The sequence below is a fragment of the Sphaerisporangium sp. NPDC051011 genome, assembly GCF_040653595.1.
In the GTDB taxonomy this organism is placed as follows: Bacteria; Actinomycetota; Actinomycetes; order Streptosporangiales; family Streptosporangiaceae; genus Sphaerisporangium.
On record NZ_JBFAGG010000007.1, the window covers coordinates 345,380 to 401,268 of the forward strand.

Consider the following 55,889-nt stretch of genomic DNA (forward strand, 5'->3'; position numbering starts at 1 on the left):
ACGTCATCCTGGATCGGTTCGCCGTTCTCGTCCTCCTCGCGCGGCTCCCGGGAGACCAGGGCGAGCGCGCCGCGCTTGGCCTTGGTGATCTGGTAGATCAGCTCGTCGTGGATCACCGCGCCCGAGGGGATCAGGAACAGGTTGTCGTCCGCGCGCTCGGCGGCGTCGGCCAGGGCGCGCAGGTCACCCGCGAGATCGGCGGACTCCACGACCTGGCCTGGACGCCGCCGGTGGTCCTCGGCGTCGCCGGGCCGGACGATGGCGAGCGGCTCGGGGTCCACGGCGGCGACCTGGCCGTACAGCCGGTCGAGGACGCTGGGGGAGCCGGGGAGCGACGTCAGCGCCAGGCGGGCGGGCGGGACGTACGGCTCGGGGGAACCGATCGGGCCGGGCGAGGAGCCCAGCAGGACCACGCGGGTCATGTCACCCTTTCAGGCAGCGGGCGGGGAGCGGCGGCGGACGTAAAAGGCGTCGCCAGGGGGAAAAGTTTAGTGACTGTTCGCCTGGAGGATGCCATCCAGGGTTGACCCGAGATCGATTCGTCGCTTGGCGGGGTCAGATCACGTTTAACCCATAGTTAGGTCTTTTGCGAAATTTGTCCACATTCTTAGATTCGCCGGGTCGTCATCCAGGGCGCCGGACGCCGGTGAGGTCGCATCGCGGTCCCCACACGTCTCTAGACTGGGCAGGTGAACCTCTACCGCGACGAGGGCATCGTGCTGCGCACCCAGAAGCTGGGCGAGGCCGACCGCATCGTCACGGTCCTGACCAAGCGCATGGGCAAGGTCCGCGGGGTCGCCAAGGGCGTCCGGCGCACCATGTCCCGGTTCGGCGCTCGGCTGGAGCCCTTCACCCACGTCGACGTCCAGTTCCACACCGGGCGCTCCCTCGACGTGGTCACGCAGGTCGAGACGCTCAGGCCGTACGGCGAGGCGCTGGTCTCCGACTACCCGCGCTACACCGCGGGCACCGCCATGCTGGAGACCGCCGACCGGCTGGTCATGGGCGAGAAGGAACCCGCGCTGCGGCAGTTCCTGCTGCTGGTCGGCGGGCTGCGCACCCTCGCGGACGGCGGCCACGAGGCCAGGCTCGTCCTCGACGCCTACTTCCTGCGCTCCCTGGCCGTCGCCGGGTACGCCCCGGCGCTCGACTCCTGCGCCCGCTGCTCGACCCCCGCGATCAGGGCCTTCGCCATCCCCGCCGGCGGCGTGGTCTGCGGCGGGTGCCGTCCGCCCGGCGCCGCCGTCCCCGCCGCTGAGACGATCGGCCTCATGATCGCGCTCACGCGCGGAGACTGGGCGTCCGCCGACGCCTCCGAGCAGCGCCATCGCGCCGAATGCAGCGGCCTGGTCGCGGCTTACCTGCAATGGCACCTCGAACACGGAATACGCTCGCTACGACACGTCGAGCGCGTCTGAGACCGCCTGGTCGTCGGCGGCACTCCCGACACCTACAGGAGAAGCAGATCGTGAACGTCCGCCCGCCCTCCCCCCACCCCTCAGGAGCCGTGCCCCCGAACATCCCGCGCGACCTGATCCCCCGCCACGTCGCCATCGTCATGGACGGCAACGGGCGCTGGGCCAAGTCCCGGGGGCTGCCGCGCACGGAAGGGCACCGGGCGGGGGAGGCGTCGCTGTTCGACGTGATCGAGGGGGCCATCGAGCTCGGCATCCCCAACCTGTCCGCCTACGCCTTCTCCACCGAGAACTGGCGGCGCTCGCCCGACGAGGTGCGGTTCCTCATGGGCTTCAACCGCGACGTGATCCGCAGGCGCAGGGACGAACTGAACGCCATGGGCGTGCGGGTGCGCTGGGCCGGGCGGCCGGGGCGCCTGTGGAAGAGCGTCATCGGCGAGCTCGAGGATGCCGAGCGGATGACGCGGAACAACAGCACGCTGACCCTGCAGTTCTGCGTGAACTACGGCGGCAGGGCCGAGATCGTCGACGCCGCCGTCCGCCTCGCCGAGGACATCGCCGCCGGGCGCGTCAAGGCGTCCAAGGTCACCGAGCGCACCTTCGCCCGCTACCTGGACGAGCCGGAGATCCCCGACGTCGACCTCTTCGTGCGCTCCTCGGGCGAGCAGCGCACGTCCAACTTCCTGCTCTGGCAGTCCGCGTACGCCGAGATGGTCTTCCTCAACCAGCTCTGGCCCGACTTCGACCGCCGCGACCTGTGGCAGGCCTGCGAGATCTACGCCAAGCGCGACAGAAGGTACGGCGGCGCCGTCCCGAACTCGGTGTGATCAGGCGCGCCTGCGGGCCCGGTACGCGGCGACGTGCATGCGGTTGCCGCAGGTGCGGCTGTCGCAGTAGACGCGGGAGCGGTTGCGGGACTCGTCCATGAACACCTTGTCGCAGTCCGGGGCGGCGCAGGTGCGCAGGCGCTCCCACTCGCCCTCGACGAGCAGGTGGGCCAGCGCGACCCCGAAGTCGGCCGCCAGGTGATCGGCCACCGAGGACCCCGGCGCGAAGTAGTGCACGTGCAGCGGGAAGCCGTCGTGCTCGGTGAGGTGGGCGGTGATCGGCGTGCGGTCCAGCAGGACGTTCAGCCGCTCGACGGCCACGGCGGCGTCGGGCGCGGCGAACAGCTCGTGGAAGGTGGCCCGCAGGGCGCGCACCTGCGCGAGGTCGGCCGCCCCGACGCTCTCGATGCCGCTCACCCGGTGACGCCGCAGATAGGCCTCCAGCTCGGCGATGTCGGTGAGCCAGTCGGGGCCGCCGGTCTCGGGCGCGGAGTTGATCAGGTCGGCGACGGCCGCGAGCGAGAGCAGCATGTCATGGCTCAACGGCATGTGCTTCCCCTAGGACGGGCACGGACAGGCACGGACGGGGCGCGGACGGGCCGCGCGCGGGGCTGGGCCGTTTGCGAGGCACGGCCGGGCCGCCCTCCGGATTCCCCTTCCCGGAAGGGTATCCCGTCATCCCGGCCCCGGGAGGCGATCAGCCCGCCGAGGCGATCGACGCGCAGGACCCGCAGGTGCCGAAGACCTCGACGGTGTGCGTGATCGCCGTGAAGCCGTGCTCGGCGCCCACGGCCTCCGCCCACCGCTCGACGGCGGGCCCGGCGACCTCCACCGTGCGCCCGCAGCGGCGGCAGACCAGGTGATGGTGGTGGGTGCCGGTGGCGCAGGCCCGGTAGACCGACTCGCCGTCGTCGGTGCGCAGCACGTCGACCTGGCCCGCGTCGGCCAGCGACTGCAGCGCGCGGTACACGGTGGTGAGGCCGATCTTCGCCCCGTCGGCGCGCAACTCGGCGTAGATGTCCTGCGCGCTGCGGAAACCCTCGCTCCGGACGAGGATCTCGCGTACGGCTTCACGACGGCTCGTCAAAGGCTGGGCTCCTTCGCACGGCGTGGGCGTGGTCACGGGCCGGCCTCCCGAGCGCGGCCCCGCCGTACGAATCTACCCACGCCCAGGGCGAGGACGAACCCGCCGAGCGCCAGAAGGACGATCGCCGCCCCCGGCGCCACGCCCGCGTAGAACGCGGACGTGAGCCCGCCGACCGTCGCCGCCACGCCGAGGCCCATCGCCAGCAGCATGGTGGTCACGAAGCCCCGGGTGACCTGCTGGCTGGTCGCCACCGGCACCACCATCAGGGCACTGACGAGCAGCAGCCCGACCACCCGCATGGCGATCACGACGGTCAGCGCGGCGGTCACGGCGATCAGCAGGCTGAGGAAGCGCACCGGCAGCCCGTTGACCCGCGCGACCTCCTCGTCCTGGCACAGCACGAACAGCTCGCGGCCGAAGACCGCCACCACGCCGAGCACGAACAGGGCCAGCACGGCGATCACCCACACGTCCTGGGCGCTCACGCTGCTGATCGAGCCGAACAGGTAGGAGGTCAGCGTGGAGTTGCTGCCGCCGGGGGCGAGGCCGATGAGCAGCACGCCGCCCGCGATGCCGCCGTAGAACAGCAGCGCCAGCGCGACGTCGCCCGTCGTACGGCCCCGCGCGCGGACCAGCTCGATCGCGACGGCCCCGACGACCGCCACCACGACGGCGGTGAGCACAGGGGCGGTGCCGGTGAGGAAGCCGAGGGCCACGCCGGTGAGGGCGACGTGGCCGATGCCGTCGCCGAGCAGGGCCAGGCGCCGCTGGACGATGAACGTGCCCACCGCGGGCGCGGACAGGCCGACGAGCAGCGCGGCGATCAGCGCCCGCCACATGAAGTCGTACTGGAGCATCTCGATCATCGCGCGGACCCCGGCGACCCCTCGTAGGCGTGGGGGTGCTGGTGGCCGTCCGGCGGGGGCGCGCCGTCGTGGGCGACCAGCCCGTCGCGCAGGACCACCGCGCGGGTGATCAGCGGCGCCATCGGGCCGAGCTCGTGCGCCACCAGCAGCACCGTCTTGCCCTGCTCGACCAGCGTGGCGAGGGTGGCCGCCAGGTGACGCTGGCTCTCGGCGTCGACGCCCGCCGTCGGCTCGTCCATGACGAACGTGTCCGGGTCACCGGCGAGGGCGCGGGCGATCAGCACCCGCTGCTGCTGGCCGCCCGACAGCCACCCGACGGGATCGCCCGCGCGGGAGGTGAGGCCCACCGCGTCCAGGGCCCGCGCGACGGCGGCGCGGTCGGCGGACCCGGCGCGGCGCAGGCGGCTCTGGCGGGCGACCCGCCCGGACGCGACGACCTCACGGACGGTCGCGGGCACGCCCCCGCCGACCGAGAGGCGCTGCGGGACGTAGCCGATGCGCCACCAGTCGCGGAACCGGGCCGGCGGCACGCCGTACAGCTCGGTGGAGCCGCCAGAGAGCGGGGCCAGGCCGAGCAGGGCGCGGATCAGCGTGGACTTGCCGGAGCCGTTGGCCCCGAGCACGGCGACGACCTCGCCGGTGGTCACGCGCAGGTCGATGCCCCGCAGCACGGGACGGCCGTCGAGCGCCACCCGGCCCTGGGCCATGGCGAACGCGGCCGAGGTGGCCGCCTGCCGCGGCGCCACGCCGGTGGCCTGCGCTGATCGGGCCTGTGCTGATCGGGTCATGGGCATCCAAGTGCGGTGCGGAGCGCGGAGAGGTTGGCGCGCGCGGCGGACAGGTAGTCACCCCCGGAGGGACGGCTCTCGATCGGGTCGAGGACCGCGACCTTCGCCCCGACCTCGCCGGCGAGGACCTCGGCGACCTTGGGGCTGACGAGTTCTTCGGTGAAGATGGTAGTCACCCCTTCCCGGCGGGCGGTCCCGGCCACCTCGGCGAGCCGTGCGGGGGAGGGTTCGGCGTCCGGGTCGATGCCGCTGATGCCGACCTGCTTGAGCTTGTAGCGGTCCGCGAGGTAGCCGAAGGCGGTGTGGCTGGTCACCAGGGTGCGGTTCCTGCACCCGGCTAGGGACCGCTGGAACTCGGCGTCCAGCGCGGTCAGGTCACCGGCCGCCGCGGTGGCCCGTGAGGCGTACGCCGCGGCGTGGGCGCCGTCGGCCCGGCCGAGCCGCTCGCCGAGCTTGGTCACGGCGGTGGCGAGGCGCGCCGGGTCGAGCCAGACGTGCGGGTCGTAGTCGTGCCGCTCCCCGGACTCCCCGGCGCGCTGCCCGGCGGTGGCCGGGATCGTGGTGATCACGGAGGCGACGTCGAACGCCTTGTCCGCGGCGTGCTCCTGGACGGCCTCGTCGACCGCGGGCTGGACCCCTTTGATGTAGACGACGAGATCGGCGTTCTCGATGTCGGCGATCTGGCGCGGCGTCAGCTCAAGGTCGTGCGGCTCGACGCCGGGCTGGGTGAGCCCGGTGACCCGCGCGTCCGGCCCGCCGACCCGGGTGGAGATCCATTCCAGCGGATAGAACGCGGCGAGGACCGTGGGCCTGCCTCCCGACTCCTCCGCCGAGGCGGTCACGCCCCCGGAGCACGCCGCAGTGGCGAGGAGCGCGCCGGCGCCGGCGATCGCGGCGGCCCGGCGGAGGCGCGTGGGACGTTGGGGGCGGCGGTATTCGGACGAAAAGGGCGACACGTTCACGAGTATGCTTCAGAATGAAAACCGTTGTCAAAATCGCCTGTCGCACCCGAAAACCCCCGCGGGGGCTAAAAAATCAGTCCGAATCGTTCTGCGGCCAGCAGAACCACGAAAGTCGCGAGCGCCACCCGCAGGAATCTGGCCCAAGGCCCCAGCGACGGCCAGGACATGTACGCGAGCCAGGCCACGAAGCCGAGCACCGGCAGCGCGGCGATCCCGCCCCGCCAGTCGGGCACGGCGAGGGCCACCAGCAGCAGCACGACGAGGACGACGGGGAGGATCCAGCGCGGCAGCCCGTACAGGTAGACCAGCGGGGCGGCGCTCTTCAACTCGACCGCGCGGCGCACGCCCGTGGCGCCCGGCGTGAGGAAGTGCTCGCCGCGCGGCAGGGGCCTCGGCGCCGGACGGCCCTGGCCGCCCTTCGCGCCACCGGCCGGTCGGCGGGCGAGCGGGTGCGCCGGGACGGAGCGCCGCGGCGCGCCTGAGGAGGACGCCGAGGAGTCGGCGGGTTGGTGCTTGTCGGCCACGGTTCGAGCCTAACGGGGCCGGGCCCGCCAGGGCACCCCACGGGTGCTGGCATGCTGAACGGCATGTTCGCGGTCATCAGGTACTCGGTCCCGCAGGCGCGCGCCGAGGAATTCGCGCTCAGCGCCAGTTCCATATTGGACGTCCTGGCCGCGCAGGCCGGCTATCGCGGCGGGCACATCGGCAGGTCGGTGGACGAGCCCAACCTGTGGGCGGTGGTCAGCGAGTGGGACGGCGCGGGCTTCTACCGGCGCGCCCTGTCGGCGGCGCGCATGCAGATGTACCCGACGATGAGCCTGATGATCAACGAGCCGAGCGCCTTCGAGATCCTGGTCAGCAACCCCTGACCTGCCGGGACCGCCTAAAAAGGGCGCCCCGAACACGCCGAGCAGAGCGAGGCCATGGGCACCGTTCGGGGCGCGGCGGTGTTCTGGAGGAGGAGGGAGGAAGGGTGAGGAACGAGCCCTTCCGAGTGACGACGGAAGAACATCGCCTCCGGGCGCCCCGAACCGCCGTGCCGGAGGCGCGGCCATGGGCACTGTCGCGTCCCGGATTCCCCTAAGCTTGGTGTGATCGAGCAGGTGACGCGCCCTGCGATCGTTCGACCCAACCCCGACCGCCAGCCGGATGGAGATTCTTGATGGCCCGCCGTACCGACATCATGGACACGATCGTCAGCCTCGCAAAACGCCGGGGCCTCGTGTACCCGTCGAGCGAGATCTACGGAGGCCTGCGCGCGTCCTGGGACTACGGCCCGCTCGGCGTCGAGCTCAAGAACAACGTCAAGCGCGAGTGGTGGAAGTCCATGGTCCAGGCCCGCGAGGACGTCGTGGGCCTCGACTCCTCGGTGATCCTCGCCCGCGAGGTGTGGGAGGCCAGCGGCCACGTCAAGGAGTTCGTCGACCCGCTGACCGAGTGCCAGTCCTGCCACAAGCGCTTCCGCGCCGACCACCTCGAAGAGGCCTACGCCGAGAAGCACGGCGGCAAGGCCCCCGAGAACGGCCTGTCCGACCTGACGTGCCCCAACTGCGGCACCAAGGGCGCCTTCACCACCCCGCGCATGTTCAACGGCCTGCTCAAGACCTACCTCGGCGCCGTCGAGGACGAATCGGGCCTGGCCTACCTGCGGCCCGAGACCGCGCAGGGCATCTTCATCAACTACCTCAACGTCCAGCAGTCCTCGCGCAAGAAGATCCCGTTCGGCATCGGCCAGATCGGCAAGTCGTTCCGCAACGAGATCACGCCGGGCAACTTCATCTTCCGCACCCGCGAGTTCGAGCAGATGGAGATGGAGTTCTTCGTCAAGCCCGGCTCGGACGAAGAGTGGCACCAGTACTGGATCGACGAGCGCTACCAGTGGTACCTCGGCCTCGGCATCAACAGTGACAACCTCCGGCTGTACGAGCACCCGAAGGACAAGCTGTCGCACTACTCCAAGCGCACCGTCGACATCGAGTACCGCTTCAACTTCACCGGCTCCGAGTGGGGCGAGCTCGAAGGCGTCGCCAACCGTACCGACTTCGACCTCAGCACCCACGCAGCCGCCTCCGGCACCGACCTGTCGTTCTTCGAGCAGGACTCCGGCGAGCGCTACGTGCCGTACGTCATCGAGCCGGCCGCGGGCGTCGACCGCTGCGCGCTCACCTTCATGATCGACGCGTACACGGTCGACGAGGCCCCCAACGCCAAGGGCGTCATGGAGCAGCGCACGGTCATGCGCCTTGACCACCGCCTCGCGCCGGTCAAGGCCGCCGTCCTGCCCCTGTCGCGCAACGCCGACCTCTCGCCGAAGGCCCGCGACCTCGCCGCCCAGCTCCGCCGCCGCTGGAACGTCGAGTTCGACGACGCCGGGGCCATCGGCCGCCGCTACCGTCGCCAGGACGAGATCGGCACGCCGTTCTGCATCACGGTCGACTTCGACACTCTCGAAGACCAGGCCGTGACGGTCCGCGAGCGCGACTCGATGGCCCAGAAGCGCATCGCCCTCGACCAGGTCGACTCCTACCTCCGCCAGCACCTCAACGACTGAGGGCGGCGATCGCCCGCGGGCGCCCGTGCCGGCACCAAGTGCCGCGGGCGCCCGCGCCGTTTCACCGACCGGCGCCGAGGCGCTCCTACGGGCAGGTGCGTCCGTCCGCGGCCGCCGTGCACTGGACGCCCGGCTCGCGGTCCCCGAGGCCGTCGGCCAGGTCCGGCACGGCCGCTCCCAGAGACAGCACGGCCCACAGTACGAGCGCCGGCCGTCTGCCGCGCCGCATCCTCATGGCATCCCCCTCGGTCCCCTCAGCTGAAAGCTAGCGAGCCGGACCGTGGGGGAATATTTTCTCGAAAGTTGTGGAACGACTCCGTGATATCGCGCGGTATCGTCGTCCGCATATCGAGGGATATGCCCGTTGTATCCCGCTTGGTAATGGCAGCGGGTTGCTGTTGCTCAGATAGCCGAATGACTGATTTATCTGCTTATGTGGTGAACTGACGTGCACGACACCGACATCGCGAAGTCACGGTGATTCCATGGGCTCTTCATGGCCCGGCCATCGGTGAGGTCGAAGATTATCGGTCGGCTCGGCCGATTCTCGGCCCGGCTCACTCCAGGACATCCGGGAGATCACGTGAGCGGTGTCACCTTGGACGAATACGACTGGTTCTCCACCAGCGACCTCGGCTTCTGCTTCACCTTCGTGCGCGGTCTCACGCCCGAGGAGGCCTTCCAGCGCATCGGCGTCGAGTTGCTGACCGACGAGAACGAGGACGACGAGGACGTCCTCGGGGGAGTGCTCCGCGCGGAGTCCGCCGACGGGGGCGCCCTGCTGATCGAGGAGAACGGGTACGCGGGCACGATGGACGAGCTGCTGCGGCCGCTGTCGGCGGGCACCGCCGTGGCCAGCGTCTTCCGCAACGGCGAGTTCGACCAGACCTTCGTGTACTACGAGGACGGCAGGGAGATCCTGGGCTTCGACCCCCAGTTCCCCGGCGACTCGCGCTCCGGCGCCGAGCCCGACCGGCACCTCGGGGACATGCGCGACCTCGGGCTGGTCGCCGAGGACGGCGAGGACGGGCCGGACGCGGGTGTCGAGGCGGCCCTGGCGCTGGCCGAGCGCCTCACCGGTGTCCGCGCCACGCCCGACGAGCTCGAGGGATCCGGCGGCCTGGGCCGCATCGGCCTGAAGGGCATCCTGCCCGACTACTGATCGCCGCCGGCCTGGTCACCCGGCCACTTCGCCGCGGGGCGCCTTCACCGCCGAGGGCAGCAGGTCGACGTCGTCGGCCATCACGTACGCCACGCGGTGCCCGAGCTGGATCTGGTAGTACACCGTGCGGCCCCTGACCACCCGGTGCGTGGCCGGGTCGAACGTCACCGCGTAGTAGTACTCCCCGCGCAGGGCCGCCCCCACCGAGTACCGCTGCCCCTCGGGGATCGTGTACTGCAGCGGCACGATCGCCTGCACCGGGACGTTCGGCGGGTAGGCCTCCGGCTCCGGGTACGCCCGGCCGTACACCGGCGCGGCGGACAGCCCCCGCCTCGGCGTCACCACCAGCCCGGACGCGTTCACCGCCGTCGGCCGGTCGTGCGGGTTGCGGAACCAGGCGAGCCGGCCGAGGTACCAGATGGCCGTCCAGTCGCCGCGCCGCCCCGCGAGGGCGAACTGCTGGCCGGTGGTCGCCCGTGCCCCGTGGTCGTACACGTCGTACGTTGACTCGCCCGGCTTGCGTCCGATGTCCCGTACCAGCGGCGCGTCCTGGTTCGGCTCGGTGTGCAGGCGCACCGACGCCGAGCCGTGCGGCGGGCAGTCCACGCCCGGTCGCTCGCAGCCGGTGTAGCGGGGGCGGTGGCGGGCGTAGTCGGTCCTGATCGTCACCAGCCCGCCGCGCGGGCCCGCCGTGGCACGGAAGGGGCGGCCCAGCAGCTCGAAGTAGTGGCCCCAGTCCCAGTACGGCCCCGGGTCCACGTGCATGCCCGCGACCGTCGCCGACGTGGTGCCCGGTACGTTGTCGTGGCCGAGGATGTGCGCCCTGTCCAGCGGGATGTCGTACTTTTTCGCGAGATAGCGCACCAGCCGGGCGGAGCTGCGGTACATGGCCTCGGTGTACCAGGCGCCGGCCTTGGCCAGGAAACCCTCGTGCTCGATGCCGATCGACTTGGCGTTGACGTACCAGTTGCCGGCGTGCCAGGCGACGTCGCGGGCGCGGACGTGCTGCGCGACGTGCCCGTCGGCCGAGCGGATCGTGTAGTGCCAGCTCACGTACGCCGGGTCGGCCACCAGCCGCAGCGTCCGGTCGTAGGTCTCCTCGGTGTCGTGGACGACGATGTACTCGATCCTCTGGTTGCGCGGCCGGTCCGAGAGGTCGTGGTTGCCGTACGAGCCGGGAGAGCCCGGAAGAAGCTGGTACGGCGCGGGGAGCCACTCGCATGGGAGCCGCTTCGGGCACTCGGTGTTCTTGGCCTCGGCCGCGCGCAACCCCAGGCGGTCCACTTGCTCCATACGCGGGGCGATCTCCGGCGAGGCGGGCAGCGAAACCTCGAAGCCGTCATCGGTGACCCGGCTCGCACCCTCCTTGATCACGGAGAACACCTCGTCGGCGAACCGGCGGGCGGTCAGGTCGTCCTCGGCGCCCGAGTAGCGCGCGACCGCGCCGTACCAGTCCGCGGGGTCGGCGCTTGCCGGGGCCCGCAGGTCCCGCTGGTACTCCGCGAGCAGGGCGGCGCCGCCGAGCACGTTGGCGGCCGGGTCCTGGGTCAGCCGCGCCACGGGGACCCCGGTGAGCCGGGCGGCCTCCTCGGCGGTCCACGACCGCGGGTCCTGCTCGGGGGCCGGCTCGGTGGACGGGCGCGGCGGCCCGGACGGGCGGGCGTCGTCGCCGCGCGGATCTTCGGCGTCGTCGCCGTGGTGGGAGACGGTTCCCGAGAGGGCCGTGCGGGCGTCGGTGAGGTGCATCGGCCCGTACCCGGCGGTGACGCTGGGCAGGCCCTGGTTGGCGTCCCAGCGGGACTCCAGGTAGGAGACGCCCAGCAGGACGGCCACCGGCACGCCGTACGTCTCGGCCGCCGTCGCGAAGGACTCCTGCCGGGAGGACGGCCCCGGCGGCGCGCCGGGCGTGGCCACGGCGGGCACGGCCCCGGCGGGCGTGGCGTCGGCCGGTACGGCCTCGGTGGGCACGGCCTCGGCCTGCGTGGATTCGGCCTGCGTGGATTCGGCCTGCGTGGATTCGGCCTGCGTGGACTCGGCGCGCGCCGGCGCGACGGCGACGGGCGTCAGGACGAGCGTGACGAGCGTGATCGCGGCCACGAAGCCCGCCGCCGACCCCGCCAGACCCGTCCGGACCGGCCTTCCGCACCTCAAGGACCCCTTCGACACGACGGCCAGAGTACGAGATCTTGCGGTCGAATCACATTCTTGTCATTCGGCGTGTCAAGGAGTATCGCAGGTGCCCCCCGGTTGTCCGGCGGCCGGAACGGGCATGTCAGGCTGGTAGAAAGGCCGATCGCGCCGCCCGCCGATCGCCGCCGGAGGCCGAGGCGGGCTTCCCGCAAGCGGGGCGGTCGCCCTCCGCCCGCCAGGACGCGGGTCCGGTCAAGTCAGGGGTGATCATCGCCTCCGGACCACCGCCCCTGCCTTCGGCAGCTCCGCACGGGGAGGGCACATGCTGGAAGTCATTGGAGCCGGCATGGGAAGAACCGGTACGTACTCGCTCAAGACGGCCCTGGAGCGACTGGGCCACGGCCCCTGCCACCACATGGCGTCGCTCGACGGCGACCTCGCCCGCATCGCCGCGTGGAACGCGGCCGCGCGCGGCGCGCCGACGGCCTGGGAGAACCTGCTGGGCGGGTACCGCGCCACCGTCGACTGGCCGTCCTGCTACTTCTGGAAGGACCTGGTGGCCGCCTATCCCGAGGCGCGCGTCATCCTCACCGTGCGCGAGCCGCACCGGTGGTACGCGAGCGTCCACGAGACGATCTACAGGTCCAGCCACCGCCAGCCGGGATGGGCGGGCCTCGCCATGCGGCTGGAGGACACGGCCAGCACCGCGCTCCGCCACCGCCGCCGGCTGTGCGAGCGGGTGATCTGGGAGGGCACGTTCGGTGGCCGCTTCGACGACGAGGCGTACGCCGTCGACGTGTTCGACCGGCACGTCGCCGAGGTGATGGCGCAGGTCCCGGCCGAGCGTCTGCTGGTCTACAGCGTCCGCCAGGGCTGGGGCCCGCTCTGCGACTTCCTCGGCGACCCGGTGCCCGGCGAGCCCTTCCCCCGCCTCAACGACACCGCGTCCTTCAAGCGCATGGCCACGCGCCGCCGCCATCGTGTGCTGACCCTGCGTCCGATCCATGCCGACGACCACACGGCCGTCCGGTGACGGTGATCGGGGGGAGCGATGCGGGAGCTGATCGCGGCGCTGAAGCCGCCCGCGGGGGAGCGGGCCGAGCGGTACCACGCGGAGGGCTGGTGGCGCGGGGAGACGTTCGCCGACGACCTGTGGGCCGCGGCGGCGGAGACGCCGGACAAGACGGCGTTCATCACCTGGCGCCACGCGGAACGGCGGGAGGTCACCCTCACCTACGGCGCGCTCGCCGGGTACGTGGCCCGGCTCTCGGAGGGGTTGCGTGATCTCGGGGTGGAGCCGGGGGACGCGGTCGCGTTCCAGCTTCCCAACTGGTGGGAGACCGCGGCGCTGAACCTCGCGTGCCTCGACGCGGGCGCGGTCTCCGTGCCGCTGATGATGACGCTGGGCGCGCGGGAGATGGAGCTGATCCTGTCCGGCACGCGGGCACGCGTCTGCGTGGCCGCCGGGGAATGGGACGGGCGGCGTCCCGCCGAGCGCCTGGCCGAGTCGGCCGCCCGCCTGCCGTGCCTGCGCCACCGCGTGACCGTCGGCGCGGACGCCCTCCCCGGCACCGTCCCCTTCGATGACCTCCTCGGCGGCGACCCCGTCGACGGCGCCTCGCTCGGCGCGCGCCGAGCTGGGGGAAGGAACCCGGACGAGGTGTCCGTGGTGCTGTTCACCTCGGGGACCACCGGCGAGGTCAAGGGCGTCCTGCACACCCCGAACACCCAGTACGCCTCCGCCCGGCCACGGCAGCCCGGATTCCGCGACGTCCCGGACCCGCGGGTGGCCACGCCCGCCAACCTCACGCACTCGGTCGGGATGCGGACCGACGTGCTGCTGCCCCTGGTGGCGCGGTGCACGTCCGTGTTCGCCGACACCCGCGATCCGGACGTCTGGCTGGACCTGATGTCCCGGCACGGCGTCACCCACTTCCTCGCCGCGCCCGAGATGCTGAGACACCTGGTCGAGGCGCAGCGCCGCCGCCGTCGCCCGATGCCGTGCCTGCACGTGGTGACCAGTTCGGCCGCGCCGCTGCACCTCTCCCTCGTCGCGCCCATCCGGGAATGGCTGTCCCCGGGGCTCGTCAACGGCTACGGCATGACCGAGACCGGAGGCGTGACCATCACCTCGCCCGGCGACCCGCCCGGCTGGCCTGGGCACAGCATCGGCCGCCCCGCGCCGGGCCGCGAGGTCCGGCTCCTCCCGGGCCCCGGAGGCGAGCCGTCCCGCCTCCAGGTGCGTGGGCCGTCCGTGTGCGTGGGCACCTTCACGCTGCGCGACCTGCGCACTACCTGGACCCCGGACGACACCGACGGCTGGTTCGACACCGGCGACCTGGTGGCCGAGGACGGCCGCGGCGGCCTGACCTACCTGACCCGCGCGGCCGACCGCGTCGGCAGCCCGCTGCCGATCCCGGTGCTGGAGGTCGAGGACGAGCTGCTGCGCCACCCCGCCGTCGCCGACGTGGCCGTCATCGGCTGCGCGGACCGCGGGACCGGCACGGAGACCGTGTGCGCCGTCGTGGTGCCCGCCGGCCCGCCTCCCGACCTCACCGGCCTCCGCGAGCACCTCCTGCGGACCGGGATGACCGAGTGGTATCTGCCCACCCGCCTGGAATGCGTGGACGCGCTGCCCCGCAACGAGCTCGGCAAGGTGCGCAAGAACGAACTGCGCGCCCGCTTCGCCGCCGGCGGGACGTAGCGCCTCACCCGATCGGGTTACGGCCGCCGCTCGGCGGCGCGGGGGAACGGCCAGGGGTTGGGGCGGCAGCCCTGCAGGGAGATGGTCTGCTGGGTCATCACGGGGGCCAGGTCGCGCGGCGAGGGGCAGTTCTCGTGCCCGTGGCCGAGCGCGTGCCCGACCTCGTGGCTGATCACGTACTGCCGGTAGAGGGCCAGGTTCCCCCGATACCCAGGGGTGCCCGTCGCCCAGCGCCTCGCGTTGATCACCGAGCGGCGGCCGTTCCAGCAGGAGACCTCGCCCAGTGTGCGCAGTGGCAGGCACTGCCGGTCGGTGAACGTGGGGCTCGACAGGGACACGCGGAACCGTACCGGGCCGCTGTCGACCCGCTTGAACCGCATACGCCCGCCCGCTCCCCACCCGCGCGGGTCGTTGAGGGTCTTGTGCACCTGGGCGGCGAACTCGTCGGGATCGAACGGAAGGCCCTTCTCGACCTCGACCATGTACCGGACGAGCTGCCCCTTACGGCCCTTCGGCGGCCGGGCGACGCCGCGTACGAGCGTGTACGCGCCCTTCGCGGACCGGGGCACCTCGACCTCGTCCGGACGTAACCCATCCTCGCGGGAGTGACGGTGCCGCCTGCGGTCCGACAGCTCGTCGAAGTCCTCCTCGTCCTTGGTGGCGGGATCGGGGGTGACGCCGAGCGGCACGCCGTCCGCGACCGGGAAGGGCGACGGACTCGAAGTGCTCGCGGGCACGCCGTGGGAGACGGCGACCTTCGGCGGGCCGGGGCTCCCGGCGCTCAGCGCGACCCCGCCCGCGACCACGGGAACGACGACCCCGGCCGCCCAGGCGAGCAACAGACCCGTCCGCCTCCATGGACCAGGGACAAGCGGCATATATTTCTCCGACCCCAAGGCTCGACGGCGATGATCGACGGCAAAGCCTAGTGCCCCCGAACACCCCAGGCGATTCGAGGGGAAGGCCGCACCACACGCACTGATGTGCTCCGCGTGGTCCTTGGCGTTGTCGGCGGAAAATCTGGCGGAGCATCTTGTGCCCTCCCCGTCCATAGGCCGCCAGGCGCTGTGGGGCTGTTCGCCGACCTCGCCGCATGAAGAAGCGATATGGAATGAAAAGGCTGCGGTCCAGGTAGGTGCATGAAAGAATCGATGAAATTGCGCTGGAACAGCAGTGGTATCAGACGACGTTCCTCCCGGTCCGGCACGTCGTCGTCGGGCAGCAGCGGCTGACGACCCTGCAGCTTCTACTGAACGCCGCCCAGCTAGTCACGGAGCGGCATGGCAGCCGATGGAATCGTGAGCACTGCCGGTGTTGCCGTGATACCTCCGCTGGCGAGCGTATCCGCGACGATATCTGAAAGCGTGCGCCCTCATGCCCCCGAACCCGACTCGCCTGTACCAGGCGGTCCTCTGCGACACGATCGCGCCGATCTCCCTCCGGCTCCGCCGCACCTTCGGCGAGTGGCTCGTCGGAAACGGACTACCGTCTCCTGATGCCGGAAAGCCTCTGCAGGAGTTCGGCACAGGCGGTACTCGCGTCCGGATGGAGCGCCGAGGCGACTGCGGCCGGTACGTCGTCGAGGAGTCGCGCGACGGAGCGCTGTTGCGCACCCGAGTCACCTACCACGAGCCCATCCCTGGGCTGACCGGCTGGGTGATCGTCACGGTGGAGGAGAACGGCGCGACAGGTGCGGGCCACGCGCCGGGCTTCCTCCCGGCGTACTTGCGCACCGCACGGATCACGGACGGAGCCATCCACCTGACGGACGCGCCGGATGTCTACGACGAGCACGACGTCCCCCGGCTGATCCATGCCCTGACCGAGCACGATCGCCGGGTGCCGCTGGTCGTGGTGGCCCACGATCCGCAGGATCCGCAGGCCGCCATGGCAAGGGCCGGTCGTCTCGCCGCGGTGACAGCCGGTGCCGCCGTGGTGGTGCGCTTCGCTGACCTGCGCGCCCAGAACGGCTTCAATCATGCCGTTGGTCCGGATCTCGAGGTGTTCGGCGGTGGCATCCGCACCTACGTGGCGCCGTTCGACCCGAAGACCGAGCGCTATCCATATCGGCACCGGCCGATGGGCGGGGGCATGCTGCGTTCTCAGGGCGATCAGGCTCTCGAACTGGCAGCAGGGGGCATCATCGGGGAGACCGCGCGCCGCACGCTTCCCGAGGTCATCCAGCGTTCTTACCGGATGGTCTCCCGGATCCTCGCCGGCAAGGCCGAACCCGGCGACATCCGTGAGGTCCTCACGTCGCGGTCGGCCGCTGTCAACCCGGAGAAAGAGGAACTTCGCCGCAAGATGATGGCGCTGACCGTGCGCCCCGCGCCGCCCGCGGGCGCCCGGTCAGCCGATACACCCGACTCGGTCGATGCGCCCGTCACGGCGGACTCGTCAGTGGTCCCCGAGAAGGTCGAACGACCGGATCGGCTCGTCGTCGAGCGGTCCGTCGTCCTAGAGGGCGGACCGGCCCCTGACGTCGCCGCGTTCGCACAAGCGGTCGCGGGCGTGGTGGTCGATGCCTTACGCGGCGAACTGGAGGCGACGCTCGAACTGGCGGCCAAAGACGGGAGCGACGGTTCGCAGAGCGGGCACCTGCTGCGCCAGATGCGCACGCTTGGCGCGCACGTCGACGGGCTGCGCGAGGTCGTTCTCGAGCAGCAACGCCGTGACGAACTGGGGGCCCAGGCGGCGGGGGAGGCGCTGCTCGCCGAAGCCGAAGGCGAGAGCGACCGGCTCGCGGCCGAGATCGACCGGCTTCGTACCGAGCACTACATCCTGCAGGACGAGTACGCCGAAGCCATGGCGAACGCCCGCAAGCTCCAAAAGCGCGTGCGCTGGCTGGAGGCCAGACTGGCCGCATCCGCCCAGCCGGCTTATGGTCTCGCCGCCGCGGAAACCGAATTCGAGCCGACCAGCCTCATGGACGCCCTGAACAGGGCCCGAGAAACGCTCTGCCATGTGGCGGTCGGGGACACCGACATGGCGGCGGCGAAACTGGATCTCGCCTATCCGACGCTCACCCCTGTGTGGGCCGCCAAGGCCTGGGACGCCCTCCGCGCATTGGACGCGTTCGCCAAGGCCAGGTCCTCGGGAGAGTTCGCCGGTGGGTTCCTGCAATGGTGTACGAGTACCGCGGACGTCACCATCCCCGCCGGTATGGTGGCCATGAGCGAATCCAGGACGGTGAACACCAACGGCAGGTACAGCACGAGCCGGGTCTTCGGAGTGCCCCAGGAGGTCCATCCGTCGGGGAGGGTGTTCATGGAGGCGCACATCAAGCTTCGCAAAGGTGGGGTTCCCGCGCCGCGTGTCCATTTCCACGACGACTCGGGTGGCGCCACGGGGAAGGTCTGGGTCGGCTACGTCGGAGATCACCTCCCGAACACTCAGACGAACTGACCGACGTCCCGACGTTGTGGCTGCTTCCGCCGCAAAGGCGTTGGGAACACCCCGCTCGCATATGCACGGTCCTGGCCGCCACGCACAGGCTCGGGAGTGAGAGTCAGACCGGAATGACCGTGGGCAGGGGCGGGGATGCGAACCAGCCGGGCTTGTGTTTCCGCAGCAGGGCCTCGCCATCTCGCTCCCAGGAGAAGTTCGGCTTCTTGAGCAGCTTGCGGAACACTTGGCTGGCCTTGTCAGGGTCTTCGGCGGCGAGTCGCCGCAGCGGCACAGGCGAGACGTTCTCATCCCGCAGGTAACTCGTCACGACATCGCGGTACCGCCGGCGGACGATCATCTCCGGTTTGGCGAAGACCTCCTGCATCACGTCGAACTCCCGGTAGAAGCCCAAGCCGTCTTCCTTATCGAAGATGATCGCCGTGACATCGTCGGAGTCGAAGCCGAAACCAGGCAGGTCAGGGTCGGTCCACGGCCCGGACTCGCTGCCCGCGCGCTCGTAGTTGTGCCGGTAGAGCGCCATGATCTTCTCGTCTACCTCGCTTCCGGGGACGACGATCAGATCGTTGCCGTAGAGGTCGAGGAACGACTCGTGTTGGTGTGCCTGCATCTCGCGGGCCTGAGCGAGCTTCGCCGGGTTGCGGAAGACCATCTTGGGATTGGTCAGTTGGAGTTCCCGTACGCTCGCCAGCGCGGCGTGGGCGTCTTCCGAGGGGAAGGCCCTCGGGGTGCCACTGATCATCCAGTCGTCGCCGACCGGGACAACGGCGCCGATCATCACTGTGCCCGGGACGAGAAAGTACTCGATCCCTTCAGCGCCCATGTTGGAACGGATTCGGTAGGTCAGTTCGTCGATGTGGTTGAAAGCGACGACGCCGTCGGTTCCGTAAGGCTCCTTGCTCTCGAAGACGCCGATCACGTAGTCCGACCACGACAACAGCAGCGCCCGGCTCTCACCGGAGAATCGCTCGGCGAAGATTTCCAGGACGGTCTGGCCGGATCTCTGGCGACGGGTGAAGATGAATGATTCCAGGACTACGGAGAGGTCCGCCTCGTCGTTGATGACCCCATCAGGGAAGATCGCCGAGATCGCCTTCTCCAGATCTCGCCCGAACCGCGGCGACAATGCGAATTGCACCAGCTCGCCCTTGAGGCCGCCGGCCAGCTCCATCAGATCCACTGAGTCCCTCCCCGATTGCTTCGACCGCGCCTAACCTATCGAGGGAGACGTCGGCGATGGTGCGGATCTTCCAGCCCGCCGCCGTCTCTACTACGCCTGGCGGTGGCCTTGGGACAGCTCATAGGTGAACGCACGACCACCGATCCCCAGCAGGGCGTGCGCCTCGGCCTTGAGGAGCCAGAGCCTCGATTCGGAGCGGATCTTCATCAGGGTCGGCGTGCCGCGTGGTACTCGCGTTCCTCCTCAGAACGGCTGCCGCGGAGTTCCTCGATGTCGACCCACGAGAACTCATCGCGGGCGTGCACCCCGGGCCACACCGTGAGGGAAAGGCGCTCTACGTCTTTCTCGCGGACGCGCTGGAGAACGGGGCCGGGTTCAGCACGCATCTCGGCGAGGTCGCTTCGGATTTCACCGCACACGTCTCGGCATTCCTCGGCGGCCTGGCCAGACCCGATCATGCTGACGCCTACCAGACGTCATGCTACGGCTGCCTGCGTGACTACAACAACATGGTGTTCCACCCGCTCTTGGACTGGCGGCTGGGCTCTGACCTGTTCGCCGTCCTGTCGGGTGGCCGACTAGCCTTGGGAAGTGCGGCTCTCAAGCGTGAGCGGCGGTCGCTGGACGGGCTGCGGGCGCTCTACGACGGAACGGTTCTTCCGGCCGATGCCGCGGTGATCGGCATACGAGCGCGTCGTGTCCCGTACGCCGTCGTCGCCCGGCACCCTCTGGAAGCGTGTGACTCAAGCCTGGTGAGTTCTCGTCTTGCCTCCGCGCTGGACGCGGCGGTCGCCCACGCCGGTGAACCGTCGCGAGTCATCGTCACCGATTGGTTCACAGCCGAACGAAGTCCTTTGCTCGTCGTCCAGCAGGTGGGGCGTCGGCGCCAACGAGGACGTCGTTGATGGTTTCTTAACGGCGCTGGACGCGCTGGAACGGAAAGCGCGAGAGTGGTGGGACATGACATGGCGGGATCCTCTGCGACTACGTTTTCGGCCACGCCATAAAACTAATTCGGGTATTTCTGTGCTCATGTGCCCCCATGATGCTGATTTGAGCTGTCCAAGAGCGGTTGCAATCATTAGCATCACCTTTCACGGCGCGATCAGGATTCGCGTGGATCAGGGCGGCACCCGATTCCGATTCGGCCAGTGTGAGTCCGTCGTTCCCCCAGGCAGGGGCAAGCATTCGAAAGGGAGTCGGAACGTGGTCGTCTCCATGGTCAAGTCGATCAGACAGGCCGCTCGGAACCAGAGCACGCAGGAGGTGCTCGCGCGGCGGTTCGCGGCTATGGAGGTGCGTGCCAACGCCGAGCGTGAAGGACAGGAGATCGCGCGGCGCAGGGTTTACGACGAGGCACTGGTGCCCTTCTCCGAGGTGTTCTCACGCCTGAAGAACGTGGACCTGGCCGAGCTGGCCGACATCGGCGACCTTGTCGAGGCGGACCTGCCGGACGTGGAACTGCGCGAAGTCCGGCTCAACGCGGTTGGCGCGATGGGGGCCCTGGTGGGGGGCGTGGCCGCTGGCGCCGGGATCGGCGCGCTCGCTTACACGGCGGTGGGGGCGTTCGCGGCGGCGTCCACCGGGACGGCGATCTCGACGCTGTCGGGTGCTGCGGCGACCAGCGCGACGCTGGCATGGCTCGGCGGTGGTTCTCTCGCCGCGGGCGGGGGTGGTGTCGCGGCAGGGACGATGGTGCTGACCGGCATCGTGGCGTTGCCGATCGTGGTGTCCCTCGCCGGGTTCGTCGAGTGGAGGGGGCGAAAGGCCCTCAGCCAACAGGACGAGGTCCAGGCGGAGCTGGCCAAGGTCGCCGCCGAGCTGGATCGGGTGGAGGTGTCGGCGGACGAAGTATGTGCCCGCAGCCGGGCCATTCGGCATCTGCTGGACGACGCGCGTGCAGCACTCGTGGAGAGGGTCCCGGCTCTGCGAAGGCTGCTGGAGGAAGAAGACGACTACACGCGCCTGACTCAGGCCGAGCGTACCCAGGTGGGAACCATGGTCTCGTTGGCCACCACCGTCGTCGCGGTGATGAGCGCACGTATCGCCGACGACGAGGGCCAGGTCACCGACCTCTCCGAGAGAGTCGTCACCGACGCCCGTGCGCGTTTGAGCTTACTGGCGGGGGTACGGTGACCGAGGAGGCAGAGCCGCCGTCGCGGACGTTGTCGCCGGGCGGGGTGGACGCCGCCGCATGGGCCGTGGCAGTGGTGGCCGGCCGTCGGCTGGCGCAGGCCACGGTGGAGGAGTTCGACCTGTGGATGGCCAACAGCAACGCCGTGCTGTCCCTGGACCCCAACTGGTGACGAATTGACGGGCGCATTGCCGAGCCGGCCCTGAATGTCGGGGGGCAAAGGTGCGTACACACTCAAGGCGGTTCCCTGTTATCAAGCGCGGAGATGAGGGAACGTTCGGTCATTGTTGCACCAAAGCGCTAATCTCATCGGAGTGTGACCGTATGGCCTCGGCTGGTATCGCCCCAGGAGGTTCGTCATGCCGCAGCTCGCCTTCGCCAACAGCTTCTGGGAGAGCTATGACGTCCTGGAAAAGCCGGTCAAAGCCGGTCTGCACAAGGCGATGGCGAAATTCCAGCAACTCACCATCGCCGAGCTGCACGCCGACAAGGGCCTGCACCTCGAGTCGGTGGAGCAGGCCCGCGACCCCCGGATGCGGACGATCCGCGTCACCGACTCCTGGCGCGGCATCGTGCTGGCGCCTGACGACGGAAGCGACACGTTCCTGCTGATCAACGTCGTACCGCACAAGGAGGCCTACGGCTGGGCTTCCAAGCGCCTGTGCACCGTCAACACCGCCACACGCGGTCTGGAGGTGCGGAACGTGGTCGCCATCGAGCAGCTCACCCCGTCCCTGGAGAAGGCCGCCGCCGAGGCGCCGGCACTGTTGTTCTCCGGCTACTCCGACCATGTGCTGCGTGAGCTCGGGATCGACGACCAGGTGATGCGCGCGGCGCGGACGATCACCGGCAAGGCACAGCTCGAGGCATTCGGCGCCCTGCTCCCCGAGGACCAGTTCGAGGTCCTGCAGTACTTGGCCGAGGGCTTCTCGCCCGAGGAGGTCTACCGGGACGTCGTCACCGAGCGCGCGCCGGCCGGCACCGCCCCCGACTCCTCCGAGAGCCTCGCGGCGGCGATCGCGAACACGGCCGGCCGCATCACGGTCGTCACCGGTCCCGATCATCTCGCCGAAATCCTCGACAGGCGAGGGTGACGAGAGCTCACAGGCCGGCTCGTCGCCGCAGGGTGAACAACCTCACGTCGCCGGATTCCCGATGAACGGGCCGAGGCGGCGGCGCTGGTGCCATGGAGCGGGGCGGCCGGGCCCTTCCTCTCACGTCCAGCGGACCGAGGGGGCGCTCGGCGGGCGCCCCCTCGTCCATGAGCGGCACGAGTCCGGTTCGTCAGCCGGTCGTGATGGCGATTCCGGGGAAGGCGGCGGTCGCGTTGCTCCATGGGGCGTAGTAGAGCCGCCAGGAGCAGAGGCGGCCGGTGGTGACGTAGCCGGTGCAGGCGACCTGAGCGCTGGTGTCGATGGCCGAGATGACCCCCAGCGCGTACTGCTGGGTGGTGCTGGACGGCTCGGGGGTCTCCACCGGGCCGCCGCTGTCACCCTGGCCGGCCGCGTTCTTGCGCGTCGTGTTCTCCACTTGGGCCAGGCCGGTGAGAACGCCGTCCGCGAGGTTGATTGTGACGCCGGTCCGTATCACCTGGCAGAGGCAGATGGTGCCCGAGTAGGCGCCGGAGGTGCAGAGGTACATGCCCACGTAGGAGCCGGTGGTGCCGATGACCGGGTTGTCGAACTCCGGCGTCACGGTGCCGGGGTTGTTGTTGTAGACCCTGCCCGTGGTGGTGGCGCGGATCAGCATCACGTCGCGGGTCTTGTCGGTGTAGGCGACGGGGCCGATCCTCTCGCCGGTCGGGTCGATGGCGACCTGTCCGGCGGTGGCACAGTGGGCCGCGGACAGCATCCAGCTCGCGCCGCCGTAGGCGACGGCCCAGCCTGTCGAGCAGCCGATCCCGGCGGCGGTGGTGGTCCGCCAGGCCGCGCCGCCCCGCCAGGGCGCGGTGTCGTCCCAGCGGCGGGCTGGGGCCGGTGTGACGCCGGCTTCCACGGTGACCGGCACCGCCGAGGCGGCGAGCGCCGAGCGGGTCACGCCGCGGTCGGCCACGGAGGCCGTCAGGCCGGAGCCGTCGGCGTTCGGCGCGATCGAGGTGATCGCGCCGCCGGACGCGCGGGCGAGGCGGTTCATCTCACGCTCCAGCTCGCGGACCGAGTAGGCCGCGGGCAGGACGCTGACCGGGACGTCCTCGCGCAGCTCGCGCAGCAGGGCGCCGATGGCCCCGGGGGTGGTCCCCTTCCAGTAGACGCGCAGTTCGCGGTTCTCGGGCGCGGCGACGATGCTGGCGAACCCGGTGTCACCGCGCGTCCCGACGGCGGCGGTGATCCGGTCGGCGGCCTTGACCAGCTTCCGCTGGGTGGTCAGCAGGTCCTTCCAGGAGGCGAAGCCGCCCGGGATCTCGCCGGTCGGCTCGACGGCCCGGGTGGTGGCGTCCGTTACGGCAGCGGGCTCGGGGGCCGCGGCGGCCTGGACGGGGCCGGTCGTGACCACGGCGACGGCGACGCTCAGCGCCACTGCCAGACGACGGGTGGCTCGCGGGGCTCTTGCGGTGATCGGGGGTGTTTTCACCGAATGCTCCTCTATGCCTTACTCGGGGGGATGCATCCGGTATTCCATGCATTTACGGTGTAATCAATGTCTTGACCGGGTTATCCCTCTCTGGTAAAGCCGCGGGTCACCGCATTTCAGTGTGACGCCGCAGACGGGCATGCGGTGGCGGTTCCCCTCGGCCATCCCGAATCGCCGTACCCCCTCGGCTCCGCCTCCGCCGCCTCGCCGCCGTTCGAGGCGAGGCGGTGTGACGGTCTCGCGGACGAGCGTCAGCCCTCCGCGGTGTCGTGATAGCGGCGGGCGGCCAGGAGGGCGGCGCGGATGGCGGCGGCGTCGCCCGGGGAGCCGGGGTCGTCGCCGGCGACGCCCGTGCCCTGCGGGTACTTCGCGTACGGCACGGCGTAGGCGGGGGTGTCGCGCTGGAAGCGCCATCCCTCCGCGAGCGACCCGGCGTCCACGGCGTCGAAGCCGAGGATGTCCAGGAGCGTGGTGGCCGCGGCCTTGGCGGCGGGGTCGTCGCCGGCGATCGGCAGGGCGGAGCGGTCCTCGGCGCCGGCGGGACGGGCGAGGGCGGCCAGGTGCTTGAAGTAGATGTTGTTGAACGCCTTGACGACCTTGGCGTCGGGCAGGCGCCGCTGGAGGAGCTCGCTGGTGGTGGTCTCCTCGCTGTCCAGTTCGGGGATCCGGCCGTCACGCTGCGGATAGTAGTTGCCGGTGTCCAGGACGACCTTGCCGGCCAGCGGTTCCACCGGCACCTGGTCGTACGCCTTCAGCGGGATGGTCACCACCACCCAGTCCCCGGCGGCCGCGGCCTCGGCCGGGGTGGCGGCCCGGGCGTGCGGGCCGAGTTCTTCGACGAGTGCGGACAGGGTGTCCGGGCCGCGGGAGTTGCTCAGGACGACGTCCAGGCCGGCGGCGACTGCCAGCCGGGCGAGCGTGCCGCCGATGTACCCGCTGCCGATCAATCCGAGGGTAGCCATGACGACGACAACCACGCCCCCGGCCGCCGCTATTCCTATCGGGTGGAAGGGTTTTATCGCGCGCCGCGCGCAGAGGTCCGCCGTCCTGGCGGACGGACGGTCGGTGGCGGACGGGCAGCGGGCGGGCTGCGGGCCAGGTCGCCCGGCGGCCTCGGTGAGGTCGGCGTAATAGGAGTTATGATCCTTCCGTCCAGTTTTCCTCCACTGGCGTTTGTGTAGCCCTGCCGATGAACGTCTGCATGGTGTCCGGCACCGAGCGAAAGGTCGCTATGCGCTCATCGGCCGGCCGGCGCCGGACCGCCCGCGGGCGAGGCTGATGCCGTCCCTCGATCTCGCGCAGTGGGCCATCCTGGTCTTCTCGCTGGTCCTCGTCGGGTTCTCCAAGACCGGCGTCTCGGGGACCGGCACCGTGGCCATCGCCCTGTTCGCGCTCGTGCTGCCGACGAAGAGCTCGACCGGCGTGTTGCTGCCGTTGCTCCTGGTCGGCGACATCGTGGCCGTCGCCTCCTACCGCCGGCACGCGGACTGGCCGAGGCTGCTCAGGCTGTTCCCGTGGGTGGCGGCCGGTGTGGTGGTGGGGGCCCTCGTCGTCCGCTGGGTGGACGACGCGCAGATGAGACGGCTGATCGGCACGATCCTCCTGATGATCGTCGCCGCCCACCTGTGGAACCGCCGCCGCGGCCCCGAGAACTCGCTCGCCCACAACCGCACGGTGGTGGCGCTGGCGGGCGTCTTCGCCGGGTTCGCGACGATGACGGCCAACGCGGCGGGGCCGATCATGGCGATCTACCTGCTGGCGGCGGGCCTGCCCGTCCTGAACTTCCTCGGCACCAGCGCGTGGTTCTTCCTCACGATCAACGCGTTCAAGGTGCCGTTCAGCGTCGCCCTCGGCCTCATCACCCCCGCCACCCTCGCGTTCGCCGCGGTGACGGCACCCGCCGTCCTCGCCGGCGCCGCCGCCGGGCGTCTGCTGATCGGCCGCATCGACCGGACGTGGTTCGAGCGTGTGACCGTGACCCTCACCGTCGTCGCGGCGATCCGCCTCCTGTTCTGAGCGCCCGCGCCCTTGGGTTGGACAGCCTCGTCGCCGAGGCGGTTGACTGTGGCGAACGCAGAAGGTGATCCTCGCGGAGGAGAGTTGCCATGCAGACTCGCCGTGTCGGCGATGTCCAGGTCGGCGCCGTCGGGCTCGGCGGCATGCCGATGTCCATCGAAGGGCGGCCCGAGGACGAGAGCCGGTCGATCGCGACCATCCACGCCGCCCTGGACGCCGGCGTGACGCTGATCGACACCGCCGACGCCTACCACCTGCACGCGGACGAGGTCGGCCACAACGAGTCGCTCATCGCCCGCGCCCTCGCCTCGTACGGGGGCGACACCACGGACGTCCTGGTCGCCACCAAGGGCGGCCACCTGCGCCCGGGCGACGGCACGTGGACGGTGAACGGCTCGCCGGACTACCTCAAGCAGGCCTGCGAGGCGTCGCTCAAGCGGCTCGGCGTCGAGGCCATCGGCCTCTACCAGTTCCACCGGCCCGATCCCCGCGTTCCGTACGAGGAGTCGGTGGGCGCCATCCGCGACCTGCTGGACGCGGGGAAGATCCGCCTCGCGGGCATCTCGAACGCGAACCCGGATCAGATCCGCCAGGCGCGGGACATCCTGGGCGGCCGTCTGGCCGGCGTCCAGAACGAGTTCTCTCTCGCGTTCCGCTCCAGCGAGCCCGAGTTGGAGCTGTGCGACGAGCTGGGCATCAGCTTCCTGCCGTGGCGCCCCTTCGGCGGCATCCGCCAGGCGGGGCGGCTCGGGTCGCGGTTCGCCGCCGGCGCCGAGATCGCCGAGGCGCACGGGGTGAGCCCCTACCAGGTGACCCTCGCCTGGATGCTCGCCAAGTCGCCCGTCGTGATTCCGATCCCCGGCTCCTCACGCCCGGAGACGATCCGCGACTCGGCAGCCGCCGCCGACCTGACCCTGACCGCCGACGAGCTGGCCCGCCTGGACGCCTCCTGAGCGTCCGGGGAGGGGACTCCGGCTTCCCGAAGCCGGCGGAACGGGTCCATGGTTCCTCCGATTCCGAGGCCCGCCGGCGGGGTCAGTTGGAATTCCCGTAGCTGTCGACGACGGTCTCGATCTTGTCGAGCCGGCGGATGGCGACGGTCGCGCTCACCGCTTCGTCCGCCCAGGTCGGCCGGGGTGCCGGGACGCCGCCGGGCCTGCTCGCCCGCGCTGACGCACTCGTAGCACGGACGGCCGGGCGCGAAGACGCCGACCGTCACCAGCGGCGCGCCTGAACGGCTACACCCTCGACAACTACAGAAGAAGGCTCGAACGCCGCATGCAGTCCCAAGATCGCTACACAGCCTAGGAGTCGCGCGGGCCCGTCCCCGCAGACCGGCACGCCTTCGCGGCGGTACCCTCGCCGCCGCCCGGGTGCGTGCCGGTGTGTCCAGGGACCGGTGTCCGGGCACCGGTAGGTCCAGGCACAGGTATGTCCGGGGACCGATGTGTCTAGGGAGAGGCGCGACCGGCCTCGTGCGCCTCCACCAGCTGTTTGGGAGCCGTCAGGCACCACGCCTCGGTGACCAGCTCGAACAGCTCGTCCGGCTCGATCTTCGCCAAACGCACCACGACCCACCCGAACCGCCCGGCGGTGAACTGCACCTCGAAGACCTCGGGCCGCTCCGCCACCAGCGCGATCTGCTCCTCGATCGTCGCCTTCAGCCCGACCGTCTCCGTCTTCTCCCAGAGGTACCCGAACCCCTTGCCTCGCACCTTCAGCGCGACCCACTCACCTCCGTCGCTCTGCTTCACCTCGGGAAGCTCGTCCAACATCCCCAAGAACTCGTCGACACTCACGCCCATGGCCCACATCTACCAGACTCCACCGACAGGAATCCGAGCCCCCCGAACCGCCCCGACCAGGACGATCTCGACGCCCACCGACCTGCCACGTAGATCACACCCGGGCCCTTCGGTGACGGAGGCGCGGCGGTCAGCTCGGTGACCCGGGATTCAGCGCACCGGTGGTGAGTCCGAGCAGGACGGAGGCGGCGGCCACCTGGCCGGATCCATTCGCCCCGCGTAGCTCCGCCTCGAAGGCGAAAAGGTTACGGAACGCCTCTCCGTACCTGCGCTGGTCGTCCAGCGGAAGCCGGGGCACCTGGGCACGCCGGGAGTCGAATCGCGTCAGCCCCGGTTGAGTGCCCCCGGCCGGCGCCGGTGAGCTGCGGACGAACCCCGCGAGGAAGTACGGGTCGAGGCGCTCCGGATCAGGCCGGAGAAGGGTGAGGCGCGGCCCGAGCAGCAGGCCGGCCTCATCCACGACCCGGACCGCCACCTCCCGGTCCCGCGTCGCGACCACCACGTCACCCGGAAGGATCGCGATCCTGTTCTCCGGCCGCGTGCGGTTGGTGGCAGGCCCTCCCGCGAACAGGTGACCGGCTTCCAGCACGAACTCACCCGTGCCGTCCACGTCGTAGCGGCCGGACTGCTGGACGGTGAGCGCGCCGGTGCGTTCGAGCTCGGTGAGCGGCATCATCGGCACGTCCCGGGGACGGCTGGGGGACACCTCGGGCATCAGCGCCGCGAGGCGTTCGAGGCGGCTCAGGAAATCGGTGCGGAACGCGGGGTAGTCGCCCGCGGTGGCGTCCGCCACCCCTACGTGCCTCGCGGGGCTGATGTCGATGTCCTCGTCGATCAGATCGATGATCGGGACGGTACGGGTCTCGCCGGGCACATCGAGAACGCGATCCGGATCTTCCCGGAAATGGCGCCATCGCTCGACCACGGCGTCGAACGTGGCCGGTTCCGCCGTGGACATCAGCACGCGCGACGGCGTGCGGCCGTCACCGACCGGCCTGCGCAGCACCCAGATGTGCACGGGAAGGCCGGTGCCCGGGGCCATCTTCGGCGGAAGCCCGATCACGGCCTGGACGGCGCCGCGGCGCATCAGGTTGCTTCGTATCCGGCGGCCGGATCGCCGGTTCGCGGCGATCTCCGGCATCAGCATGACCGCGACGCCGCCGGGCCGCAGGTGGGCGAGCGCGTGCTGGACCCACGCCAGCTCCGACTCCGACTTGGGCGGCAGCCCGTACTCCCAGCGCGGGTCGCTCGCCAGTTCTTCGTATCCCCAGTTGCGCTCGTTGAACGGGGGATGGCACACCACCGCGTCGACGGTCACGCCGGGCCAGGCGTCCTGGCGGAGGGAGTCGCCCGTCCTGATCGCGCCGTCGACCCCGGCCAGGGACAGGCGCGTCTGGGCCAGCCGCGCGAGCGCGGGGTCGGACTCCTGCCCGTAGGCGTGTTCTGTCCCGTTCATCGTCGCCAGGAGTACTCCGAGCCCGCAGGCCGGATCCAGGACCGTGCCGACGTCCGGCCCGGCCAGTTTCGCCATGAACTGCGCCAGTTCGATCGGTGTTTCCGCCAGCCGCCGGGAGTGCACATCGGCGTAGCGGTCGAGCAGAAACCGGCTCGCCTCCTCGGCTCCCTGTTCCGCGGCGTACTGCTGGAGCAGCGTCCACGCGGGCCGCGGCACCGAACGAGGCTTCCCCACGCCTCGCAGCAATTCGGCGGCCTCGGCGACCACCTCACCGAGCCTGAGATCGTCCGCGGCCGTCCTGATCTGCTGCCAGACGCGTTCGGCAAGCGGCAGTTCCTCGACCTTGCCCTGGCCGAGCAGCCACGCCTCCACGTCCTTGAGGGCGAAGGTAGGGCTGGTCGGCGTCCCGCCGACGGGCTCGGGGAAGTCTTCGTACCGGCGCCGCCAGTTGCTCACGGCCGCCCGTCCGACACCCGCCATGCGTGCGATGTCGGCCGAGGTGACGGTCGCGCCGTCTCCGCTCATCGCCGGCCTCCCGGTCTCGCCCCTGACGTGTGCCCACGTCAGCACATCCGTTGTGGATGCAAAGCTAGCCTAGAAGGCCGCGTTCGAGCGACTACGTGCGACCCGCACGTGTACGGCATTCACGACACGATATTCCCGCCTCCGGCCCCGGCGGGCTGGTGCGGTCGGGTGGTCTGGCTCACCATGAGGGCATGGAAGCGGATCTCGTCGATGGAGGCGATCGGTGAGAAGGTCCATCGTCATGTCGTCACTGGCCGTCGCGACGCTCGTCGCCCTCGTGTGGGCGCCTGGAGCGGTGGAGGCCCGGAGCGTCGCTCAGCCGCCCGGGGTTCGCACCGCCGGTACGGCCCCGGCGTCCACCGCCGGTACGGTCCCGGGGGGTGTCGAGGTGGCGGCCGCGTGGACGCCGCCGCTCAGCACGCGGGGACGCTACATCGTGGACGCGAACGGCAACCGCTTCAAGCTGAAATCGGGGAACTGGCACGGTGCCAGCGGCACGTGGACCGGATCGGGTGCCGTCGGCGACCCCGCGAACCACCACGCCGGCGAGAAGTCCGACCAGATGCCACTGGGCCTGGACCGAGCGCCCATGTCCGAGATCGTCGCCGCCTTCGGGGAACTGGGCCTGAACAGCGTCCGGCTGCCGTTCTCCAACGAGATGATCCACGACCAGCGCGCCGTGCCGGACGCGTCCGTCGCGGCGAACCCCGAGCTGAGGGGGAAGACTCCGCTCCAGGTCTACGACGCCGCGGTCCAGGCGCTCACCGGGGCGGGGCTGGCGGTGATCCTCAACAATCACACCAATACGTCCCGCTGGTGCTGCGGGGTGGACGGCAACGAGCGCTGGAACGCGAGCCAGACGGCCGACCAGTGGCAGAACGACTGGTTGTTCATGGCGCGCCGCTACAAGGACAACCAGCGGGTCGTCGGCGCGGACCTGTACAACGAGGTGCGCCGCTCCGTCCTGGACGACCCCAACTGGGGCCTCGGCGATGGCCATGACTGGTACAGCGCCTCGCAACGGATGGGCGACCGCATCCTGCAGGAGGCCGACCCCGACCTACTGATCATCGTCGAGGGCATCAACTGGACGGGCATCCCCATCGACGGGTTTCCGCACGAGCGTCCCACCCTGGAGCCTGTCCAGCGGCTCTCGCACACGCTGGTGAAGTCCAACAAGCTGGTGTACTCCGCCCACTTCTACGGCTACACCGGCCCCAGGCACAGCGGGGCGACGGGTATAGGCGAGACCTCTGACCCGCGCTATCAGGACCTCAGCCGGGACGAGCTGTACGACGTGCTCCGCCGGCAGGCGTTCTACGTCGCCGCGGAACCGGACGCGCATTTCACCGCACCCGTCTGGATCAGCGAGTTCGGCGTCGGAGGCCGCGACGAGACCGGGGCGAAGCCCCGCGCGTGGTTCGCCGATTTCGTGGACTACCTCATCGCCACCGACGCCGACTTCGCCTACTGGCCCCTCGTCGGCTGGGACCAGAACCGGCGGGGCAACGGCTGGGCGCTCATGCACTGGGACGCGGCGGGCAGCCGGATGGGCCTGTTCGACGGCGATGACTGGCGGGCCGCCGCCTGGACCCGGCTGGTGAACGCCCCGGGCCGGACCGGCCAGGTCGCGCCGGTCGCCGGCTGGTCCATGCTCACCCTCGACTTCAGCGACTTCAACCAGTCTCTGCGGATGCGCGCGGTGCCGGACTGGGACTCCGGAGCGCGCAAGGCGTCGTGCCCGGACGGCCGGCGGCTCGCCGGCCTCAGCCATACCGGCAACCGCGGCCTGTGCACGGACGTCTCCGCCGGCGACCTGTGGGCGTCGTCCGGCGGCTACGAGGTCGTCCGCGACGAGCGGCACGTGCGGCAGGGCGACTGGGCATCGGGCTACACCAAACTTCAGTGCCCGCAAGGAAGCTTCCTGATCGGCTACGCCGTCCGCGGCGCGGCCGTGTCCAGCGGCCTGTGCGCGCAGTCCTCCGTACCGCTCGGTATGACCGGCCGCACCGTGTGGTTCGACCGTGGAGACAACCGCCCCGGCGGTGCCAACGGGAGAGAGTTCGCGTACGGGCACTACAAGGGGCAGTGCGCCAACGACGAGTACGCGGCCGGAATCGCCTACACCGGCCGCCTCGGCTCCAGGAAGACCCCGGACGCGCTCCTGTGCCGCAAACTGGTGTAGCCGCGGCCGAGGTGTCCGAAAGCGGGTCCTAAGGCGTGTCTTAAGGGGTGCCCGAAGGCGGTCAGTCGCCCCGGCGCAGCGCCCACTCGACCGCCGGGCAGCGGTTCATGACGACGTCCAGTCCGGCGTCCAGGGCACGCTGCGCCGCGGCCCGGTCGATCACGTCGAGCGGGAGCCACACCGCGCCCGCGCCCGCCGCGATCGCCTCGTCCACCACCTGCCCGGCGAACTCCGACCGCCGGTACACGCCGACGACGTCCACCTTGCCCGGCACCTCGGTCAGCGTCGCGTATCCCTGCTCGCCCAGCACGGCCTTGGCCGCCGGGTGGACCGGGACGATCCGCTTGCCCCTCGTCTGAAGAAGCCGCGCCTGGTCGTACGCCGTGCGGCGCGGGTCGTCCCCGAGCCCGACGAACGCCCACGTCCGCGATTCGTTGAGCAGTCGCCTGATGACACGCTGATCCGCGAAACGATCCTCCATGCCTGGCCTCAACACGCCCGCCCGCTCCCGCCTTCCCGCTCGTCCGAAAGCCACCATCAGTCCGCAGGTGTGGGTTCTCGGCTCCCGCATGTGTCCCGGGCGGCGGTGACGAGCGGCCGCGGGCTTCGGCCGTGGTGGCGGATTACACTGTGAATATGTCCTCGACCTGATGCTTCACCAGGGCCGATGGGCATGCGGGGGGTGCGAAATGACCATTATTAGTGTGATTCTCGCGGCCTTGGTCCTCGGCGCGGCGTGGCTGGCGACGAGCGTGCGCATCATCCGGCAGTACGAACGGGGCATCGTCTACCGGTTCGGGCGCGTGCGGGCGGCGGTCCGCGGACCCGGACTCGCGCTGCTGCTGCCGGTCGCCGACCGCCTGGAGAAGGTCAACCTGCAGATCATCACGATGCCGGTGCCCGCCCAGGACGGCATCACCTGCGACAACGTGACGGTCCGCGTGGACGCCGTCGTCTACTTCAAGGTCGTCGACCCGATGCGGGTGGCCGTCGACGTGCAGGACTACATTTCCGCGATCGGCCAGGTCGCGCAGACCTCGCTGCGGTCGATCATCGGCAAGAGCGAGCTGGACGACCTGCTGTCCAACCGCGAACAGCTCAACCAGGGCCTGGAGCTGATGATCGACAGCCCGGCGCTGGGCTGGGGCGTGCACATCGACCGTGTGGAGATCAAGGATGTGGCGCTGCCGGAGACGATGAAGCGGTCGATCGCCCGCCAGGCCGAAGCCGAGCGTGAGCGGCGGGCCCGCGTCATCACCGCCGACGGCGAGCTGCAGGCCTCGGCCAAGCTGAGCCAGGCCGCCGAGACGATGGCACAGCACCCGGCCGCGCTGGAACTGCGCCTGCTCCAGACCGTCGTCGAGGTCGCCGCCGAGAAGAACTCGACGCTCGTGCTGCCCTTCCCCGTGGAGCTGCTCAGGTTCCTGGAAAGACAGGCACCCGCCGAGCCCGGCCGGCCGGTCACCTCGTCCGGCACGGACGACGCCCCGCCGGTCCCTGTCGCACAGCGCATCCCGGAGGCCCGCCAGGGCGAGCAGGCCACGCCCATCGGCGGATCGACCCGTTAGGACCGGCCCGGTGGTCGCCGTCACCCGCTATGGCGGCCCGTCGCGGAGGAGCCGCGGATCTCCTTCGCCGGCCGTTCATGCCCCTTCTCGGGTGCCTCCGGCGCCTCCAGGGAGAAGGCTTCGCTCTCCCTCGCGTAGATGCCGCTGAGCTTGGCCCGCAGCCTGCCGAGCGGGTGCCGCATGACGTCCGGAGGCACGCCGTCCGCGGCGGCGGGGGCGGCCGGGATGGCGGGGATGCGCTTCTTCCCCCTCACCAGCTCCGCCAGATCCTCCGTCGGAGGAACGTGAACCTCGATGTACTCACCGTTGGGCAGGCGCTTGATGACACCCGACTCCACTCCGTGGGCCAGCATCTCCAGATCCCTGCGCTGCAGGCCGACGCAGAGGCGGTAGGTGACGAAGTACGCGAGCGCCGGTCCGAGGAAGATCAGGACCCGCCCGACCTTGGTGGTGGTGTACAGCGGGATGTGGTACGTCGCCGAGATCAAGTCGTTGGCGCCCATCACCATCAGCAACGTGTAGAACGTGATCGCCGTGACACCGATCGCGGTGCGGTGGGGGTTGTTGCGAGGCCGGTCGCACAGGTGATGTTCCCGTTCGTCCCCGGTGATCCAGTGTTCGGCGGCCGGGTACAGCAGCAGGCCGGTGAAGATGATCCCCATGGGCAGCAGGGCCGGGATGACCACGCTCAGCGGGATCGTGCGCCCCAGGAGGTTGATCTCCCAGGCCGGCATGAGCCGCAGCGAACCCTCCAGGAAGCCCATGTAGAAGTCGGGCTGCGACCCTGCGGAGATGTTGGCCGGGCTGTACGGGCCGAACAGCCAGATCGGGTTGATCTGGGCGAAGGTACTCAGCAACGCCAGGGCGCCGAATGTGACCATGAAGAAGGCGCCGGACTTGATCATGAAGGCCGGGAAGAACGGCGCGCCGACCACGTTCGTCTCGGTGCGGCCCTTGCCCGGCATCTGGGTGTGCTTCTGCACCCACATCAGCATGAGGTGAGCGGAGATCAGCGCCAGCAGCAGGCCGGGGATCAGCAGGATGTGGATGGCGAAGAACCGCGTGATCACATCCTGCCCGGGATACTCGCCGCCGAACAGGAAGAACGAGAGGTACGTGCCCACCACCGGGATCCCGATCAACACCCCCTGGGTGATGCGCAGCCCGGCGCCCGAGAGCAGGTCGTCCGGCAGGGAGTACCCGGTCAGGCCCTCGGCGAGGGCAAGGACGAACAACAGCACGCCAATGGTCCAGTTGAGCTCGCGCGGCTTGCGATAGGCCCCGGTGAAGAACACGCGGAGCATGTGCACCATCAAGCCCCCGACGAACAACAGCGCCGCCCAGTGGTGGATCTGCCGGATCAGCAGGCCGCCGCGCACGTCGAAGCTGATGTGCAGAGTGGAGGCATAGGCCTCGGACATCCGCACGCCGATCAGCGGCTGGTAGGGGCCGTTGTAGACGACCTCGCCCATGCTCGGCTTGAACCAGAAAGTCAGGAACGTACCGGTGAGCAGCAGGATGATGAACGAGTAGAGCGCGACCTCACCGAGCAGGAACGACCAGTGGTCCGGGAAGACCTTGCGGAGGTTCCGCTTGAACCACTGCCCCGCCCCCAGACGGTCGTCGATGAATCTCGCGCGCTCCGCGAGGACCTTCGGCGTCCTGTCGAGAGTCATGCCCGCCCCCCTAGCCCCGGCGTCCCCTCACGCCCTCGGCAGGAGCATCCCCGCGTCGCCTCGGGCGGCAGAGCCGTCAGTACATACCACGCTACGCTTCGCACACACGTGGCATTTGAGCAGGTCAACAGGGCAGGTCAAAAGGGCAGCGGCCGCCTCGGTGCCGCTGCCCTTCCCGCGTAACAGCTCGTACGACGCCCGGGCCTTGTCACAGCCCGTACGACGGACTGTTCACAGCCCGTACGACGCCCGGGCCTTCTGAACGGCCTCCGGCTTGACCTCGCCGCGCCGGGCCAGGGCCGCGAGCGCCGCGACCACGATGGACTCCGGGTCCACCCCGAAATGGCGGCGGGCCGCCTCGCGCGTGTCGGAGAGGCCGAAGCCGTCCGTGCCGATCGAGTGCCAGTCCTGCGGCACCCACTGGCTGATCTGGTCCGGTACAGCCCGCATCCAGTCACTGACCGCGAGCACCGGCCCGGCCGCGCCTTCCAGGGCACGCGTGACGTACGGGACGCGGTCCTCGCCCTTCAGCCGGTCCTCGTCGCAGGCCAGGGCGTCGCGGCGCAGCTCGCTCCAGGAGGTCGCGGACCACACGTCGGCGGCCACGCCCCAGTCGCGGGCGAGGAGCCGCTGGGCCTCGAGGATCCAGTGAATGGCGGTGCCGGAGGCGAGGAGCTGCAGGCGCGGCGCGTCCTCGGGCAGGCCCTCGGCCTCCTGGAAGCGGTAGAGGCCCTTGACGATCCCCTCCTCCACCCCGTGCGGCATGGCGGGCTGGACCTTGGGCTCGTTGTAGACCGTGAGGTAGTAGAAGACGTCCTCCGCGTCCGGCCCGTACATCCGGCGCAGACCGTCACGGATGATCACGGCCACCTCGTACGCGAAGGCCGGGTCGTAGGCGAGCGCCGCCGGGTTGGTGGAGGCGATCAGGTGCGAGTGGCCGTCCGCGTGCTGGAGGCCCTCGCCCGTCATCGTCGTACGTCCCGCGGTCGCGCCGATCAGGAAGCCGCGGCCGAGCTGGTCGGCGAGCGCCCACATCTGGTCGGCCGTCCGCTGCCAGCCGAACATCGAGTAGAAGATGTAGAACGGGATCATCGGCTCGCCGTGGGTGGCGTACGACGTCGCGGCCGCCGTGAAGTCGGCCATCGAACCGGCCTCGGTGATCCCCTCGTTGAGGATCTGGCCGTTCGTGGCCTCCTTGTAGTACATGAGCATGTCACGGTCGACCGGGTCGTAGGTCTGGCCCAGCGGGGAGTAGATCCCGGCGCTCGGGAAGAGCGACTCCATGCCGAAGGTGCGGGCCTCGTCCGGGACGATCGGCACCCAGCGCCGGCCGGTCTCCTCCTCCCGCATCAGGTCCTTGACCAGGCGGACGAAGGCCATCGTCGTCGCGATCTCCTGGCTGCCCGACCCCTTGGCCAAGGCCTCGAACGGCTTGGCCGACGGCTCGGGCAACGCCACCGGGTGGACCGTGCGGGCCGGGGCGGGGCCGCCCAGAGCGGCCCGGCGCTCCTGGAGGTAGCGCACCTCCGGCGAGCCGGCGCCCGGGTGGACGTACGGCACGACGTCCTCGTCCAGCCTGCCGTCGGGGATGGGGAGTTCGAGCAGGTCGCGCATGGCGCGGAACTGCTTGCCCGTCAGCTTCTTCATCTGGTGGTTGGCGTTGCGCGACTCGAAGCCGGGGCCGAGCGTGTGGCCCTTGATCGTCTGGGCGAGGACAACGGTCGGCGCGCCGCGGTGCTCGACCGCGGCACGGTAGGCGGCGTACACCTTACGCGGCTCGTGGCCCGCCCGGGAGGTGTGGAAGCACTCGACGATCTTCGCGTCGGTCAGCGCCTTGGCCATCTCGGCGAGCGCCGGGTCGGCGCCGAAGAAGTGCTCGCGGATGTAGGCGGCGTCGCGGGTCGCGTACGTCTGGAATTGGCCGTCGGGGACCTCGCGCAGCCGTCGTACGAGCGCCCCCGTGCTGTCGAGCGCGAACAACTCGTCCCAGGCCGAGCCCCAGAGGGCCTTGATCACGTTCCAGCCCGCCGCGCGGAACCGCGCCTCCAGCTCCTGGACGATCTTGAAGTTCGCGCGTACCGGACCGTCGAGCCGCTGCAGGTTGCAGTTGATCACGAAGGTCAGGTTGTCCAGGCCCTCGCGACCGGCGAGGGCGAGCGCGGCGGTCGACTCGGGCTCGTCCATCTCGCCGTCACCCAGGAACGCCCATACATGGGAGCCCGAGGTGTCCTTGATGCCGCGGTGCTGCAGATAACGGTTGAACCGCGCCTGGTAGATCGCCGCCAGCGGGCCCAGGCCCATCGACACGGTCGGGAACTCCCAGAGCCAGGGCAGCCGGCGCGGGTGCGGGTAGGAAGGCAGGCCGTCGCCGCCCGCCTCCCGCCGGAAGTGGTCGAGGTGCTCCTCGGTCAGCCGTCCGTCGAGGAAGGCCCGGGCGTAGATGCCGGGGGAGGCGTGCCCCTGGATGAAGAGCTGGTCCCCGGAGCCGTCGGCCTCCTTGCCACGGAAGAAGTGCTGGAAACCGATCTCGTAGAGCCAGGCGGCGGAGGCGAACGTGGCGATATGGCCCCCCAGGCCCTGGCGGCTGCCCCGGGTCACCATGGCCGCGGCGTTCCAGCGGTTCCAGGCGGTGATACGCCGCTCCATCGCCTCGTCGCCGGGGAACTCCGGCTCGGCGGCCGTGGGGATGGTGTTGACGTAGTCGGTCTCCAGCAGCTTCGGCAGCGCGAGACCGATCCCCTCGGCGTGCTCGAGGGTGCGGCGCATGAGATAGGCGGCGCGGTCCGACCCGGCGGCCTCGGTCACCGCGTCCAGTGAGGCCGCCCACTCGGCGGTCTCCTCCGGGTCGCGATCGGGGAGCTGGTCGAGGGCGCTCGGCTGGGTGCGCATTGCGTCGCTCATGGGTTCGCCTTCCAAGTGGCCCGCACCTCGTGGGAGGACGAGACGGTGAGAAAGGTGCCCTGCCATCCGGGCAGGGCGGGGCCGGTAGGCCCGCCGACCACTGTACGTCTGATCGATGATCGATCAAAATACTCTGGGCAAATTTCGCGAGAAGGAAAGGAAGGCGATATTTTCCACCACCCGCCGGGTCTCCGGCGCCGGGCGTCAGGCCGATCTCGCGCCACTCAGACCCCGGCGGCCGGGCGCAGAGGCACGCAGGGCATCGAGCGCGCAGGGCGTCGAGGCGCGCAGGACTCAGGCCTCGACCGCCGGGCGTCGAGGCGGGTCGGGCTCAGGCCTCGGCCGTCGGGCGTCGAGGCGCGCAGGCCAGCACATGCCGCTTGACCAGCTCGCCCACGTGCGGATCCCGCCGCCGGAAGGCCTCGACCACCGCCTCGTGCTCCTCCGCGTACGACTGCTGGTGGGTGCCCAGCCAGCGGATGGAGAGCGCCGTCCACACCTCGATGCCGAGCGCCTCCCAGGTGTGCAGCAGCACGGCGTTCCCCGACGCGCGCACCAACTCCCGGTGGAAGGCCACCGTATGCCGCACCTGGGCTTCGGCGTCGCTCCTGCGGTCGGCCTCGTACAGCGCGGCGACCTCGGGCTCCAGGACCGAGACGTCCTCGCCCAGCCGGGGCGCGGCCAGCTCGGCGGCGATCTGCTCCAGTCCCGCCCGCACCGGGTAGATCTCCTCCAGGTCGGCCACGGTGAGATCGCGCACCCGGACGCCCTTGTTCGGCGCCGACTCGATCAGCCGCAGCGTCTCCAACTCCCGCAGCGCCTCCCGGACGGGCGTCTGGCTGACCTCCAGCTCGACGGCGATCCGCCGCTCCACGATGCGCTCGCCCGGCTTCCAGCGCCCGCTGACGATCCCCTCCACGATGAACTCGCGGATCTGCTCGCGAAGCGAATGGACGACGGGCGAGGCCATGGGCGCTCCTTGGAAGATCGGCGCCTGCCCGGCCCAAGCGGCCGGGCCCCGCGCCGGGTCCGCCGGTCCGGCATCCGCACCGGCGGACCCGGCCGAGGTGGTTCGGTGAGCGGTCATTCTGATACTGAGCGTAGTACGACCGGCCCTCCCGTCCGGGCGCCAGCCGTACCGCAAATGGGGGCCGCCGACGAGCATCTGCACCTGCTGGAGCTGCTGAACTTGCCGGACTGTCGATCAGCCGGGTTGTCGAGGCGGAGGGACCCGACCCGCGAGAAGTGTCGTAGCCGGACGGCACACTGGTTCCCGGCGCGGGAGGTGGGGGTCTTGGTGAAGGGTTTCGGCCGGGAGAGGGTCCGGAAGCTGCTCGGAATGGCGGTTTGGGAGGTGGAGCTCGCGGTGGAGACCGGTCTGCTCAGACGTCTCCCCGATCGCACCTTCGACCCCGTCTCCGTCAGCACGGCAGAAGCCGACCTGGAGCTGTTCCGACGACTTCTCGCCGCCGAGCGTCGCTGCAATACGAGTGAGGCGGCGGCCAGGCTTGGCGTCTCGACTGACGCCTTCCAACGGATCGCCGCCGTCGTCGGCCTGATGCCCGTGTTGACGGAGGAGATCAGGAAATACGGCCGCACCCTCAACGTCCGCTACTACCGCGCGGCAGATGTCGATGCCTTGGCCGACCACGCCCGCGCCGACACCGAGCTTCGCGCCGCAGCCCGGGCGGTCTCCCGTTCGGAGGCCGCCACGAAAGCCGCCCGGACGCGCAAGCTGAACCTCGCGCGGGCCGCGGCGGCCCGCGCGGAAATCGAGGTCATGAAGCCGGCCCCCGACGCGGATGCGGTTCAGCTCCTCCTGTGGGCTGCAGCGCTGATGGTGGTCGCCGGGATCTGGCCTGGACCGCTCCAACCACTCCGCCGTATGTCGGATCGGCGTGCCGATCCACTGATCGCGACTTTGCGCGAAGCCCGCCTTCCCCGTGCGGAACTGGAGGGGATGCTCGCTGAGCTTGCCGAGAGATCAATCGACCTGATCGGTCTGCTGGTCCCACCAGAGATCGCGGAGCGAGAGCTGGGTGTCCCGGTCGCCATGCTGCCGGCAGATCTGCCCAGGGTCGATGATCACCTGTTGGCGCCCGGGCTCTATGAACTGGTTTCCTCGCCACCGTCGTGGCTGCTGCGGGCACGAGCTGATCGAGAGCTGGAGCGGGCCGCCCGGGCGGAGGCCCAGCGCGCCGCCGAAGAGGTCTCGCGACGGCGGCGGGCTGAGAAGGCCGCGGTCGATGCTGCCGTCCGAGCGGTCTCCCGGTTGAGCGACGAGTCCGTGGCGGAGATCTTCGGCCTGTCTGTCGAGGTGATCCGGCTGCTCCGTCCGAAGAGCGGTCATTGGTCGGCCGGGTTCGTCGCGGGGCTGTCCCGGCGTACTCCGCCATGGCTGCTGGATGAGACCGCGGCCCGTAGGGAGGCCGATCGCCGCAGCCGCGCCGCCGCCACCCGTGCCCGGCGTCGCGCGGCCCGTCAACTCTCCTGGCGCCGGCACTGGGCCGAGGCGTTCGGCGTTCCCCTCGGTGACGTCCCCGAACCGATCGGACGACCTACCCCCAAAGCCATCGAGGCCGCCAGACGAAACCCACCCCCCTGGACGCGCGGGCCGACACCGGATTGAAGCTATACCGCTTCTCTGCGCAGGGAACGCCGCAGGTGGGCGCGCCGTCGCTTCCCGGTGGGTGAGCTGAGCGTCAGCGGCGGACCAGAGCCCAGGAGCCGTCGGCCTTGACGGTGATCAGGCGGGTGCCGGTGGGCAGCAGCACCCCGCCCTTGTAGGTGCCGATCTCGTTGATGAGCAACTCTGGGTAGGAGCCGATCCGGGGGTAGGCGTGCACGATGAAGTTCGACTGACCGTTGTGGGTGGCGCGCATCGTGCTCAGGCCTCTCGTCGGCGTGAGCTTGAGGACCTGGTCCCCGGTGCCCCGGAGGGTGGCGGTGCACCAGCAGCGGGCCTTGGTGACCGGCTTGACGGCGGCGGTCCATGCGCCGTCCGCCTTGATTTCCAGGCCGATGGTGCCGTTGCTCGCGGCGTAGGCGTTGTAGAGAACGGTGCCGTCGTAGGGGCCGATCTCGTTGACCAGCAGGTCGTCCTTTTTCCCGCGCGAGTCGATCGTGTGGACGATGAAGTTGGACTCGCCGTCGTGGGTGAAGCGGATGATGCCGGGCTTCTTGGTGGCGCCGATGCGCAACACCTGGTCGCCCTCCCCGCGGTACTTCGTGTCGGCGTGCGCGGAGGTCGCGCCGACACCGCCGGTCGTGAACGCGACGGCAGCCAGGGTCAGCACGGTGAAAAGGCGGCGGAACATGGCGAATCTCCTTGAACCGGGTGTACCGGCTTGCGATGGATCGGTAGGGGGCGTCGGCTGGCGGTCGGAGCGGCCAATCGCCGGTGCAGCGGACGGCGCCGTTGGGGGGTACCCGTGCTTTACGACGGGGGGACGGACGGCGGCGCCCGCGTTTGAATTCGTGGTTTCAGGCGGCGTGCAGTGCGGGTGGTTCGAGGCAGACGACATCGGGGACGATGGCGGCCAGGTGGCGGCTGAGAGAGCCGCGGCGTGAGACGACCGTCACGTGCAGCCCGGCGTCCGTCAACCAGTCGGCGAGGTTGACGAAGTAGCCGTCCCCGGACCCGATGATCACGCGCTCGAACCGCAGGTCAATGCGGTCGTCGTACGCCGACTCGACCAGTGCCCGGTCGGCGCCGTCGGGACCGGAGCGCGCGAGCAGTCGCACTCCTCGGAACGCGATCCCGACCGCGAGGAGCGCGGTGTGGTTGACGGCCACGACGTACTGGTCCATCGCTCCTGTCGGGACCAGCGACTCGTAGATCGTCATGACCTCCTCGACCTCACAGGTCGTAGGGCGGGTGGAGCCCACGAGATTCTCGATGTCGATCAGGTGCATGGCCCGGCCCTGCCGCAGCGACTCCTGGTGCTCCAGGCGGCGGGACCGGCGGCTCGTCCGCGACGTACGGGCGCGGAACTCGTCCAGGTGCGTGACGGGGGTGATCACGATACGCGTCCTTCCATCAGCGTTGTGTGCGTGGATCTCCATTAGAGCACATGTGAACTCAATCCACGATAGATCGATGAGAAGACATGATTCCACGGTCCAGGATCCCTGTGTGAACGGTGCGCCGAGGTCCCCGCGAGAGGGATGAAGACCCGGCCGTGAGGCCGCGCCGGGCGCTGACCTCTCCGTCCCACATCCGGACGACATCAGGAGCCGCGGGATCGAGTACTCGAGGATCCGTCTGGTCCAAGAGCCGCTCACCGCGTACCTGGATTATGAGCTGATGGCCTACCGGATCCGGGCGAACCTCGGTGAGGTCATCGAAGTCGTGCGCTGCGGCACCACGCTGAGCCTGCCCAACGAGGACCTCTTCGACTTCCTGCTTTTCGACCGGCACACCGCATTGATCCATGACTACGGTGATGCGGGGTTGCAGGCCGGGGGCTGGCTGACCCACGATCCTGAAGTCCTGTCATCTCTAGAGATCAGGGCCACCGAGCTACGGCAGGCGGCTGTGCCGTTAGGTGAATGGTGTTAAGCCTTCGCCTCCGCGAGAGGTGAGGCCAAGTCCGGCCAGCCGGGCGAGGTTGACCGCAGCGGCCAGGGGCGAGAAGTCGACGGCTATCTTGACTCGCCCGCGCCACACCACTGTCCAGGAGCCGCCGGAAGTCCTCATCGCCGAAGCCCCGCTTATGACCGCACCTGGCCACGGCAAGTGGGTCAGGCGGCCCTTAGAGAGCTCAGCAGTTCGCGGTAGACGTTGTAGGCGGTCGCGGTCCGCTTGCTCGCGCCAGGAGTATCGAGCAGGGGCAGCAGATCTCGATCGGGCCGGCCGAAGCGGCGGTCGTTCATGCCGGAGTGCAGACTGGCGATGGTGGAGGCCTACGACGCGGCGACCGAGGCTGGCGCAAACGGCGCGCTGCGTCAGTGATCTTGTCCGCTCCATAGATGGTTCACCGAGTATCTTGACCGGAACCATGTCAACGCGATGTCACACCTGGTGAGGGGAGCGTAGAAGGTCATACCTTCTTAACGACGACCGAGTCTGGGACCAGCTTCTCCAGGTCGTCTACGTCCGAGGCGAAGACGGTGACCTGCCCCTTCTGCTGCTGTGCGATGACGGCGAGCACCGCGTCGATCGCGTACTTGTGGCCGTGCAGCTTGGCATTGGCTAGTATCCGGCGAGCCTGCCGGGCTTCGTCCTTCCCGATTCCGACGACGTTGAGCCGGGACAGCACCCAGTCCCAGCGTTGCTCGGTGATCCTGCCGTCGTGCGCCTCGACCACCGTCATCGGAGACGTCACCACCTCCGCCTGCCCCCGGGCCGCGAGGTCGAGCCAGGCGATCATCTTCCTGTCGCCGCGCACGGCCAGGGACAAGGCCTCGCAGTCGAGTACGAAGATCCGCAACGGCGGTTGCTCGTGCTCACCGCTTCGCTTCCTCATGCAGCCTCTCCTGCGTTGCGCTTTCCGCCGGCGCGGCGGCGCTCGTGCTCCGCGTCGAGATCTTCCAGTTCTTCGATTGCTGCCGCGCGCTCGTCTTCGGTGACCGGGCCGTATTCTTCCTCCAGCCAGTTCACCAGTTCCAGCAACCGGTCCCGGTCACGCTTGAAGCGCAACGCCTCGGCGACGTACGCCGACAGGCCCCGCTCTGCCGCATCCGTGCGGATCTCGTCGAGGAGTTCCTCGGGGATCGTCACCGTTACCTTCTTGGTCGCCATACTTGAGACCATACTTCAGGTGTCGGTCTTCTTACCAGCTCTGGTGGCCGCTCGCTGTGATCCCGTACGAGGTTGTTCGGCGTACGTGCGCGTCTGGGCAGACTGGCGACGGGGCGCGGTTACGCGGCCGTTCGGGCGCCGCGTCTGGACGTCCTTCGACATGCACCACCACGGGCGGGCGCAACACCATTTCGGGCAGGCGCTGAGGTTCGCCAAGGCGGGGGATGACCCGATTACGGGGGCGTGGGTGCTGTCGACCTTGACGCAGCAGGCCATCCACACGGATCAGCCGGGTTGGGCTGTACGGCTGGCGCGGGCCGCCGCCGAGTCTGCGCGTCGCGGTCAGGCGCCCCCGCGGGTGATGGCTCTCATGACGATCAGAGAAGCCTGGGCCACAGCCCTACATGCGAGACCGGCCGAGGCTGGGGACAAGCACAGCGCCAGGCGGGTCGAGTGCCTGCTGGTCGAGGCGGAACGCGCACACTCCCAAGGTGCCGCTGACCGCGATCCAGCGTGGATCGCACTACACGAGACGGTCGAGTTGAACGCCGAAGCGGGTCGCTGCTGGAGCTTGCTGGGCGAGCACCATCGGGCGGCGGAGTGTGCCGAGGCGGCCGTGAACGCTTTCCAGGAACGTCTTCCTCGCTCAGCTCAGTTCAACCTCGTGCATGCCGCCGACGCATATCTGGGAATGGGAGAGTTGGAGCAGGCCCTCGATTCGGCCCGGGCCGCAGTCCCCATGGCCAAGGCGCTGAGCTCCGCTCGCTCGGTCGAGTTCGTCCAGGCCTTCGCCGACCGCCTCGAACCGTACGGCACCACCGTGGCCGTCCGAGAGTTCCGCGACCATCTGCGAAGCGAGTTGGCTGCTTGACGGGCCTATTGGTCTACGCCCCCCGGCCCCGGGTTCGCGTCCACGGGGATGGTGTCGCCGACCACGGACCACCGGGCGGACCAAGCCCGCGCCGAACTGGTGGTCCATCTGGCTGAACGCCTGGCGGGCCTCGTTGATCCGCCGCACGTCCACCATGCCGACCGCCCGGCCGGACCCGGCGCGCGCGGTCGAGGCGGCGGGGGTGTCGTACGTCCAGGACGACAGCCACTCCCCCAGCGCGGCCGGGACGAACGGCAGCGTGGCGAGTAGAAGGACCGGGCCAGCTCCGGTGTGACGCGGACCTCTAGTCCGCAGTCCGGGTCGACCGTGCCGTCGGGCCTGAGGAACTGGTGCGTCATGCCGGCACCACGCTCGGTGGCGCGACCGAGTTCGACCGGGATGCCGGGCCTTGCGCCCGTCGCACGCCGATCGCCCCGGATCGTGCGATCTCGGCAATCCCGAACGGCTCGACCAGATCAAGGAACTCCCGCTCTCGCCGTGGCGTCCCGGCGAACGAGAGCGTCACAGTCTTCGCGGCGACCTCAACGATCTCGGCGCCGAGCGCACGCGCCGGTTCCAGCAGCTGAGTCCGGTCCGCGCTGGTGACCGCGTTGACGGTCACCAAGGTGGCGGACCGGTGGTGCGCGAGGTCGTCCGTCAGGACGACCACCTTCGTGACGCCGACGATCCGGTTGATCCGGTTCAGGAGCATGCTGATCGCCGCCGGGTCCGTTGTCGCCACGGTCAGCTGTACCCGGCAGGTGTCGTCGTCGAGGGCGGCGTTGATCGAGCTGACGTCGGCGAGGCGATGCGCGAGCATTCCGACCAACTCGCTCAGCAAGCGTGTCTGGCCGATCCCGGAGACACAGATGACACACGACGGCACGGCGACTCCCATCACCCGGCGAAGCGGCGTTGAACTTGGCATGGATCGTCTAGGTATCTCGGAGCCGCAACCTCGTCGCGGGGGCCAAATTGCACCGCTCAGGTTTGGTCGATCGAACCAACTCTCGCAGGCCAGGTGGCGGGATGATGCTTCACCAATCAAACCCCCCCCGCCACGGCCTGGGCCGCGGTTACCTTCCGGGAGGAGCCCCTATATGACCGCCATTACGGTCGCACGGCTCGGTCGCGTCCGCATCTACACAGCGCTTTCGACGTCGGTGCTCGTCTGCGCCGGTCTGGCTGGTTGCGCCGGCCAGGATTCAGCTACCGGCGGCTCCCCGTCCTCGGGAAATCCGAAGGCCATGACGATCCAGTTCGTCAACCCGCTGCCCAGCTACCCGGCATGGCGGCAGATCGGTGACTGTATGAAGGATGAGGCCAAGAAGCGCGGAGCCGACTTCACCGAGAGCGGCCCGACCGGCCAGGCATTGGACGCGAGCGCCATGATCCAGCAAGTGCAGCAGGCCACAGCCAACAAGAAAGACGTGATCATCACATTCCCGGCCAGCGAGGGCTTCACCCAGGTGCTCAAGCAGGCCCAGGCCGCGGGCGCTGTGACGGGAACCTTCTATGGTCCCGGTGGCAAGGATAGCGGCGCTGACGTCAATGCCGGTCCGGACTGGGGGGAAATCGGCGAGACGCTGGTAGGCGCGGTCGCGGCTCTGCCCGGTCAGCACGTGCTCGGGCTCGTCGCGCAGGGCAACACCGGGCTCGGCAAGTCGTGGCTGGACGGGGTCAAGGGCGCGGCCGCGAAGACCGACAACGTGTCCATCGCGGGCGAGGTGTACACCGCCGATGACGCGGCGAAGGCGCTTCCGCAGGTCAACGCGCTCCTCACGGCCCACCCCGACATCACCGAGATCGTCACCCACATGGGCACGGTCACGCCGGGCGCGGTTTCGGCGATCAAGTCTCGCAAGCTCCAGGGCAAGACCTTCCTGCTCGCCGGCGGTCACGACAACGGCGGGCTTGAGGCCGTCAAGGAGGGCACGGCGAACCTGATGCTGATGCAGGACGTCTGTACGCTCGGCAAGCAAATGGTCGACGGGGTCGTCGACGTCCACGACGGCAAGCCGGCACCCGAGGTCCCCGTCCACGTCAAGGTCGTCGGCAAGGACGAGGTGCAGGCCTACCTCGACAAGGGATGGGTCTGATGAGCGTTCCCGCCCTTCGACTGCGTGGGGTGCGCAAGTACTTCGGCTCCGTATCGGCGCTGGAAGACGTCCGCTTTGACGCCTATGGCGGCGAGGTGCACGCGATCGTCGGTGACAACGGCGCCGGGAAATCCACGACGATCAAGATCGTCGCGGGTATTCATCGGGCCGACGAGGGCGAGGTGCTCGTCAACGGCGAGGCGGTGGGCCAGGTCCGTTCGGCGGCCGATGCTCAGGCACACGGCATCGCTGTCGTGTACCAGGACCTTGCTCTTGTCGAGTGCCTCGACATCGCGCACAACATGGCGCTTGGCAACCTGCCACGCAAGTTCGGCATCGTGCTTGACCGTCGCCGGATGGAGCGGGAGGCAGCCCAGGTCCTCAAGGACCTCAAGGTGCGGGTGGGGAACGTGCGCACTCCGGTCGGGTTGCTGTCCGGTGGTCAGCGGCAGGTCGTCGCGGTCGCCCGCGCCGTCCGGATGAACAAGCCGATCATGCTCCTCGACGAGCCGACGGCCGCGCTCGGCGTCCAGGAGACCGCGCACGTCGGCGAAATCATCGACGAACTCCGGGCGTCGGGGAAGGCGGTCGTCATCGTCAGCCACGATCTGGAGTTCGTCTTCTCCCACGCCGACCGGGTGACGGTCCTCCGGCTCGGCCGGACCGTCGGCACCCGGCGGGTCACCGAAGTCGGTCGCGAGGAAATCATCGGCATGATCACCGGCGCCGTCCCGCCCGACCGACCGGACGACCCGGTCCACGACTACGAAGTGGCATGATGACCGTGACCGCGACAACCCAAACCGCTCAAGAACGAGACACCGACCACGGAGGCGAGCGGGACAGCCTGCTGACGAAGATCCTGGTGCGGCAGGAGACCACGCTGGTGCTGGTCATGCTGGTGATCGGGGTCTTCGCCGCGTCTCGCTCCAGTCTGTTCCTCTCCCCGGACAACCTGTCCGAGATACTTCGCAGCAGCGTCATCTACTTCGTGATCGCCTGCGGCGCCGCGATGCTGATCATCGGCGGTGGTCTGGACTTCTCGGCCGGTGCCGTGTTCACGCTGGGTGCGCTGTCCACCTGCACACTCCTTGTCAACGGAGTTCCCTGGCCGCTGGCGGTACTCGCCGGGATGGCGATCTGCTGCGCGGTCGGGGGGGTGAACTTCGCGGTCATCACGTATCTGCACGTGCCGCCGATCATCGCGACCATCGGGTCGTTCTACATGCTCACCGGCATCAACAACCTGGTGACGGGCGGCTCCGACGTCCTGCCGCTTCCAGAGAGCTTCCAGTGGATCGGGCAGGGCAGCGTTGCCGGCGTGCCGAACGACGTGCTCATCGCCATTGTCGTCGGCGTCGTGTTCTGGTTCCTGCTCGAGCGCACCCGGTTCGGCGTCAACGTCCGCGCGCTCGGCGGCAACCGTCAGGCCGCGGTCGGGAACGGACTGCGGGTCTTCCGGCTCGACCTGACGCTGTACGTGATCGCCGGCGCGACGGCCGCTCTCGCGGGCATGATCTACTCCGCCCGGGTGGGCGCCGGGCAGGTCACCGCCGGCGGTACGTCGATCACTCTCAACGCGATCACCGCAGTGCTCATCGGGGGCGTCAGCCTGATGGGCGGCATGGGCACCATCCAGGGCATCGCGGTGGGTGCCGTCCTGCTGTCGCTCATCGACAACGCTCTGGTGCTTGCGAGCGTCCCGCCGCAGTACAACAGCATCGTGGTCGGCGCGATCTTGGTCTGTGCGGTTGCCGTCGATCATCTGCGCCGGGCCCGGATCTATCGGAAGAGGTAAAGCCATGAACGAGATGCCCATCGATCCCGACGTCATCAAGCTGCTCGACGAGCTCGGACCACCCGCGCCCGTCTCCGCCGCGGACCTGACCGCCGAAGAACTCCGTCAGGGGATGCGCGACGCGATCGCGATCTTCACCTGCGACGCGGAGCCCATCGCGGTGCACCGCGTCACCGACGAGCTCGTGCCGGGCCGCAACGGGGAGATACCGGTGCGCGTCTACAGCCCCGAGACGCCCAGTTCGGTCATCGTGTACATGCACGGCGGCGCGTGGATCTCCGGTGACATCGACACCCACGACCTCGTCACGCGGCGGCTCAGCCGCGACACCGGAGCCGTCGTGGTCTCGGTCGACTACCGGATGTTGCCGGAACACCCGTTCCCGGCGCCGTTCGACGACGCCTGCGACGCCGTTGCCTGGGCCGGAGCGCTGCGGCCCGATCTGCCGTTCCTCGTCGCCGGCGACAGCGCGGGCGGCACCCTCGCGGCGTGCGTCGCGTTGCGGGCGCGCGACGAGCACGGCCCCCGCATCGACGCGCAGGTGCTGGTGTACCCGGGCATCGACGACGACCTCGAAGCGCCCAGCATGCTCGCCTTCCGCGACGGTCCGCGGATCAGCCTCGACGACCTCCGGTTCTTCCTCCAGCAGTACGCATCGCATGAAGCGGCCCTCGGCTCGCCCTACGCCTTGCCGGGGCGGGCCACGTCGCTGGCCGGACTGCCGCCCGCCGTCGTCGTCATCGCCGGGCACGACCTGTTGCGGTCGTCCAACGAGGACTACGCAAGACGGTTGCGGGACGCCGGGGTTCCCGTGACAGTCCAGCTCGATCCCGAGCTCGTCCACGGCTGGATCGACTTCGCGCCGCGCGTGCCGTCGGCCGATCGCGCCTTCGGCCGCCTCACCGACAGCGTCAACGACCTCATCGGCCGAGTCGCCGGGTGACGTACGACGTCGTGATCCAAGGGGGTCGAGTCATCGATCCCGAGAGTGGGCTGGACGGCGTCCGCAACGTCGGCCTGGCAGGCGGCCGGATCGCCGCCGTTTCCGAGGCAGACCTGATCGGCCGGCGGCGGATAGACGCGCGTGGGCTCGTGGTCGCTCCCGGGTTCATCGACCTGCACAGCCATGGGCAAGGCATTGCCGAGGGCCGGCTGCAGGCGCTCGACGGCGTCACCACGGCGCTCGAGCTCGAAGCGGGCGTCGCCCCGGTGTCGGCCGCCTACGTGAGGGCCGCCGCCGAGGGCCGACCCGTCAATTACGGGTACTCGGCCTCCTGGTCGTCGCTGCGCATGCATGTGGTCGGCGGCGCACCTCTCTCCGGGGGCGCGGACGGACCTCTCGACGGCCTCGGATCAGACGCGTGGCGCGCGCCCGCCGCACCGGCCCAGCTCGCCGCGATGCTGCGCATGCTGGAGCGCGAGCTCGCCGACGGGGCACTTGGGATCGGCGTCCTGCTGGGGTATGCGCCCGCGACCGATCCGGCCGAGTTCGTCGAGGTCGCAAGGCTTGCGGCGGCGGCGGGAGTGCCGGTGTTCACCCATGCGCGGCCACTCATCGAACAGGATCCCGGAGTCGTCGTCGACGGTGCCGAGGAGCTGACGAGGGTGGCCGGCGAAACCTCCGTGCATATGCATTACTGCCACGTCAACTCCACGTCGACACGCCACCTGGACCGAGTCCAGGCGTTGATCGAGGCGGTCCGTGCCGAGGGCGCCAACGTGACCAGCGAGATCTATCCCTACGGGTCGGGCATGAGCTCGATCGGGTCCGACTACTTCCATCCCGATCGGCTGCATGTCCTGGGTGCGACGGGTACGCCCCGGGACGTGATCTACGCACGGACCGGGGAGACGGTCGCCTCGGTCGATCGCCTGCTCGAACTGCGAGCAGCCGACCCATCGGGCCTGGCGTTCATCACATTGTTGGATGAGTCCGCGGACCGCATCGCTCGAATGTGTGCATTGCCGTACGCGGCCATCGCTTCCGACGCCCTGCCGTTCGTCATCGAGGACGGCCACGCCTACGACCCGATGCAGTGGCCGCCACCAAAGTTCGTCAAGACCCACCCGCGCAGCGCCGGCACCTATGGCCGTACCTTGCGGATCGCGGTGCGCGAAACGGGCGTCCTGTCGCTGCCCGAAGCGATCGCCAAGTGCACCCTGCAACCGGCGCGGATCGTCGAGCAGGCCGCGCCCGCGATGCGGCGCAAGGGCAGGATTCAGCCCGGTTGCGATGCGGATGTGGTGGTGTTCGACGCGGAGCGGGTCACCGATGCGGCGACCTACCAGCATTCGGTGCGTCCCTCGACGGGGTTCGCCCACGTGATCGTCAACGGCGAATCGGTCGTCAGCGACGGCAGGTTGCAAGAGCAGACCCTACCCGGCCGGCCCGTCAGGGGCCGACGGTGAGCGCACAACTGAAGGAGCGCTGACATGCAGGTCGCCATCGTTCTCTATCCCGGCTTCACCGCGCTGGACGTTGTCGGGCCGTATGAGGTCCTGGGCCGTCTCCCGGACACCGAGGTCGTTTTCGTCGCCGAGCAGCCCGGCCTCGTCCGCAACGACCTGAAGAGCCTGTCGATCAACGTCGTCGCGACGCTTGCCGACGTGACGGACCCCGGCGTGGTCCTCATCGGAGGGGGCCCGGGCCAGACCGAGCAAATGTCCGACGGCACGTTGCACGAGTGGTTGCGAACGGTCGACCGGACCACCGCGTGGACGGCTTCGGTCTGCACCGGGTCCTTGATTCTCGCCGGCGCCGGAGTCCTCAGGGGTCGCCGGGCAACGACCCACTGGGCCGCGATCGAACAGCTCGTCGAGTTCGGTGTGACGCCGTCGAAGGAGCGGGTCGTCATCGACGGTCACTACGCGACCGCCGCGGGCATATCGGCGGGCATCGACATGGGTTTGACCCTGGCCGGTTCGATCGCGGGCGACGACGTGGCGCAGACCGTGCAGCTCATCATCGAGTACGCGCCGGAGCCGCCGTACAACGCGGGCTCCCTGGACTCCGCTCCGGCGGCCGTCGTCGAGAGCGCGACGAACAAATTGTCGGCGCGATTTCCCGCCCGCTAGCACCGGCGTCGTCTCGGGCGCCCCCATGACGTATCGAAGCAACGGTTTCGCCGCCCGATTCGCCTGCGCGGCACCGTAGAACAGACCCCGACTCGGATGTCGACCGGGCGGCGCGGGACCGGCAGTCCACTCGGCCGCCGGATGAGCCGCGCCCAATGCAATCGAGGAGAGTCTATGTTGAACAGGTACGACCGGTCCGGCCTTTCTGCCGGGATCGTCCACTTCGGCGTCGGGAACTTCCACCGATCGCACCAGGCCATGTACCTCGACCGGCTGTTCGAGCGAGGCGAGGATCTCGACTGGGCGATCTGCGGCGTCGGCCTGCTGCCCGGCGACCGGCGCATGCGGGACGCCCTCGCCGGCCAGGACATGACCTACACGCTGGTCGAGCGCCGGCCGGACGGGTCGACCGGCGCCCGCACCATCGGCTCGATCGTGGAGTACCTCTTCGGCCCGGACGATCCCGAGCGGGTGCTGGAACGGCTCGCCGACCCGGCCACCCGGATCGTCTCGTTGACGATCACCGAGGGCGGCTACAACACCAGCGACACCACCGGCGAGTTCGACGAGTCGAACCCCGGCGTGCGGCAGGACCTGCGGCCCGGCGCGGCGCCGGCCACCGTCTTCGGCTACGTCGTCGAGGGCCTCGCCCGCCGCCGCGCCCGCGGCATCCCGCCCTTCACCGTCATGTCGTGCGACAACCTGCCCGGCAACGGCGACGTGGCCCGCAAGGCGTTCGTCGCCTACGCGCGGCTGCGCGATCCCGCCCTCGGCGACTGGATCGACGCGACCGTCGCGTTCCCCAACGGCATGGTCGACCGGATCACGCCGGTCACCACCGACGCCGACCGGGCGTTCGTGGCCCAGGAGTTCGCCGTCGAGGATGCCTGGCCGGTGCTGTGCGAGCCGTTCGTCCAGTGGGTCCTGGAGGACCACTTCACGCTGGGGCGGCCCGCCTTCGAACGCGTCGGCGTCCAGGTCGTCGCCGACGTGACGCCCTACGAGCTGATGAAGCTGCGGCTGCTCAACGCGAGTCACCAGGCCCTGGCGTACCCCGGCTACCTGCTCGGGCACCGCCTGGCCCACGAGGCCGCCGCAGACCCGCGGCTGGTCGAGCTGCTCACCCGGTACATGGACGAGGAGGCCACCCCGACGCTGCGGCCGGTGCCGGGCATCGACCTCGCCGCCTACAAGCGCTCGCTCCTCGACCGGTTCGCCAACCCGTACATTCGCGACACCCTGGCCCGGCTGGCCACCGATGCCTCGGACCGCATCCCGAAGTTTCTTCTGCCGGTCGCGCACGACCGGGTCCGGCTCGGCCGGTCGGCGCCGATGGCCGCGCTGGTGGTCGCGGGCTGGGCCGTGTTCGCCGCGGACGTCGACGAGCCCGGCGCGCCGGACCGGCAGCGCGCGGCCGTCGCCGCGGCCGTGCGCCGCCAGCAGGCGGACCCGATCGGATTCCTGCGCGACACCGATCTGTTCGGCGACCTCGCCGAACGCCCGATCTTCGCCGACGCATTCGCCGCGAGCTACCGCGACATCCGGGCGGGCGGCATCGCCGCCGCCCTCGCTGCCCGCCTCGGCACGCCCGCCGAGGTCCGCTGATCCCTCGCCCCGTCATGAGAGGAAAGCCATGTCCCCAGCACTACGGGGCCGTTGGTCGCGTGCCGCCAGGGCACTCGCGATCCTGACAGTACCGCCGTCGGCGCCGGCGCTGACGGCCCGCGGCGGTGACACCGTCGACAGCCCGAGCACCGCCACCGCCCTGACGATCGCCTGCGTGCGCCTGGATGAGGTCGTGTCGTGACGAACCGATTCGTGTTCGTGGTCGGCGAGGCGCTCATCGATGTCATCGTCCGTCCCGGCGGTACCGACGAGGTCCCGGGCGGCAGCCCGGCCAACGTCGCCCGGGGCCTCGCCCGGCTCGGCGTGCCGACCGCGTTGCTCACCAGCATCGGCGACGACGACCGCGGCCGGCTCCTGCTGCGGCATCTCACCGGCGCCGGCGTCGACGTGCTGCCCGCGAGCGTCCACCGTGGACGGACGGCGACCGCAACGGCGACCGTCGACGCCTCGGGCGACGCCCGCTACGTCTTCGACATCGACTGGGACATCGAAACGGCCGCGATCCCGGACGGGGCCGCCGTCGTGCACACCGGCTCGATCGCCGCCTTCCTGGAGCCGGGCGCCGGCAAGGTCCGCGCGCTGCTGCGCGACCTGCGGGGGCGGGCGACGCTGACCTTCGACCCGAACGTCCGCCCCGCGATCCTCGGCGCCGATCCCGCCCCGGCCCGGGCGACCTTCGAGGCCGTGGCGTCGCTCGTCGACGTGGTCAAGCTCAGCGCCGAGGACGCCGGCTGGCTCTACCCCGGCCGCCCGCTGGACGCGGTCGCCGATCACATCGCCGGCGCCGGTCCCCGGCTCGTCGCCGTGACGCGCGGCGCCGCCGGCTCCACGCTCCACGCGCCCGGGCACGTCGTGCGCATCGGCCCGGCCGCGGTTGACGTCGTCGACACGGTCGGCGCGGGGGACAGCTACATGGCCGGGCTGATCCTCGGCCTGCTCGAAACACCGCCGGCCGCACTGGACCGGCTTGGCGCCGTCGCCGCCGCTGCCGCCTCCTACACCGTGTCCCGCCGGGGCGCCGAGCTGCCCCGGTACCGCGACCTCGAGACAGACTGATCATATGTTCGTCACGGACGACCAAGCGCTCGCCGCCAAGTTGTCGAGAACGATGAACGCAGCCGCGGGCCCGGTTCCTAGCGTGGTCGCATATGAGAGACCTCCACGATGTCCCGCGGGCAGGCTGATGGCCGCCCTCTCAGACCTGCTCGCCGACGCCCGCGCCCTGATCGAGTGCGAGTCGCCGTCGGCCGACCTCGTCGGCACGCCGACCCTGGACGACCTCGGCGTGGTCGACGGCGGCGCCCACGCCTCCGGCGAGCACGTGCTGGTGGACAAGCTGCCCGGCCGGACCGCGCTGCTGCGCGCGCTGGTCGAGGACCTGCCGGCCGACTCGACGAACCCGATCGCCGCGCCTGGTGCGGCCCGACCCTGACACCCCCGAACGAGCCGAGGAGCATGAACATCGTGACCGACAGCAGCGTGGCGCCCGCCGCCGCGGGGCCGGAGCTCGACCACGCCGCCCGGGCCGCGGAGGGCGCCGCCCGAGCGGCCGGCGTTCTGGTGCGCGAGCTCACGGGCCTCGACGACCTGGACGGGGTGATCGGGTTACTCGCCACCATCTGGGGCCGCTCGGACAAACCGCAGATGACGATCGAGCTTCTGCGCGCCCTGAGCAAGGCCGGCAACTACGTGGCCGGCGCCTTCGAGCGCGACCGCCTGGTCGGTGCCTGCGTGGGCTTCTTCCACGCCCCGGCGGAGGAGGCGCTGCACAGCCACATCGCCGGAGTCTCGGCGCGGGCCACCGGCCGCGGCGTCGGCTTCGCGCTCAAACTGCACCAGCGGGCATGGGCGCTACGCTACGACGTCCCCGAGATCGCCTGGACCTTCGACCCGCTGGTGGCCCGTAACGCCTACTTCAACGTGGTCAAGCTGGCCGCGCGGCCGGCCGAGTACCTGCCCAACTTCTACGGTCCGATGCTCGACGCCATCAACGGCGCCGAGGACTCCGACCGGCTCCTGATGCGCTGGCCGCTGCGCGACCCCGCAGTGGTCGCCGCCTGCACCGGGGGCGGCACCGGCACCGTCGCCGCGGACGAGCTCGCGGCGGGCGCCGTCACGGCGCTGAGCATGGGGGCGGACGGCGCTCCCGAGCCCGGCCGGCTCGACGGCGCGACCTCGCTCGTGGCCGTACCCCCGGACATCGAGGGCCTCCGCACGGCCGACCCGGGGATGGCGCGGCGCTGGCGGGTCGCCGTGCGCGACGCGCTCACCGGCCTCGCCGCCCGTGGTGGCCGGATCGAGGGCTTCGACCGCACCGGTTGGTACGTCGTACGGAGGGATGCATGAAACTCACCAACGTGGCGCTCGCCGCGCTGCCCGGGTTCACCTTGCCCGGCGACACGTCGGCGTCCGGGCGGTACTACGCCGCGGACAGCACCGAGCCGTTCGTGCTCGACGGCGGCCACCTCGCCGTCCCGGCCGGCCCCGGCCTCGGCGTGGCGCCGGTGCCGGACCGCCTCGCCGAGATGACCACCGCGTCCGAGTGGCTCACCGGCTGAGTACGTCGGATCAGACGAAGAACACGGGCGCGATTCATAGGGGCCGACTAGTCGTCGACCAAGGCGTGGCATATCGTCGGCAAATGGCGCACACCAACGACGCGCGCTCCCGCGGGGGCCTGGGCCGGGTCCTCGACGACCTGGGCTCCACGCTGCTCGACCTCCTCCACGGCGACCCCGACCGCCCCGGTGAGATCGGGGGTCT

Annotated in this window: 57 protein-coding genes and 2 pseudogenes (2 of these 59 running past the window's edge); 34 read left to right on the top strand and 25 right to left on the bottom strand. The window is 70.1% G+C overall.

Features of this window, described 5'->3' with window-relative positions; all coding sequences use genetic code 11:
* Nucleotides 1-422: the 5' portion of a CDP-alcohol phosphatidyltransferase family protein gene (locus tag AB0H21_RS18875; protein ID WP_358517804.1), read on the bottom strand. The gene continues 1,156 nt to the left of window position 1, outside the view; 422 of the gene's 1,578 nt are visible here — the first part of the coding sequence; the start codon lies at nt 420-422; the stop codon falls past the left edge of the window.
* A 267-nt stretch (nt 423-689) separates the two neighbouring features.
* Between AB0H21_RS18875 and recO the strand changes: the two genes are divergently transcribed.
* Both recO and AB0H21_RS18885 read left to right on the top strand, forming a co-directional pair.
* On the top strand, nt 690-1,418 hold the full coding sequence (gene recO / locus AB0H21_RS18880; RefSeq protein ID WP_358517806.1) for a DNA repair protein RecO: 729 nt from the start codon (nt 690-692) through the stop codon (nt 1,416-1,418).
* A gap of 50 nt (nt 1,419-1,468) precedes the next feature.
* Complete coding sequence (locus tag AB0H21_RS18885; protein WP_358517808.1) at nt 1,469-2,242, top strand: isoprenyl transferase; 774 nt, start codon at nt 1,469-1,471, stop codon at nt 2,240-2,242.
* Here the strand turns inward: AB0H21_RS18885 and AB0H21_RS18890 are convergent, their stop codons facing one another.
* The 6 genes from AB0H21_RS18890 to AB0H21_RS18915 form a co-directional block, all read right to left on the bottom strand.
* Nucleotides 2,243-2,791 carry a CGNR zinc finger domain-containing protein gene (locus AB0H21_RS18890; RefSeq protein WP_358517810.1) on the bottom strand — a complete coding sequence of 183 codons (549 nt, stop codon included), beginning with the start codon at nt 2,789-2,791 and terminating at the stop codon, nt 2,243-2,245.
* A gap of 148 nt (nt 2,792-2,939) precedes the next feature.
* Nucleotides 2,940-3,329 carry a transcriptional repressor gene (locus tag AB0H21_RS18895; RefSeq protein ID WP_358517811.1) on the bottom strand — a complete coding sequence of 130 codons (390 nt, stop codon included), beginning with the start codon at nt 3,327-3,329 and terminating at the stop codon, nt 2,940-2,942.
* A 32-nt stretch (nt 3,330-3,361) separates the two neighbouring features.
* On the bottom strand, nt 3,362-4,195 hold the full coding sequence (locus AB0H21_RS18900) for a metal ABC transporter permease (protein ID WP_358517813.1): 834 nt from the start codon (nt 4,193-4,195) through the stop codon (nt 3,362-3,364).
* A complete protein-coding gene (locus tag AB0H21_RS18905; protein ID WP_358518046.1) occupies nt 4,192-4,902 on the bottom strand; it encodes a metal ABC transporter ATP-binding protein in 711 nt (236 codons plus the stop codon). Before AB0H21_RS18905 ends, AB0H21_RS18900 begins: the two co-directional genes overlap by 4 nt.
* A 77-nt stretch (nt 4,903-4,979) precedes the next feature.
* Nucleotides 4,980-5,939 carry a metal ABC transporter substrate-binding protein gene (locus AB0H21_RS18910; protein WP_358517815.1) on the bottom strand — a complete coding sequence of 320 codons (960 nt, stop codon included), beginning with the start codon at nt 5,937-5,939 and terminating at the stop codon, nt 4,980-4,982.
* Between the two features lie 71 nt (nt 5,940-6,010).
* Complete coding sequence (locus AB0H21_RS18915; protein WP_358517817.1) at nt 6,011-6,469, bottom strand: DUF6703 family protein; 459 nt, start codon at nt 6,467-6,469, stop codon at nt 6,011-6,013.
* A gap of 51 nt (nt 6,470-6,520) precedes the next feature.
* On the opposite strand from AB0H21_RS18915, the gene AB0H21_RS18920 reads away from it, so the two are divergent.
* Both AB0H21_RS18920 and AB0H21_RS18925 read left to right on the top strand, forming a co-directional pair.
* Nucleotides 6,521-6,814 carry an antibiotic biosynthesis monooxygenase gene (locus AB0H21_RS18920; protein ID WP_358517819.1) on the top strand — a complete coding sequence of 98 codons (294 nt, stop codon included), beginning with the start codon at nt 6,521-6,523 and terminating at the stop codon, nt 6,812-6,814.
* A 293-nt stretch (nt 6,815-7,107) separates the two neighbouring features.
* Nucleotides 7,108-8,496 (top strand): glycine--tRNA ligase, encoded by a 1,389-nt coding sequence (locus tag AB0H21_RS18925; protein ID WP_358517821.1) that lies wholly within the window; start codon nt 7,108-7,110, stop codon nt 8,494-8,496.
* Between the two features lie 85 nt (nt 8,497-8,581).
* On the opposite strand, the gene AB0H21_RS18930 is transcribed toward AB0H21_RS18925, so the two are convergent.
* Complete coding sequence (locus tag AB0H21_RS18930) at nt 8,582-8,731, bottom strand: hypothetical protein (RefSeq protein ID WP_358517823.1); 150 nt, start codon at nt 8,729-8,731, stop codon at nt 8,582-8,584.
* A 348-nt stretch (nt 8,732-9,079) separates the two neighbouring features.
* Between AB0H21_RS18930 and AB0H21_RS18935 the strand changes: the two genes are divergently transcribed.
* Nucleotides 9,080-9,658: a DUF6461 domain-containing protein gene (locus AB0H21_RS18935; RefSeq protein WP_358517824.1), complete on the top strand. Its 579-nt coding sequence runs from the start codon at nt 9,080-9,082 to the stop codon at nt 9,656-9,658.
* A 15-nt stretch (nt 9,659-9,673) separates the two neighbouring features.
* Here AB0H21_RS18935 and AB0H21_RS18940 read toward each other — a convergent pair whose 3' ends face one another.
* Complete coding sequence (locus AB0H21_RS18940) at nt 9,674-11,824, bottom strand: N-acetylmuramoyl-L-alanine amidase (protein ID WP_358517826.1); 2,151 nt, start codon at nt 11,822-11,824, stop codon at nt 9,674-9,676.
* Between the two features lie 286 nt (nt 11,825-12,110).
* On the opposite strand from AB0H21_RS18940, the gene AB0H21_RS18945 reads away from it, so the two are divergent.
* Together AB0H21_RS18945 and AB0H21_RS18950 are read left to right on the top strand one after the other, a co-directional pair.
* Entirely contained in the window at nt 12,111-12,821 is a 711-nt protein-coding gene (locus AB0H21_RS18945) for a sulfotransferase family protein (protein WP_358517828.1), read from the top strand.
* 18 nt (nt 12,822-12,839) lie between these two features.
* Entirely contained in the window at nt 12,840-14,492 is a 1,653-nt protein-coding gene (locus AB0H21_RS18950) for an AMP-binding protein (protein ID WP_358517829.1), read from the top strand.
* Nucleotides 14,493-14,509: 17 nt separating this feature from the next.
* Here AB0H21_RS18950 and AB0H21_RS18955 read toward each other — a convergent pair whose 3' ends face one another.
* Nucleotides 14,510-15,370, bottom strand: a complete 861-nt coding sequence (locus tag AB0H21_RS18955) for a DUF3152 domain-containing protein (RefSeq protein ID WP_358517831.1) — start codon at nt 15,368-15,370, stop codon at nt 14,510-14,512.
* A 257-nt stretch (nt 15,371-15,627) separates the two neighbouring features.
* On the opposite strand from AB0H21_RS18955, the gene AB0H21_RS18960 reads away from it, so the two are divergent.
* Nucleotides 15,628-15,852: a hypothetical protein gene (locus AB0H21_RS18960; protein ID WP_358517833.1), complete on the top strand. Its 225-nt coding sequence runs from the start codon at nt 15,628-15,630 to the stop codon at nt 15,850-15,852.
* Between the two features lie 296 nt (nt 15,853-16,148).
* On the top strand, nt 16,149-17,897 hold the full coding sequence (locus AB0H21_RS18965; protein ID WP_358517834.1) for a hypothetical protein: 1,749 nt from the start codon (nt 16,149-16,151) through the stop codon (nt 17,895-17,897).
* A gap of 103 nt (nt 17,898-18,000) precedes the next feature.
* Here AB0H21_RS18965 and AB0H21_RS18970 read toward each other — a convergent pair whose 3' ends face one another.
* Nucleotides 18,001-19,068 (bottom strand): hypothetical protein, encoded by a 1,068-nt coding sequence (locus AB0H21_RS18970; protein WP_358517836.1) that lies wholly within the window; start codon nt 19,066-19,068, stop codon nt 18,001-18,003.
* Nucleotides 19,069-19,301: 233 nt separating this feature from the next.
* Between AB0H21_RS18970 and AB0H21_RS18975 the strand changes: the two genes are divergently transcribed.
* The 4 genes from AB0H21_RS18975 to AB0H21_RS18990 all read left to right on the top strand — a co-directional run bounded on the left by AB0H21_RS18975 (nt 19,302) and on the right by AB0H21_RS18990 (nt 22,305).
* Nucleotides 19,302-19,982, top strand: coding sequence for a DUF1998 domain-containing protein (locus AB0H21_RS18975; RefSeq protein ID WP_358517837.1), 681 nt, complete (start codon nt 19,302-19,304; stop codon nt 19,980-19,982).
* Between the two features lie 301 nt (nt 19,983-20,283).
* Nucleotides 20,284-21,213, top strand: a complete 930-nt coding sequence (locus tag AB0H21_RS18980) for a hypothetical protein (protein ID WP_358517839.1) — start codon at nt 20,284-20,286, stop codon at nt 21,211-21,213.
* Complete coding sequence (locus AB0H21_RS18985; protein ID WP_358517840.1) at nt 21,210-21,383, top strand: hypothetical protein; 174 nt, start codon at nt 21,210-21,212, stop codon at nt 21,381-21,383. The genes AB0H21_RS18980 and AB0H21_RS18985 overlap by 4 nt, the downstream gene beginning before the upstream one ends.
* A 187-nt stretch (nt 21,384-21,570) precedes the next feature.
* Nucleotides 21,571-22,305: a hypothetical protein gene (locus AB0H21_RS18990; protein ID WP_358517842.1), complete on the top strand. Its 735-nt coding sequence runs from the start codon at nt 21,571-21,573 to the stop codon at nt 22,303-22,305.
* Nucleotides 22,306-22,495: 190 nt separating this feature from the next.
* Here the strand turns inward: AB0H21_RS18990 and AB0H21_RS18995 are convergent, their stop codons facing one another.
* A complete protein-coding gene (locus AB0H21_RS18995) occupies nt 22,496-23,782 on the bottom strand; it encodes a hypothetical protein (RefSeq protein ID WP_358517844.1) in 1,287 nt (428 codons plus the stop codon).
* A gap of 251 nt (nt 23,783-24,033) precedes the next feature.
* Nucleotides 24,034-24,744, bottom strand: a complete 711-nt coding sequence (locus AB0H21_RS19000) for an NAD(P)-binding domain-containing protein (protein WP_358517846.1) — start codon at nt 24,742-24,744, stop codon at nt 24,034-24,036.
* A 316-nt stretch (nt 24,745-25,060) separates the two neighbouring features.
* Here AB0H21_RS19000 and AB0H21_RS19005 point away from each other — a divergent pair, with 316 nt between their 5' ends.
* The 3 genes from AB0H21_RS19005 (at nt 25,061) to AB0H21_RS19015 (ending at nt 27,032) form a co-directional block, all read left to right on the top strand.
* Nucleotides 25,061-25,798, top strand: a complete 738-nt coding sequence (locus AB0H21_RS19005) for a sulfite exporter TauE/SafE family protein (RefSeq protein ID WP_358517848.1) — start codon at nt 25,061-25,063, stop codon at nt 25,796-25,798.
* Nucleotides 25,799-25,887: 89 nt separating this feature from the next.
* Entirely contained in the window at nt 25,888-26,751 is an 864-nt protein-coding gene (locus AB0H21_RS19010; RefSeq protein WP_358517850.1) for an aldo/keto reductase, read from the top strand.
* A 122-nt stretch (nt 26,752-26,873) separates the two neighbouring features.
* Nucleotides 26,874-27,032 (top strand): hypothetical protein, encoded by a 159-nt coding sequence (locus AB0H21_RS19015; protein WP_358517852.1) that lies wholly within the window; start codon nt 26,874-26,876, stop codon nt 27,030-27,032.
* A gap of 217 nt (nt 27,033-27,249) precedes the next feature.
* Here AB0H21_RS19015 and AB0H21_RS19020 read toward each other — a convergent pair whose 3' ends face one another.
* The gene (locus AB0H21_RS19020; protein ID WP_358517854.1) at nt 27,250-27,603 is read right to left on the bottom strand and encodes an MmcQ/YjbR family DNA-binding protein; all 354 of its coding nucleotides are present in this window, start codon (nt 27,601-27,603) and stop codon (nt 27,250-27,252) included.
* 130 nt (nt 27,604-27,733) lie between these two features.
* On the bottom strand, nt 27,734-29,584 hold the full coding sequence (locus tag AB0H21_RS19025) for an N-6 DNA methylase (RefSeq protein ID WP_358517856.1): 1,851 nt from the start codon (nt 29,582-29,584) through the stop codon (nt 27,734-27,736).
* 223 nt (nt 29,585-29,807) lie between these two features.
* Between AB0H21_RS19025 and AB0H21_RS19030 the strand changes: the two genes are divergently transcribed.
* The gene (locus AB0H21_RS19030; protein ID WP_358517858.1) at nt 29,808-31,769 is read left to right on the top strand and encodes a cellulase family glycosylhydrolase; all 1,962 of its coding nucleotides are present in this window, start codon (nt 29,808-29,810) and stop codon (nt 31,767-31,769) included.
* A 61-nt stretch (nt 31,770-31,830) separates the two neighbouring features.
* Here the strand turns inward: AB0H21_RS19030 and AB0H21_RS19035 are convergent, their stop codons facing one another.
* Complete coding sequence (locus tag AB0H21_RS19035) at nt 31,831-32,250, bottom strand: CoA-binding protein (protein ID WP_358517860.1); 420 nt, start codon at nt 32,248-32,250, stop codon at nt 31,831-31,833.
* 208 nt (nt 32,251-32,458) lie between these two features.
* Between AB0H21_RS19035 and AB0H21_RS19040 the strand changes: the two genes are divergently transcribed.
* Nucleotides 32,459-33,337, top strand: a complete 879-nt coding sequence (locus AB0H21_RS19040; RefSeq protein ID WP_358517862.1) for an SPFH domain-containing protein — start codon at nt 32,459-32,461, stop codon at nt 33,335-33,337.
* A 20-nt stretch (nt 33,338-33,357) separates the two neighbouring features.
* Here AB0H21_RS19040 and AB0H21_RS19045 read toward each other — a convergent pair whose 3' ends face one another.
* The 3 genes and pseudogenes from AB0H21_RS19045 to AB0H21_RS19055 all read right to left on the bottom strand — a co-directional run bounded on the left by AB0H21_RS19045 (nt 33,358) and on the right by AB0H21_RS19055 (nt 38,921).
* Nucleotides 33,358-35,013, bottom strand: a complete 1,656-nt coding sequence (locus tag AB0H21_RS19045) for a cytochrome bc complex cytochrome b subunit (RefSeq protein WP_358517864.1) — start codon at nt 35,011-35,013, stop codon at nt 33,358-33,360.
* Between the two features lie 231 nt (nt 35,014-35,244).
* Nucleotides 35,245-37,914, bottom strand: coding sequence for a pyruvate dehydrogenase (acetyl-transferring), homodimeric type (aceE, locus tag AB0H21_RS19050; RefSeq protein ID WP_358517865.1), 2,670 nt, complete (start codon nt 37,912-37,914; stop codon nt 35,245-35,247).
* 331 nt (nt 37,915-38,245) lie between these two features.
* Nucleotides 38,246-38,921: pseudogene (locus AB0H21_RS19055) on the bottom strand (GntR family transcriptional regulator).
* Between the two features lie 287 nt (nt 38,922-39,208).
* Between AB0H21_RS19055 and AB0H21_RS19060 the strand changes: the two are divergent.
* On the top strand, nt 39,209-40,543 hold the full coding sequence (locus tag AB0H21_RS19060; protein WP_358517867.1) for a hypothetical protein: 1,335 nt from the start codon (nt 39,209-39,211) through the stop codon (nt 40,541-40,543).
* A 73-nt stretch (nt 40,544-40,616) separates the two neighbouring features.
* Here the strand turns inward: AB0H21_RS19060 and AB0H21_RS19065 are convergent, their stop codons facing one another.
* Entirely contained in the window at nt 40,617-41,231 is a 615-nt protein-coding gene (locus tag AB0H21_RS19065) for a hypothetical protein (RefSeq protein WP_358517869.1), read from the bottom strand.
* A gap of 166 nt (nt 41,232-41,397) precedes the next feature.
* Nucleotides 41,398-41,937 (bottom strand): NYN domain-containing protein, encoded by a 540-nt coding sequence (locus AB0H21_RS19070; RefSeq protein ID WP_358517871.1) that lies wholly within the window; start codon nt 41,935-41,937, stop codon nt 41,398-41,400.
* A gap of 205 nt (nt 41,938-42,142) precedes the next feature.
* Here AB0H21_RS19070 and AB0H21_RS19075 point away from each other — a divergent pair, with 205 nt between their 5' ends.
* Nucleotides 42,143-42,475 (top strand): DUF6879 family protein, encoded by a 333-nt coding sequence (locus AB0H21_RS19075; RefSeq protein WP_358518049.1) that lies wholly within the window; start codon nt 42,143-42,145, stop codon nt 42,473-42,475.
* A gap of 182 nt (nt 42,476-42,657) precedes the next feature.
* On the opposite strand, the gene AB0H21_RS19080 is transcribed toward AB0H21_RS19075, so the two are convergent.
* The 3 genes from AB0H21_RS19080 to AB0H21_RS19090 all read right to left on the bottom strand — a co-directional run bounded on the left by AB0H21_RS19080 (nt 42,658) and on the right by AB0H21_RS19090 (nt 43,657).
* Nucleotides 42,658-42,789 (bottom strand): hypothetical protein, encoded by a 132-nt coding sequence (locus AB0H21_RS19080; protein ID WP_358517873.1) that lies wholly within the window; start codon nt 42,787-42,789, stop codon nt 42,658-42,660.
* Nucleotides 42,790-42,956: 167 nt separating this feature from the next.
* A complete protein-coding gene (locus AB0H21_RS19085) occupies nt 42,957-43,382 on the bottom strand; it encodes a PIN domain-containing protein (RefSeq protein WP_358517875.1) in 426 nt (141 codons plus the stop codon).
* A complete protein-coding gene (locus AB0H21_RS19090; RefSeq protein ID WP_358517876.1) occupies nt 43,379-43,657 on the bottom strand; it encodes a CopG family transcriptional regulator in 279 nt (92 codons plus the stop codon). Before AB0H21_RS19090 ends, AB0H21_RS19085 begins: the two co-directional genes overlap by 4 nt.
* Nucleotides 43,658-44,027: 370 nt before the next feature.
* Between AB0H21_RS19090 and AB0H21_RS19095 the strand changes: the two genes are divergently transcribed.
* Nucleotides 44,028-44,528 carry a hypothetical protein gene (locus AB0H21_RS19095; protein ID WP_358517878.1) on the top strand — a complete coding sequence of 167 codons (501 nt, stop codon included), beginning with the start codon at nt 44,028-44,030 and terminating at the stop codon, nt 44,526-44,528.
* A gap of 355 nt (nt 44,529-44,883) precedes the next feature.
* Here the strand turns inward: AB0H21_RS19095 and ilvN are convergent, their stop codons facing one another.
* Complete coding sequence (gene ilvN / locus AB0H21_RS19100) at nt 44,884-45,369, bottom strand: acetolactate synthase small subunit (protein WP_358517880.1); 486 nt, start codon at nt 45,367-45,369, stop codon at nt 44,884-44,886.
* 259 nt (nt 45,370-45,628) lie between these two features.
* Here ilvN and AB0H21_RS19105 point away from each other — a divergent pair, with 259 nt between their 5' ends.
* From AB0H21_RS19105 to AB0H21_RS19165, 13 genes and pseudogenes are all read left to right on the top strand, one after another.
* Nucleotides 45,629-46,627, top strand: coding sequence for a sugar ABC transporter substrate-binding protein (locus AB0H21_RS19105; RefSeq protein WP_358517883.1), 999 nt, complete (start codon nt 45,629-45,631; stop codon nt 46,625-46,627).
* The gene (locus AB0H21_RS19110; protein ID WP_358517886.1) at nt 46,627-47,406 is read left to right on the top strand and encodes an ATP-binding cassette domain-containing protein; all 780 of its coding nucleotides are present in this window, start codon (nt 46,627-46,629) and stop codon (nt 47,404-47,406) included. Before AB0H21_RS19105 ends, AB0H21_RS19110 begins: the two co-directional genes overlap by 1 nt.
* Before the next feature lie 5 nt (nt 47,407-47,411).
* Nucleotides 47,412-48,425 (top strand): ABC transporter permease, encoded by a 1,014-nt coding sequence (locus AB0H21_RS19115; protein WP_358517889.1) that lies wholly within the window; start codon nt 47,412-47,414, stop codon nt 48,423-48,425.
* A gap of 4 nt (nt 48,426-48,429) precedes the next feature.
* Nucleotides 48,430-49,368 (top strand): alpha/beta hydrolase, encoded by a 939-nt coding sequence (locus AB0H21_RS19120; protein WP_358517891.1) that lies wholly within the window; start codon nt 48,430-48,432, stop codon nt 49,366-49,368.
* Nucleotides 49,365-50,834, top strand: a complete 1,470-nt coding sequence (locus AB0H21_RS19125) for an amidohydrolase family protein (protein WP_358517894.1) — start codon at nt 49,365-49,367, stop codon at nt 50,832-50,834. Before AB0H21_RS19120 ends, AB0H21_RS19125 begins: the two co-directional genes overlap by 4 nt.
* A gap of 24 nt (nt 50,835-50,858) precedes the next feature.
* Nucleotides 50,859-51,500, top strand: a complete 642-nt coding sequence (locus AB0H21_RS19130; RefSeq protein WP_358517897.1) for a DJ-1/PfpI family protein — start codon at nt 50,859-50,861, stop codon at nt 51,498-51,500.
* A 174-nt stretch (nt 51,501-51,674) separates the two neighbouring features.
* A complete protein-coding gene (locus tag AB0H21_RS19135) occupies nt 51,675-53,105 on the top strand; it encodes a mannitol dehydrogenase family protein (RefSeq protein ID WP_358517900.1) in 1,431 nt (476 codons plus the stop codon).
* Between the two features lie 28 nt (nt 53,106-53,133).
* Nucleotides 53,134-53,307: a hypothetical protein gene (locus AB0H21_RS19140; RefSeq protein ID WP_358517902.1), complete on the top strand. Its 174-nt coding sequence runs from the start codon at nt 53,134-53,136 to the stop codon at nt 53,305-53,307.
* Complete coding sequence (locus tag AB0H21_RS19145; RefSeq protein ID WP_358517905.1) at nt 53,304-54,182, top strand: carbohydrate kinase; 879 nt, start codon at nt 53,304-53,306, stop codon at nt 54,180-54,182. The genes AB0H21_RS19140 and AB0H21_RS19145 overlap by 4 nt, the downstream gene beginning before the upstream one ends.
* Before the next feature lie 127 nt (nt 54,183-54,309).
* Nucleotides 54,310-54,558 carry a hypothetical protein gene (locus AB0H21_RS19150; RefSeq protein WP_358517908.1) on the top strand — a complete coding sequence of 83 codons (249 nt, stop codon included), beginning with the start codon at nt 54,310-54,312 and terminating at the stop codon, nt 54,556-54,558.
* Between the two features lie 32 nt (nt 54,559-54,590).
* Nucleotides 54,591-55,472 carry a GNAT family N-acetyltransferase gene (locus tag AB0H21_RS19155; RefSeq protein WP_358517911.1) on the top strand — a complete coding sequence of 294 codons (882 nt, stop codon included), beginning with the start codon at nt 54,591-54,593 and terminating at the stop codon, nt 55,470-55,472.
* Between the two features lie 8 nt (nt 55,473-55,480).
* Nucleotides 55,481-55,684, top strand: a pseudogene (locus AB0H21_RS19160) (o-succinylbenzoate synthase); the annotation flags it as partial.
* A gap of 83 nt (nt 55,685-55,767) precedes the next feature.
* Nucleotides 55,768-55,889 carry the 5' end (the start) of a helix-turn-helix domain-containing protein gene (locus AB0H21_RS19165; protein WP_358517914.1) on the top strand. The gene runs 1,543 nt beyond the window's last position, so the window shows 122 of its 1,665 coding nt (coding positions 1-122); the start codon lies at nt 55,768-55,770; the stop codon falls past the right edge of the window.

Bases quoted from the DNA above. Each gene is read 5' to 3' on its own strand.
- AB0H21_RS18970 (WP_358517836.1), bottom strand. From the start codon at position 19,068: ATGGAGCTGGCCGGCGGCCTCAAGGGCGAGCTGGTGCAATTCGCATTG.
- AB0H21_RS19090 (WP_358517876.1), bottom strand. From the start codon at position 43,657: ATGGCGACCAAGAAGGTAACGGTGACGATCCCCGAGGAACTCCTCGAC.
- AB0H21_RS18905 (WP_358518046.1), bottom strand. From the start codon at position 4,902: ATGGCCCAGGGCCGGGTGGCGCTCGACGGCCGTCCCGTGCTGCGGGGC.
- AB0H21_RS19085 (WP_358517875.1), bottom strand. From the start codon at position 43,382: ATGAGGAAGCGAAGCGGTGAGCACGAGCAACCGCCGTTGCGGATCTTC.
- AB0H21_RS18945 (WP_358517828.1), top strand. From the start codon at position 12,111: ATGCTGGAAGTCATTGGAGCCGGCATGGGAAGAACCGGTACGTACTCG.
- AB0H21_RS19150 (WP_358517908.1), top strand. From the start codon at position 54,310: ATGGCCGCCCTCTCAGACCTGCTCGCCGACGCCCGCGCCCTGATCGAG.
- AB0H21_RS19005 (WP_358517848.1), top strand. From the start codon at position 25,061: ATGCCGTCCCTCGATCTCGCGCAGTGGGCCATCCTGGTCTTCTCGCTG.
- AB0H21_RS18930 (WP_358517823.1), bottom strand. From the start codon at position 8,731: ATGAGGATGCGGCGCGGCAGACGGCCGGCGCTCGTACTGTGGGCCGTG.
- AB0H21_RS18890 (WP_358517810.1), bottom strand. From the start codon at position 2,791: ATGCCGTTGAGCCATGACATGCTGCTCTCGCTCGCGGCCGTCGCCGAC.
- AB0H21_RS19135 (WP_358517900.1), top strand. From the start codon at position 51,675: ATGTTGAACAGGTACGACCGGTCCGGCCTTTCTGCCGGGATCGTCCAC.
- AB0H21_RS19045 (WP_358517864.1), bottom strand. From the start codon at position 35,013: ATGACTCTCGACAGGACGCCGAAGGTCCTCGCGGAGCGCGCGAGATTC.
- AB0H21_RS19120 (WP_358517891.1), top strand. From the start codon at position 48,430: ATGAACGAGATGCCCATCGATCCCGACGTCATCAAGCTGCTCGACGAG.
- AB0H21_RS19080 (WP_358517873.1), bottom strand. From the start codon at position 42,789: ATGAACGACCGCCGCTTCGGCCGGCCCGATCGAGATCTGCTGCCCCTG.
- AB0H21_RS19040 (WP_358517862.1), top strand. From the start codon at position 32,459: ATGACCATTATTAGTGTGATTCTCGCGGCCTTGGTCCTCGGCGCGGCG.
- AB0H21_RS18950 (WP_358517829.1), top strand. From the start codon at position 12,840: ATGCGGGAGCTGATCGCGGCGCTGAAGCCGCCCGCGGGGGAGCGGGCC.
- AB0H21_RS19105 (WP_358517883.1), top strand. From the start codon at position 45,629: ATGACCGCCATTACGGTCGCACGGCTCGGTCGCGTCCGCATCTACACA.
- AB0H21_RS18990 (WP_358517842.1), top strand. From the start codon at position 21,571: ATGCCGCAGCTCGCCTTCGCCAACAGCTTCTGGGAGAGCTATGACGTC.
- AB0H21_RS19130 (WP_358517897.1), top strand. From the start codon at position 50,859: ATGCAGGTCGCCATCGTTCTCTATCCCGGCTTCACCGCGCTGGACGTT.
- AB0H21_RS19110 (WP_358517886.1), top strand. From the start codon at position 46,627: ATGAGCGTTCCCGCCCTTCGACTGCGTGGGGTGCGCAAGTACTTCGGC.
- AB0H21_RS18900 (WP_358517813.1), bottom strand. From the start codon at position 4,195: ATGATCGAGATGCTCCAGTACGACTTCATGTGGCGGGCGCTGATCGCC.
- AB0H21_RS19010 (WP_358517850.1), top strand. From the start codon at position 25,888: ATGCAGACTCGCCGTGTCGGCGATGTCCAGGTCGGCGCCGTCGGGCTC.
- AB0H21_RS19000 (WP_358517846.1), bottom strand. From the start codon at position 24,744: ATGGCTACCCTCGGATTGATCGGCAGCGGGTACATCGGCGGCACGCTC.
- AB0H21_RS18920 (WP_358517819.1), top strand. From the start codon at position 6,521: ATGCTGAACGGCATGTTCGCGGTCATCAGGTACTCGGTCCCGCAGGCG.
- AB0H21_RS19025 (WP_358517856.1), bottom strand. From the start codon at position 29,584: ATGAGCGGAGACGGCGCGACCGTCACCTCGGCCGACATCGCACGCATG.
- aceE (WP_358517865.1), bottom strand. From the start codon at position 37,914: ATGAGCGACGCAATGCGCACCCAGCCGAGCGCCCTCGACCAGCTCCCC.
- AB0H21_RS19065 (WP_358517869.1), bottom strand. From the start codon at position 41,231: ATGTTCCGCCGCCTTTTCACCGTGCTGACCCTGGCTGCCGTCGCGTTC.
- AB0H21_RS19020 (WP_358517854.1), bottom strand. From the start codon at position 27,603: ATGGGCGTGAGTGTCGACGAGTTCTTGGGGATGTTGGACGAGCTTCCC.
- AB0H21_RS19140 (WP_358517902.1), top strand. From the start codon at position 53,134: ATGTCCCCAGCACTACGGGGCCGTTGGTCGCGTGCCGCCAGGGCACTC.
- AB0H21_RS19035 (WP_358517860.1), bottom strand. From the start codon at position 32,250: ATGGAGGATCGTTTCGCGGATCAGCGTGTCATCAGGCGACTGCTCAAC.
- AB0H21_RS18955 (WP_358517831.1), bottom strand. From the start codon at position 15,370: ATGCCGCTTGTCCCTGGTCCATGGAGGCGGACGGGTCTGTTGCTCGCC.
- AB0H21_RS19095 (WP_358517878.1), top strand. From the start codon at position 44,028: ATGACGATCAGAGAAGCCTGGGCCACAGCCCTACATGCGAGACCGGCC.
- AB0H21_RS18925 (WP_358517821.1), top strand. From the start codon at position 7,108: ATGGCCCGCCGTACCGACATCATGGACACGATCGTCAGCCTCGCAAAA.